Raw genomic sequence first — 57,671 nt, 5'->3', positions numbered from 1 at the left:
ATAAGCACATCAGCAATGAATACATTAATATTGTCCTACCGCATATTCTCACGGCTAACTGACAGCATACAATGAGGTACATTTTTCAATCATTTTCTGTATCAAAACATATCCCCTGTCCTGTGGTTTGTAATATACTGACACAACTGGACGAATACACAGCATTGGGCATCTTTACTGTCCAGTTAATGTAATAAAACCGGAGGCAACATATGGCTGAAACAGGCAAGAATACAGGAGTGTTCAGTGGTAACAAAATCAGAGGCAAGCCCTGACTCAGTGACAAAGCAACAGTTAGACACCCTCACCATCGATAAAATTACGCAAAGTATCATTATCATCTCAGTCGGCACAATTTTTTACCGACTACAAGAGGGTGAATACGGAGGCAGCGGCGTATTCTTTAACCGCGATGGAGGACATACCCGGTACGGATTAACGAACGGCACAATTGGTAATTTATATCTTGCCAACTCGCCAAGAACATCGATGAAGGAGGTGTTTCAACGTCTGCCAGCCATTACAGACCGGGAACTGGATGGGTATCATATGGCGACATTAGTGACAGAGAAAGAGTTACGTATTGTAGACATTACCCGGCTTGCGCCAAAAATGCACATCACTGCCCATCAGCTAACCGGCACAGATTACCGGATCACGCAGCAACTCGCGGCGAAGCTGTCACCGCACGCGGATGGACTTGCCTACATGTCCAACGTTACGCTTGAGCCATGCATCGTGCTCTGGCATGACGATCCTTCGGGTAAAGGCACGATACGCACCGAGGAACTCAAGGTGCTTAGGGAATTTGAGTATGAAGGAGAAATTGCCGAGGATATCTTGGTGAACGACCTGGATATCCCCGTAATATGACAAAAGGGGGAGCCGGTATGTGCCCGTTCCCTCTCTTTTTACTATGCTTCTATATTTCTATGCAGCATCTTGAGTGCCAAACAACTTGGCTAAACGGATTATCTGTTGAAGCTTATCATCCGAAACACCCTCTCTCAGCAAAGCAATAACCGTGAACTCTTGACCTTCTGGTAAACGGTGATCCAGTACATTACGTTTCTGCACGAAAAATCCGTACTGCATCACACCGCTAACGTGATTAAGATGCCACAAAATCTCCGTCACCCCCCTGAGCACGCCTTTTTCGCCTTTACTTTCATCATCGGTGAACTGAAAAGCCGGATAAATAAACTCACCATCGTATTCCAAGGCCAATAATTTACCGGTGTCCTTTTTCTTTTTAACTGTGACTTTACTAACACCGAGCAAACTCGCTACCTCGGCAGAATTTAACACACCACCGTTTTCACGCACGTTGTCAAAAAAGCGCGCGCGGCTACGCACACGATTGAGTAACCTCTTCTTTTCCGGCGTCAGTTCGGCAAGCGCTCGTGCTGGTATCGCCAAAAACAACATATTCATCAGAAACTGATTATCCGGCAACGCTAGCTGATGCTTGATATTAGCCTTACCTTTACTACGAATACCATCAGCCAGTTCCTTAATGATATTCACAAGGCGATCAGCCGCTACATCAGCGTCATCGTACTCATGATGAGGTGCCGTCGCGTTATTATTGACTTTGATTTTCCTATACACAGTTTGCATAATGCACCTCGAGTTAACGATTGATGGTATAAAGAATATACATACAATCGTTAACCAATGCAAATCTTACCCATCTGTATTGGGTGCTATTATCAAGAACAACCGCCATCATCTTACACACCCGGTGACTGCTCCCCGCCCTGTCGAGCGAGGCTTCCCACTTCCTAGGCCGCAACCGTCTGTATGACGGATTTACGCTGGCCTCCATGGGCAGATTGCACGACGAGTCCCGCCGCACATAATTCCAGTATGCCCTTGCGTTCAATGTTGATTGCCGCATTGATATCGCGGTCATGTTCAACTCCGCATTCTGGACATTGCCAGATTCGCCTATTTAACGGCATTTCCGGCATTTTGTGACCACAACAGTGACAGGTTTTTGAACTGGCAAACCATTGATCCAGTTTCACCAGATGCACACCTTTCTCTGCGGCCTTGTATTCCAGTTTTGTGATGAACCCAGACCATCCGGCATCGCCGATAGCACGTGCCAGATGGGGATTTTTCATCATATTTGCTGCTTTCAGTGTCTCCACAATTACCGCTTGGCTTTCGTCAACAATTGTGCGGGAGAGTTTATGCTGGAAATCAGCACGGGTATTGGCTACCCGTTCATGCACACCCGCAAGCTGTATACGGGCTTTACGACGGTTCGCACTCCCCTTTTTCTTACGGGACAACGCTTTCTGTTTACGTCGCAGGTTGCGACTGGCATTGATGAGATGGCGGGGATTCGGGGTTTTGTCACCATTCGATTTAATGGCGTAGTGCGATAGTCCCATATCAAGACCCGTAACATTTGATATCAATGTTGGTTTCGCTGGCACTTCTGTCCCGTCATCGCAGAGTATTGAAGCATAATATTTCCCCGTTGCGCTGCGGCTCAGCGTGATACTTTTCAATGTGCCCGTAATTTCACGATGTAAACGCGCTTCAATCGGTGAAACTTTCGGGATCTTGATCGCGCTATCAAGCACTTTAACCCCAACGCAATGATAGCTTGATTGCTTTCCATGCTTACTTTTAAATGCCGGAAAACGCGCTTTCAGTTTCGGATTAAAAAAATTGGAAAAAGCCACATCAAGATTAATGACCGCCTGCTGTAATGCGATGGAATCATACTCTTTGAGCCATGCATATTTACGGGATTTTTTCGCGACTGCCAACAGCGGTTTCAGATCTTTACGGGGGCTTAAACTGACACCGTGGCGCTGGTAAGCCTGTTTTTTGATGTGCAGAGCTTTGTTGTACGCAAAACGAACTGCGCCGAACTGGGCATTGAGAAACTCAGCCTGTTCCGGTGTCGGATAAATGCGTACTTTCGTGGCTCTTAACATCGTCAGCGCTCATTGATATAATACTTTTATTTTAACAGGTTAGTGGAATATATCAATTGAGTAATCACGATGATTTACTGGAGGGGTTCTTCCGTAAACGGCATAGTGTCAGCAAACTTGTTGTGCATCTGATTTTTACGACAAAATACCGCCGTAGACTGTTTGATGGACGCATGATAGAACAGTTGCGGCATGCTTTTGCTTCTGCTGCCGCAAAACTCGAATGTGAAATTATTGAGATGGACGGAGAACCAGACCATGTGCATCTGCTGGTTGCCTATCCGCCAAAACTGGCTGTCAGTGTGATGGTCAACAATCTGAAATCCGTGTCGTCGCGTCTGCTGCGCCAGCAAAACACGCATTTACGGATGCAGAGTAAAACGGGGCTTTTATGGTCAAGATCATACTTTGTCTGTAGCACCGGAGGAGCAACGATTGAAACGCTCAGAGCCTATGTTCAAAGCCAGACAACGCCTGATTGATCTTTAAAGCCCTACGGGCTTTTCGCCTTATATCCCCGCCCGCATTGGGCGAGGGTTTACGGCGGATTTTGCTAATCTACAACATTCATACTCACCTCTTACACTACATAAATCTTCGTTGATACCCGACAGTAGCAGGAAATCACACTTTTGAGAAATTGCGAGTTAATTCACAAAACACGATTTTCAAAGTTAAAAACCAACTAATATCTGAAACAGATAATATTGTTGTTAAATAAATTTTTTTAATAAAAAAATAACAATGCTCAGATAAATTCTTATAAAAATAAGTCATTCAGGTTATTTTTATCACTCTTTAAACAGGGTAATTAGAAAAATAAAATTATTAATCAAAGACATTTGGAATGAAATAATACATATTTAGCTATAATTACTTTTAGCTCCACGTTCAGTCTAATTATTTACCCTAGGTCCGATTTCAGGCGTTACAATTTGCAACATTAACCCGAAAAAACCCGTTATTACTGGAGAAATCATGATGAAAAAAACAATAAAAAATATATCCTTATTTACAGGAGTTATGCTTGGAAGCTTGACATTAGCTCATGCAGCAATTATTCCACCCGGTACACAACTGGCAACCGACCAGAATATTGTTCGTCATAATGGTTCAGAGCCTGCTTCTCTTGATGTGCATAAAGTTGAAAGTGATGTTGAATTTGATATTATAAACGACTTTTTTAGTGGATTAGTCAGTATAGGAAATGATGGTAAGTTTAATCCTAATTTAGCTATCCGTTGGGAAACTAACGATAATAAAACTTGGGTGTTTCATCTAAGAGAAGGAATAAAATGGTCTGACGGTTCACCGATTACCGCTCACGATGTGGTTTTTAGTTGGAGGCGTTTAATTGATCCCCAAATGGCGTCCCCGTATGGCAGTTATATTGAAAACATGCATATAGTAAATGCCAAAGATATTCTTGCAGGTAAGAAAAAAACCGATGAATTAGGTGTAAAAGCATTGGATAATTTAACGCTAGAAGTAACATTAGAGCAACCGTTATCCTATTTTTTAAATATGCTGGCACATCCAGTTATGGTGCCTATCAGCCAAAAAGCGGTTGAAAAGTATGGTGAGAAATGGACTCAACCAAATGTGTTTGTCAGTAGTGGCCCATTCAAACTCTCTGAATGGATCGTTAACGAAAAAGTGATTGGCGTCAGAAATCCACAATATTGGGATAATGAACACACCGTGATTAATAAAGTCACCTATCTTAACGTCACATCAGAAACAGCGGTGGTAAACCGTTATTTGGCAGGAGAGATAGATATCACAAAAAATATCCCATCGGTTTTATTTAACTCTTTAAAAACCAAGTTAGGTAGTCAGGTCCATATTTCTCCAAAATTAGGTGTTTATTATTACGAATTTAACACCCAAAAAGCCCCTTTTAACGATATTAGAGTCAGACAGGCACTCAATCTGGCTTTAGATAAGAACATCATAACCAATAAAGTCCTGGGGCAAGGCCAAAAGCCGGCCTATAATAATACTCCACCAAGCACAGGAGGAATGAACTTAAAACAGCCGGATTATGCATCATGGACTCTGGCAAAAAGAATTGAAAAAGCCCGGCAGTTATTGAATGAAGCGGGTTATAATAGAAACAACCCATTGAAACTTAATCTTCTTTATAATACATCAGAGGATCATAAAAGGATTGCTATCGCAGCCACCTCAATGTGGAAGAAAAATCTGGGCGTGGATGCTGTTTTACAAAATCAAGAATGGAAAACCATGTTAGACACCATGCATCAAGGTAACTTTGATTTGGTAAGACACGCATGGATAGCTGATTACGATAATCCTGCTTCGTTTTTAAATAATTATGTCACCAATAGTTCTAATAATACATCATTATATCATAACGATATTTATGATGATCTGATCAGTAAAGCCAAAGCGACAAACAACATAGAGTATTTCCAGCAAGCACAAGATATTCTTACAAGAGATGTCCCGTCAATTCCTATTTATTACTACGTTAGCGCCAGATTAATAAAACCTTATATTGGTGGATATTATATTAGCCCACTTGGTCTTATGTCATCGAAAGATCTTTATGTTATTAAACACTAATGTAATATTATTTTTACATTTAAACAAACACTACGGTTTAAAACAATATGATTCGTTTTAAACCGTAATGATTTACTCTATAGCTTTAATTAACAAACCAATTTAATAGCCTGATCACAATACGAAGTTAAAATCCGGCAAAAATTAACATATGAATTGTTAACTTTATATTAGTACTATGGTCGTATAAACCCAAAATCCGTGTTTTTTCTGATGTTCATGACGCAAAGAAATCGCATGATTTGATTCCTATGAACGCTTATTCTGTTGAAAAAAGGAAGTACGGCTGTAGTACTAATCTACCACTGAATTATAATAGTAAAAATCTCATAAAAACTATCAAAAATACCAGATGTGATAATGTTTTTTTTATATATAATACAATATTGCAAATGCACATTATCTACGTATCAAATATAATTAAATTTCATAAATATATAATTTTGGAGATTATTATGAAAGTTAAAAATAATTCGAAAAATCAGATTAAGGTTTCAGTTAGTGCTTGGAATTCTGATGGTAACGACAAATATTGGCCATTAGACCCTGGAAAAGATGATCAGTGGACCCGCAGTGATCAACGCGGTTATGTAATGGTATTAGAAAAAGACTTAATAATAGAATCATATTTTATTTTGTATAACAGCGATATTGTTGTTAATGAAATGTCTATTACAGATCATGGTCGCCTCATCTTACCCCTTCACTCCAACCCCGTTAATTTGACATAGATTATTGGTGATCCTCTAGAGGATCACCAATAGCAATAATAAAACTGCTTATTCCTATAAAACTAACTATTCAAATACTACACCGGAACAACCGTAGGATTAGCAAGTAATTTCCGTAAATTGCGCATTTCCCTTCCCTGATTAATCGCGACGGCACCGACTAAAACTTCATTTTCTGTACCAAATAAAATGGCCTTATCTGATTGCAAATCACCCTGAACATGCCACTCCTCAGCCTGCATGTTGCCAACCATCTGGATGTTAATGCCCCACTGATCGGTCCAGAACCACGGAGCGCCTGGCTGCGGGGGTTCCAATCCCATCATGGCATATGCGGCGATAGTCGCCTGACGGTTAGCATTTTCCCAGGTTTCACGGCGCTGGAGATCACCTGTTAGTGGTTCTCTCTGGAGGCAAACATCCCCGGCAGCAAAAATATCCGGTTCAGAAGTCTGACAACGGCTGTCAATAACGATACCGCCATTAGTTACCAAACCGGCATCAGCGGCAAGCTGATCCCTGAATTCGGCGCCGATGCCATAAATAATAATATCTCCGATCACCTTTTCTCCGGTGTTCAATATAAGTACTAATTCACTCCCTTGTTTTTGTGCGGAAACAATTTTGGTATCAAGGAAGAATTGCACCCCGTTTTCCTGATGACGATTCAAAAGATAATCCTGCAATAACGGCGGGGCACAACGCCCCATGATGTTATCCGTCTGTTCGATAACCGTGACATTCGCTCCCAATTCACAGGAAGTCGCCGCTAGTTCCAAGCCAATTACACCACCACCAACAATCAAAATCCGTTTGTCTTTTTTCACCGCCTGGCGTAAACGTTGCGCATCATCCAACGTCCTCAGGGTATAAACATTTTCACCCAGTTGATCGAGGAGCGGAAATCGTCTGGCTCTTGCCCCCACAGCAAGCAGGAGTTTGTCATACCTAAGCTCGCCGCCATTTTCTAAAACAACACAATGTTTTGATGGCATAATCTGGCTGACCGATTGGCCTATGCGTAGATCTATCCGGTTTTTTAGATAAAAATCTTCGGAGAACAAGTATTTAGGCGCTTCATCTGGGTTGATTAAATACTCTTTCGATAAAATTGGCCGTTCGTAAGGCGCATGATATTCCTTACCAATTAAAATAATATCGCCATCAAACTGCTGCTGCCTTAAGGTTGCGGCGGCCATCGCCCCCGCTTGTCCTGCTCCAACGATAACAAAAGTCTGATTCCGCATATTACGCTCCTATCTGAGTTACAGGTTGAGCACTGACCATTGCCATCCCTGCCAGCCACTCCTTAATAGGTTGGTAATAATGCCGCTGTGCTTTATATTCGCCATAAACAGAAAGCGCTGTAAAAGCCGCAATCCAACAACGAATTTCCTGTCCACCCTTACCGCCCTGAATGGCAATTCCTTCCTCAGTTAATGAAGCAAGGCGCTGAATATCGCCACTACAAAAAATACGCAATAACTCGTCATCCCACTGCGGATTCAACGGGGTAACGATATTTTCGCCACGAGCCAACGATTTTCCAACCTCAATGACTCGGTTTTGCCGTTTCTGGCGCACTTCTTTTGTCGGATTTCTTCCAGCAATCAGTCCTTCCTCAACTTCCGGCGGCACCTGTCCCATTTGGGGTATCGGAGGATCATGTGATAAACCGCCAGAACCTAACAACAATACCCGCTGATCTGTGGTGAATAAGAATTGACCAACCGCACGACCTAACGCAACAGCGCGGCGACATGTCGGCAATGGTTTAGCTGCACAGTTAATAAATATTGGGATAGTTGGATAGCGCTGTAAATCTTGACAAAGCAGCATCAATGGCTGAGTAAAGCCGTGATCAGCCTGCATACGCCAAGACTGGGCAACATCAATATCAGCGTTATATAAGGCGGAAATTAGATCCTGCGCGGTGTTTTCAGGAACATTGAGTGGACCTTTACCAATATCCCAATCCCCCACTGCATTCGCCCTGACTCCAACGCAAAATGCCGGCATGAGATCATAAAAAAAACCATTAAAATGGTCAGGAGCGAAAATGACTATCAATTGTGGGTCGTAGGCTTTTACCTGTTCAGCCAGTTGCTGAAAAACCTGCCGAACATGCTTTTCTGTCGTTTTCGGCGGGGAACCAAAGTCCATCAAAGGCGTGTGTGAAGTACAAATCAATTTAACGGTCATTTGAACTCTCCTTTTTGTTCGGAGACATCACTCCCGCTGTAGCTTGGCGAATGCCACGGATACTTAACCCGGCATCAGCCGTTATCATCACCCCCGTTAAAGTACGGTTATTGGCGCGGGAAGCCAACATGACATACGGACCGGTGAAATCTTCTGGCTGAGGTATGAATTGCAAAGGCAAAATCGCACCGAGACTTTCTAATGACAGGTTATCTGTAATACGTCTATCTTGCTGAGATAGTGAAGCGGCCCCGCGAAGATCGCTTGGCATACCACAAGGCGCAACACCATTAACCCTGATAACTGGCGCTAATTCATAAGCTAACTGGCGGATCATGCCGACCGCGCCGTGCTTGCTGGCGGTATACAACACCCCTCCGCCACCAGAAAACCATGACGAGTTTGACAATGTAAAAATCATGCTGCCTTCTGATGCGGTTAACGCCGGTAACGCGGCTTTAGCTCCTAAAATATACCCTTTCAGGTTCACACCCATCAGCTCATCAAATCCTTTATCAATCTGCTCTGGCGAGGCGTCAAGCAAGCTGATTTTGTGATCCCATATCCCGGCATTACCAACAAAGCAGTCTAATTTGCCAAAGCGCCGAACAGTTTCAGCCACTGCTCGTTCATTGTCCTCAAAAGAGGCGACATCACCGTGAATAACACAGATATCGTTACCAAAACAGTGTGCCAGAGCTGTCGCTTTTTCCGCCGATAGCTCCAAAACCCCCACTTTAGCTCCCTCCGCAATAAAACGCTCTACTAAAGCCAAACCTAAACCGGAGCCACCGCCTGTTAATAAAATGACTTGATCTTTAATCCAACTCATATTGCTCCTCCGATACAGTGATATAAATGTTTCCGTCTTTGACAACAACCGGATACGTTCTCAATGGATCTGTGGCAGGAAGGCAAAGCGCCTTCCCGGTTCTGAGACAAAAACTGGCCGTATGCAGTGGACACTCAACTGTCGCATTGTCTTCCAAATACCCTTCGGATATCGAGGCATTACCATGACTGCACCGGTCATCAACAGCAAAGAATTCGCCATCACAGTGAAACAGCGCAATATCCGGTGTGTATTCAACCTTACGCGCCTCTCCATCAGGCAATTCTCCAACAGTACATACGAATAATTGATTCATCAGAATAAGACACTCAAGTTATGGAAAGTTAAGACTGCCTGATCCAAGGTAATTTCACGTTTGCAAACCAGCCAGCTATCCGTTTTTGGATTACGGCGAACACAATCCAGCCGTTTACCAACATAAAAAGCTTCATCTCGCTCTTTTTGTGAACGGTACAGCAAATAATTGGACTGAACATGAAATTGGTCAGGCGAGTCCGTTTCAGTAATCACTAAATTTGTCAGTAAATGACGTGTACGAGATGGGGGTTCCTCTGCCCATGCCATACCGGTTTCCAACCGGGCTATCCGGCGTTCAAGCTGAAATTTATTATCATTGAACAACCAAGTGGTTGGCGGCTGGATACTCTTACGGCGATCGCGGGTTTGAGCATTAACAATGGTGCGCATGGTATAGCTGAGATCTTCTGATAACAGCTCAAGCCAATCACGAAATTTCCACTCATCCAGTAATGCAATTTCGTAATACAAGAACTGGCTTATTTCATAATGCAGTTCCGGCGATACCCTTTTTTCCTGATTGACAATTAACTCTTTCATTTGACCAACTCCTGCTGATAAACCCGGTTTTTTTCCTCTACTTCATCCCAGGTTTCACTGGTGAGTAAGTCAGCCCAACGCTGATACATGCCACGGGCAACGGTTTCAGAAAAAACATAATTAGTCACACCCGGAATTCCATCATCCCGCACTCTTTCTTGTCCTAATCTCATTTCCATACACAATGCGCTGTTACGGGCTTTGTAACCTCTAAGTACCTTCTGGATTTCTACCCAATTTTCTGAATCATCCTGTTCGAGAAAACCTGCCGGACCAAATGCACGGACAGTACTGTTCTCAAAAGCGGCTTTTACTTCTGGAGAAGCCGCTTTATCTGCGATGCAGAACGCCCAAACTTCCACCTGATCAGGTCCACGTGGATGCCACACCCGCATAGTTGCGGTACCGTTAAGCCAGGAAAGTGTCGGGAAAATATTGTTGTGACCGGCAAGACGCAGTGCTCTGACTTTTCCCAGTCGCTGCTCTGCCTCCTCATAAGTTTCACGGTAGTAACGGGCAACGGCGCCATCAACCCAAACATTGGCATCGGGTTTTTCGGTCAAGAAAAATCCACAACCGTGACCATTCTGAGCAAATTGCACCGCGTCTTTTGCTGTTTCCCAAACTGGCCGTGAAGTCTGATCAGCGCCTAATGCTTTGTTACTATCGCCATCTTTTACACTTAAAACCTGTACAGCGGAGGCATGACTGAATAGAGCATGGTATTGATCACCGGCAAACTGTTCAGCGGGTAATTTCCAGTTACAATTGATCACCCACTTTTGCACACCGCCAATAACCTCAGTTCCTCCTTCACGGCGATCAAGCACACCATCAAGATACCACGCCATATCACCGAGATAATCCATCAGGGAGGGCGCCGTCGTATCCCAGTTGCCAAAAATCAATCCCTTATAATTTTCCACACATGGCACTTCCTGAAGTCCCCATTGCTCTTTGCAAAGCCCATGTGGATAGGCGCACGCTTCCAACGGAACGTCAACTAATCGCCCATCCACACCATATGACCAACCGTGATAAGGGCAAGTAAACGCACGGGTATTACCGCTATCCGCATAACAAACCCGCATAGAACGATGGCGGCATTGATTTAGGAAAGCTTTAACAGAACCATCTTTCTGGCGGACAACAACAACACTGTCTTCTCCCATATAAGTATTAAAAAAATCCCCAGGATTGGGGATTTGACTTTGATGAGCGAGAAACAACCAACAACGGCCGAATATTCTTTCGAGTTCTAACTGATAGAGCTCGGGATCGATATAAATCTGAGGAGTTACACGACCGGCTCGGGCATCAATCAGGCGGTAAATATCTGAATTTTTGCTCAATGTCATATTATTTAATCCTCAAGTAAAAGAATGGTTGACTTTTTGCCAACATGCAAAATGAATGCTATTAATAGATTAATATTTTGTGAAATACATTGTTTGTTTAAATTGAGACTTTTTTTCGATATGTGAGGAAACGGCAATGGAATTAAGACACTTACGCTATTTTATTGCGGTGGCAGAAGAATTAAACTTTACTAAAGCCGCAAAAAAGTTACATACCGCACAACCTTCATTAAGTCAACAAATAAAAGATTTAGAAGATTATATTGGTTCCACACTATTAGAGAGAAATAAACGTAGAGTCTCTCTAACCAAAGCGGGAGAAGTTTTTTTCCAACAAGCCAGGCTTATTCTTGATAATGCTGAAAAAGCGAAGAAAATGGCCCGCAGAGCGGCACAGGAACAAATTGTGCTAACTATTGGATTTGTCCCATCAGCAGAAGTTAAAGTATTACCTGAAGTCATTCCAATATTTCGCCTGGCTCATCCTGGAGCAAAAGTAGAACTTATTAGTTTATTTAATCCAGGACAAGAAGAGAAATTATTACAAGGTGACATTGATGTCGCTTTCATGCGTTCGCCAATAAAGAGCGATTATATTGATTTTAAAGTCATTCTTAATGAACCATTGGTAGTTCTGATGCCTGCCAATCACAGGCTAAGATATTGTGAGAAAATTTCAGTCAACGATCTACACGGAGAAAATTTTATTACTCCCGATCCAACACAATCTGGCGTATTACAACAGATTATAGAAAATTATTTTACTGAACATAATGTCGCTCCTAATATTATTCAAACAGCTAATAACATGCTATTAATCTTAAACATGGTTAGTCTGAATTTGGGATGTGCAATAGTGCCGTTCTATATTACCAGCATCATGACAGACGCGGTTATTTGTCGGCCATTATCAGGATATTCCCCTACAATAGAGTTAATAATGGCATGGCGAAAAGACAACACCTCGGAATTATTATCGCACTTAATAGATGTTGTTGAAAATAAATACCTGTAAGAATAGAAATAAGCATCATTGTTTTTACCTTTCAGACTAGACATATTAAGTATTAGTGAATATTACCCGCGGTCGTTATATTAATAACGTATTATCTTAAAATAAATAAGGGAGATATCATGATGTCAATATCAGCGAATCCTCAACATAAACCTACACAACCTGAATTACGTTCGCTTTGGTCGGCCATTGCCAGTGGTGAAATCCACCTGCATCATCTTGATGTAAAAGGGATAAAAACCCGTGTTCTTGAAGCAGGTAATGGACCTATTCTCATTTTCTTACATGGTATTGCAGGTCATTTAGAAGCTTATATGCGCAACATATTGCCCCATGCCGCCCATTTTCGTGTACTGGCGATCGATATGCTAGGGCATGGCTTCACAGATAAACCTGTCCGTTCCTATGAGATTATCGATTATGTGGAACACCTGCGGGATCTTATTGAGACATTAAATCTGAAAAAAATTCACCTTTCTGGCGAGTCATTAGGTGGATGGGTCGCAGCCCGGTTTGCCGCAAAATATCCGCAATATATTCACCGTCTGGTGTTGAACACCGCCGGCGGCATGATTGCTGATCCAAATGTGATGGAACGCCTACGCACACTGAGCTTGAATGCAGTGAAAAACCCGGACCGGGAAGCTACCCGCAAGCGTCTTGAATTCCTGATGGAAGACCCTGCGATGGTGACAGAAGACCTGGTTGAAGCCCGTTTCGCCATTTATCGTCAACCGGGTATGTTGTCCGCAATGGAAAACATTATGTGTCTGCAAGATATGGATACCCGCTTACGTAACCTCTTGACCGAAGATGAGCTGGCAAAGATCCAGGCTGAAACCCTAGTGCTATGGACCACACACGATCCGACTGCTGCGGTTTCAGTAGGTCAGCGCCTTGCCGGGCTTATTAAAAATAGCCGTTTTGTCGTGATGGAAAAATGCGGTCACTGGCCTCAATATGAAGACCCGGATACATTCAACCGGCTCCATATCGATTTTTTACTCAACGGCAACAAATAATGTCTCTTTCAGACGAGTGATATTCCAGTTGGAATGTCACTTCTTTGGTTTGATTAGGAGCAACAACAGATGAATAACATCATAAACCATCTTGGGGAAAAATTATTTCAATCGTGGCAAAGTCGCCAAGCTATCGATCCTATCTCTGATGAATATCCAGAACTCACATTACACGACGCCTATCTCATCCAGCAAAAAGTTATTGTTCGCCGGTTGGAAGCAACCGGAGCACAAATTGTCGGCAAAAAAATCGGTATTACCAGCCAGGCGGTTATGGATATATTGGGCGTCGATCAACCCGATTTTGGCATTCTCACCTCAGATATGCATTACAAAAACAACGCCACTGTACCCATTGAGCAATTAATCGCACCGAAAGCTGAAGGTGAAATTGGCTTTATCCTGAAACACAATCTGAGTGGACCCGGTATTACGGCCGAAGATGTACTTAGAGCAACAGATTATGTCGTGCCCTGTATCGAAATTGTCGATTCCCGTATCCGTGACTGGAAAATAAAAATCACAGATACCATTGCCGATAATGCTTCATCAGGGTTATTTGTCATTGGCAATGGCGCCCGTCTGCCATCAGAAATTGATCTAGCCGCCGTTACAATAACGCTGGAGAAAAACGGTAAATTGGTTGACACCGGCATTGGCGCCGCTGCACTAGAACATCCCGCTAATGCAGTTGCCTGGCTAGCAAATATGTTAGGAACACTGAATATGGCATTGCTTCATGGAGAAATCATTCTCTCTGGCTCCCTCACCACAATGGTGCCAGTTAATCCTGGTGATCAGTTGAAAATTAACTTACTGGGCGTGGGATCTGCCAAGGTCAGTTTCGCCTGAAAAATTAGCCTTAGTTTCTTAATAGGAGTCATAAAAAGCCCCCATCAAAGTCACTAGCAACTCAGTGGCAGGGGCGTAAATGGCTTATTATCATTTCAAGCCTAATAGAATGTATTCCTTTCGTTAATATTATTTTTATCAAATTAAAAACAATAATTTCATAAGCTTCGTGGTAATACACGCCTCCCGAAGGTATGGTTTTGTATGGCTGATTGCAACGCCACTACCAATTAACATAACAAGGATGAATTCAATACGTTCTGCCAGACTTGTATATCCCGGCTGATGCCTCACCTGTCGAATTTAAATGCTGCGCTGAACTACTCATTTAACCTAAGGAGGGATCTTGTTATGAAACAAACTTTTTCTTTACGAAAGATAGGCGACAGCATTCATCATGTCTTGAGTAGTATTTTGAGTGCTGTGTTGCTAAAACCGATACAGCACTCAATAAATTCCGCAAGAGCAAGGGCGTTTTTTTCTTTTTTTCGGTTACATACGATCTGTAATGAAAATGGTAACCCCTGACTGTTTAATCCTGTTGGGATGGAGACCGCGCATAAGTCAGCAAAGTTTACGAAACGGGTGAAGTCATTAGGAGGTTGATGTTCATCTTTTTCAGCTATAGGCCAAGAAGGTTCTGGGGTTGTAGGAATTACTAACGCATCCACATTTTGAAACCAATTTGAAAATATCTTCCGTACATGACTACAGAATATCAATGCTTCCGAATAGTCTTTCTCCTTTATCTCTTTGCCACGTTCTAATCTTACTTTAATTGCATCGCTGAGGGAGTTCTGTGAATTACACAAATATCCATAATTCTGCCAAGCCTCAAACGCAGTAATGATAGAATTAGCTTTCATGCACTGTGATAAAGGATATGGGAAAGGTTTCTTTTGAATTACCATACCCATTTGAGAAAAAACTTTCAGCAATGACACATAATGCAAACCTGTTTCCTTATCTAAAATATACTCTTCTTCTGACGGTAATATGCCAATATTCAGATTATTAATGCATGAGTGATACACTAAATTTGGGTTCAGCTGATTATAGACAATAAATATATCAGATGCATGTCTGGCAATAATCCCTACAGTATCCATCGTCTGGCTTAATGGAAGCATACCTGATGATGACAAATTGCCCATCGATGGCCGAAACCCACTTACGCCACACCAAGCGGCGGGTATACGCGCAGATCCACCCGTGTCAGTTACAAGAGCAATCGGTGTCAGACCAGCTGCCACTGCTACAGCGGAGCCGTTACTTGAGCCACCTGGGGCAACTTTCTGTGATTGTCCCCAAGGGTTGAGTGGCGTCGGGCTATTCTCCATGATGCCCGCAGCTCCCATACCGAGCTCTACTGCTCTGTGTTTTCCTGTCAGAACCATTCCCTGTTTCAAGAGGGTGGCTACCACTGGTGCCGTAACATATGCTTTTTGACTAAAACAGTTCGTGCCTCCTCCAGTGACCTTACCTTTCAGATCAAAAAAATCCTTAACAGCAAAAGGAATGCCATGGAGAGGACCACGCCAATTTCCTGATCGTATTTCCTGTTCAGCACGTTTTGCGGTAGCCCGCGCATCAGCTTCATAGACTTCTGAAAAGGCGTTCAACTTATGGTCGTAACATAAAATACGCTTCATGTACTCATCTAAAATCTCAACAGGTGATATCACGCCGTTCCGTATTCTTTCTCCTAATTCATTAATTGAAAGACTGATAATTTCATCCATCATTTATTTGCCTTTAGTGTTATGGAATTGTGATATTCATCAATATCATTTTTTACAAAAAGAAAATTGATAATCAAGATGGATAGAGTGGCTATGATAATAGTAATAACCGCATACTTCATGTTTAAAATAAAGAGTTTTTCACTGTTTACCATTTGCCCAAAAACTGCCACGGCAAAAGCGGAACCTATCTGACCAGTTGCACGGGAAACCCCTGAAGCAACGCCAGTGTACTGTTTCGGAGTACTTTGCATAAATAAAGATGTTGACATTGGTGATCCCAGCCCTCCACCAAAACCAATCAACACAAGTGGAACAAAAAGATAAATATAGTCATTGTTGAACTGTGTAACCAGTAACCCACTGAAACCAACCAATCTTATCATGGCCCCAACAATCATCATGTGGCTCGTTTGGTAACGGCGTGTAAACCATCCAGAGACCTTATTTCCCAATATGACACTGATTGAGAGCGGTAACAGGGCCATACCCGTTTGTATTGCACTCAGTTGTTGAATATCCTGAAACCAAAAGGTCAGAATAAACATGGCACCAAAAAAGGAAAAAGCTCCAGAAAAGAAAATCCATGAAATAGCGCTAAAATTTGGCCGCCTGAACAGTTCCAATGGAAGCATAGGAGCTTTACTTCTTTTTTCTACCACTATGAATGCAGTCATGATGATTAAAGACAAGCACAACAAGATAACTGAGTTCAAATTGATTTGAGTAGAGTCATTCAGCCGGATGACACCAGCAATAAATAGAAATATTGTCAGGAAAAGAAGTAGCTGGCCTTTTATATCCATAGTTAAACTTTTATGTTCATGCTCTGGAGACTGCACCCTAAGTGTCAGAAAGATACCTACTAAGCAGAGCGGCACATTTACCAAGAAAATCGCTCTCCACGACAGATATTCGGTCAGCCACCCCCCTATGACAGGCCCCGCCACCAAAGCGATACCTCCCCAACTTGCCCAGCTGGCAATAGCACGGGTTCGCTCTGTTTTATCTGTGTAGGTATGAGTTATCAAAGCAAGCGAACCTGGTACGAGTATGGCGGCGGAAATACCCTGAAGTACGCGACCGGTTAATAAAATAGCGGCTTCACTGCTAATTCCACACAAAGCGGAGGCGAGAGTGAATAATCCAAGCCCTGTAATGTAAACACCTTTTGAACCATAACGATCACAAAGGGCTCCCCCTGATAGTAACAAACTTGCAAATAAAACCAGATAGGCATTTACAACCCATTGTAACGTTGTTACACCAAGTGAAAGGCTCTCTTTAATAGTCGGTAAAGCTACATTCACTATGGACGAATCCAGAATGACGAGTATGTAACTTATATTAGCTGCGAGCAGTACATTACTCTTGTTACGCTTCATGTTGTCCATAAGCATTCCCTGATTAATCACATTCACTAGGAGTATTGATATTCAGCGCAATATCTGTACGATAATGCATCGCATCAAAATGGACTTGTTTGGCCGTTTCATACAATTTTTCTCGAGCCTCACTGAACGTCAGGGCTATTGAACTTAATGCAATAACTCTTCCTCCATTACTTATTAGTTTTCCATCATCAGATACAACAGAGGAATGAAAGATATGAGTATCTTCTGAAAGTAACGGCAAGGTGAGTTCATCGCCTTTTCGCTCGGTAAAAGGATAACCTTCAGACGATATTTGTAAGGCAACAGAAACAAACTTACTCCAGCGTACATTTGCTTTGTCCAGCTGTTTTTGTAGGGTCAATATGAATAATTCATGAAGGGGACTCTCAAGTCGTTCAAGGATTGTGAAGACCTCTGGATTGCCCAGCCGACAGTTGATTTCAAGAAGGCTCGGCATTCCTTTTTTGTCAATCATGACACCAAAATAGAGGAATCCTGTATATTCGATTCCTTCGGAATTAAGAGCTGCCAGACAAGGTTCTACAATTTGGGTAATGATAGCCTCATGCTGTGCAGAGGACAGCACTGGGGAATATGCTCCCATACCACCAGTGTTAGGGCCTTTATCCCCATCAAGCAGCTTTTTATAATCTCGGCTTTCAGCCAGTGGTAGATAGTTTTTTCCGTCAAAGAGGATGGTGTAAGAGACTTCTTCACCTTCAATGAATTCTTCAACCAGCACTGGTCCGACATTTCTTGTGAAAAACTCTTTCAGCGTGCTTTCGACATGCTGGCGATCCTGGGCTATCACTACACCCGTTCCCCCATGTACCATACCGTCTGCTTTGATAACCACAGGTAAAGGTAATGTGTCGGCAAATTTCCGGGCCTGTTCCTGTGATTCACAAATTGCGCTGTAAGGTGTAGGTATTTGATATTTTTTCATGAATTTTTTGGAAAAGCCTTTGGACCATTCAAGTTGGGAGGCTTCACGAGTCGGGGCAATGATAGGTAACCCACGAGATTTAAAGTAGTCGGCTACCCCGGCTGCCAGAGTTTGGGTCGGTGTGATAAGCGTAAAGTCTGCTTTTAGTTCTAGAGCAGCCCTAGCCAGCCCCTCAACATCTCCTGAAGACACTGGAATATTCTCCATTCCGGGTGCGCATGACGTAGCCGGATTACCTGGGGCTAACCATACTTTTTCTACTGCTGGGTCCTGTAATAATTTCCATGCCAGCGCCTGTGCGCCGGCACCTGAACCTGCTATAAGGATTTTCATTATAATCTTCTCTCAAAACACAGGGTTAAAAGGAATTTCATCAGTTTTGCCATCTGACTAAATCATCAATCCAGTCGGCAAAATGTTCAATTCGTTCAGTAAGTTGCACATCACTGTTGCCGGTAATAATGGCGCTAACAACGTCATCGGTATAAGTTGTTGCTTGTTGATAAATTTGCCCGACTCTCCCTGATAAGCAGAGTGTGGATATCCAGTTATAAGGAACTGAATCGGGCAAAGAAATCAGATATGCCGGACGAATAGGAACGCGAATTGATGCTGCGAATTCTCTTGGTTCAGTCCGGACTTTCAGCACGTCATTGATACCTGCACAACTCTGTATCCAAGCTTTATGTATATTTATCCCCCAGGTGTGTTCTATTAACTCTCCCGTAAGTGAACCCACAGTACGGGCCGCAATCTCGCATAAAATTAATCGGTCGTCGGCGGTATGGAATATTTCGGCATGAAACCCAAGAGTAGGCGCAGCAGGCAACGCTGATATAGTTCGATAGGTAATACTGTTCAGTCGCTCTGCCAAGGGGGTAGCAGGATCAATAGTACGGCTGCCAAATATACCTGCATGCTGGTAATCAAGAGCATTATTGATATAAGCGCAGGGGGCAAAAAATGAATCTCCTGCTTCATTAATTACACCGTTAACATGATACATACTTCCAGAAATAAACTTTTCTACCATCCAGCCATCAACGGTTTTGTCGCGGAAAAAATCAGATACTTCTCTGAAACTCCTACATACCTTAACGTATTTAGAGCTGCATCCATCCACCTGTTTTATCACAACCGGGAAATTATGCTCTTCACTGAAAGTTAGAACATCTAGCCAACTGCCAAGTCGTCTAAACGGAGCCACTTCAATGCCTGCACGTTGAAGGTAATCTTTCATTAAAACCTTATCTCGATACGCCAAGGCACTTTCAACGTTCTGGCCTGGGAGGCCATAATATTCCCGAAGTTGTGCAGCTCGGATAAGGTCAAATTCCGAATGAGGCAGAATCTGGCTGAATGAGGTGTAACGTCCTAATTCTGTGGCGATAGATAAAACACCTGCACCGTCATCAAGGCTGTCGATCTGCCGGACGTACCGGTAACGGTGCTGAAGAGGAAATTGTGGTGCAGAACTGATAAGCCACAGATCATCACGGCATTCCTCCAACCATTCTGCAAAGTTAATCTTGATGCTTCTTCCGAGGCATAATATTGCCATGCTTTACCTCACATAACGTCAGAAATGGGTTTGATAATATCCAGTACGGTGAAATCGCCCCATCGAGTACCGTTATCAATAAGATGATTGACAGCCATATCCTGCCGAGCACAACGTCTCATAATGCGTAAAAAAGCATGCCATTCATCGCTTCCATGGGAAACCGGGACAGGGGTATCCGCTTCAATATAAAGTGGGAGCAGATGAGCAGATAAAATTTCGTTCGGTGAACATCTTGTCAGAATGGCTGCGGTATATCGTGCATGATCAGGCAACTGAAAACCGGTTTTCGACCATTCATTTATTGAGCATGAGCGAGGTTGATCGAAAATGAGGTTTCCCAGCCCAAAACATGTCAGCATGTTTTTGCGCCATTCAACACCTCGCAAGGAATGATGATGATGACCTATCACTAGGTTCACACCACATTGTGATAATCGTTTTGATATTTCCTTTTCGTATCTTGTAATAATGTCTTTACGAGTATGATCGCCCCAGTGCATCGCTGCAATAATAAAATCAGCTTGGCTACGGATATTGCTAACTAAGCATGAAAAATGCGACCAATCATCTTCATTGATGACAGTCATAATATCGGGTAACGCTCCGGGAACCACAGCGCCGGAAAAAGGAGGACTGTAATAATCTCTTGAACGTAACGCTGCAACGCCTCCCTGAAAACTACCGGCTTCAGTTCCGGCATAGTAAATGCCCGTTACGCCGAAAACAGCCACTCTGATCCCTCTACATTCAATTAAAGCAGGTTTCCAAGCTTGCTGAAATGTCAGACCGGCCCCGGTGGTTCGCACTCCTACAGAATGTAATGCTTTCAAGGTGTCAGTCAGACCCTGCAATCCAGAATCCATGACATGATTATTCGCAAGGGAAAGCACATCGAACAATGCCACTCCTTTGGCGTTTTTTACTGATGATATCGTCATCCCTCGCCGTCCGGGAATTGGCTCAGGTTTGTCCGTCAGTACACCTTTATAGTTACCGATAACGATATCGGCATTCTCAACTAAAGACGTCATGTGACTGAAAGCAGAAGCGGGATCTTCACGATTAATGAGCACATCCCCAAATGAAGCAATAGTAATACTCGACATAAAATTTCTATCCTTCTGACTAACGCTGGTCGTTGCTCAAAGCCTTTTCTGCATAAAAATACGGGCATTTCCATCCGGTAAAGAGGACACCTCACCAAAAATGCTGTAACCATGCTTCAGATAAAAGTCAGGTGCCTGAATCGCCATGGTAAACAGCACCGCCGTATGACATCCACGTAGAGTTGCTTTTTTTTCGGCCCATTTCAGCAATGTACTTCCCAATCCCTGCCGACGCAGTTCTTTCGGAAGAAAGAAATAACTAACGAAAAACACACCCAGAGAGGTACGACCCACCAAGCCACCAACGACTTCACCTTGCTGGTCATGGACATAGAAATCCAGCGGCTGGTTGTCAGAAATATTGGTTTGTTCCACATTCCATATATCAAGTAACTGACTAATTTTTCCCCGGCTTTCAACATCACCCTGATCGGAACTTTTGATGGAGTGCCCGGAGTCCAGAATATCTCGATTCATACATTGATCCTGATTGGCCGGGCCGATACATCGTCCCGGTTGGTTATATTAAGTTGCTGTACTCGCCAAACGCGTTTCCAGAAATAACTGCTCATAATCACGACCGCGAGCTGTTAGTGCGGGCACCACAGGTCTGCCATCGGATAATTCGATCCAGAGCCTTAATAAATGGCGCTGGTTGAATACATCATCCTGAAACTCCGTGCGGGAATGCAGCGTGGTATAGTTGTTGAGAAAAAGGATTTCGCCAGGCTCAAGCATAAATTCGAGTCTGAACTCTGGGCGGCTACATATTTCATAAAATGCGTGGAGTCCAGCATCAAGTGCGTCAGGGAGAGCTCGTCCCTGAAGTTTTGCTGCTACTCGCATATAAGCACCGAGACACATAGAGCTCACCCTGCCTGACATGTTTGAGAAAATCGGAATTTTGTATGACGTGTAGGGAAGTTTACTCGAAGAGCGTTCAGCTGTAGCGTAATGATATCCTTCAAAAAGGGCGTCAAGTAGTTCTGGTTTTTCCCTTAACATTTGATTGTAGATGGCTAGGCCACTTACGATTTGAGTCAATCCCCCTGAAGCAGCCCCCCTCAAACACATAAGCCCAACAATTTCAAAAGCATCCGAATGGAATCCAAGCTCCCGATTAGACATATAGCCTCGATTATTCGGATTATTTTTCTCATTCCTTACATGACTTATCCTGTGACCCTGTGAGTTTTGTACGACTGGACGTCCAAGACCTGTTCCAATTCCCCAGAATAGATGACTCAGGGTTGAGTCAGTAAACATTTCTCGCGGAATACCTGACACTACCACAACCCCGCGTCCTTCAGTCAAACGCTGATGAATGCTCTCCTGTAAGATAGTTATTTCCTCAAAGCGAAAATCTGACGCATTGAACGCTTCGCTGGGTCTATCTTCCATCGCGGATAGGTGATGCCTGAATGCTTCGATTTGTTCATCTGAAACAGGCAATAGCACGTCTTTCTTGCTTTTCAACTGCGCTGAACACCATACTGCCGGATCGTCATCAATAATCTGATATGATTCGTTCATGTTGGTGTCCTCAATATGCACAAAGTTCACAATCTGGATGTTGCGGTTTATCTGCAACATTCGTTTGTAGAGTTGTGAATGAGATGGTTACCAGTTTCCCTGCTGAAATCATTGGCCATCCAACAAGCTGCCTGATGATATCCGCAGACATCATCCCTCCGACAATCATTGCCGAATAACTGAAAGCCGAAGTCGCAGGGATTAAATCATGTTCTTCTCGCCAAGTGCGCATGGAGTAATGGTCAAGATCCTGAGTCCGTGACCACTTTTCGTCGCAGCGGAAACAACCGCTCTGGTCAGGGAATTTTGTCCAGAACATACCCATTCCAGCAGAAACGCTGTTGAAAACACCCGGAATTCCCATGGCAAAACAGGCGTCACTGATCCAGCGGTCAGCCGCGATAACCGGTCGGTCAATTGCAGCTACGACGATATCGGGTTTGAATTGAGAAATTAATTCCTTAACAACATCTGAACCGGTTATACGTTTGAATACTGTATTTACCGTGACGTCCGGATTGATCTTATTAAGACGAGATTTTAACCCTTCGACTTTCCGCATCCCTATGTCATCAACGGTATAAAGCTGCCTATTGAGATTACTAAGTTCAATATCATCGAAATCAACGACAGTGATGGTACCGCAGCCAGTCATTGCCAGCGCCGTTGCCGTGCAGCTTCCAAGCCCACCACAGCCCAACAGTAGCACATGCCCTTTGAAAAGTTTCTGCTGATACTCAGCGGGTGAAATGCCATTGTCACTTAACGCAGCAAATCCATTGAGATTTCGGGAATAACGCTCTCTTTGATCGGCACCGAGAGCCTGATAATCGAAATATTTCTCATCCTGAACGAGGTTGTGAGACTGAAGTTCCTCGATCAATTTTATTAACTCCGACTCTTCAACGTCATGACCGTTTTGCTTCAGTACTTCAAGGAGACCATTGCTGTTCAATTTTCCTTGCATGTGGTTAAGCGCAACTATTTTCCAACCATCGGGATCTGGAATTATTTTGCTTGCTTCACCCTGACGGGTACCGGAATGTATTGCAATGACATTGTTGCTAATCGGAACAACAACAACCGTTGGTTGAAGCCGTGGATTGTTAAGTGAAATGGAACTCGCCATAGTTATACCTCTTTAATTTTCACTACCGGCAAAAGAATTCCCCGGCGCCCTACATTCATAACCGGATCAAAACTGGCACGTGCCTGAAAACCTGCAAACCGACCACCATATACATAGATATCCACACCTGACCACATTGGATCTGTAACGCCAATATCAGGATGAACTGCGGAAAGCACGCGCCCGCGAATATATCGTTGAATGACCCATGTTTCGTCGCTTTGCGCTGCAAGACGTAAGGTCGCTTCCCATTCCTGAGCAGCAGTAAAAGGACCGACCAACAGACCTTCTCCTCTTGTTGCGTTAGAAGGTTTAAGCACAAGAGTCCCTCGTTCTTGAATTGCCCAGTCAACTAGATCGATTTGCTTTCCCTGAGGGGATGTTGTTTGGCATGCGCGGAGAATGCGTGTCCAAGGAATATGTTTAAGACAAAAAGCCTTTTCCTCTTCGGGCAGGAAAAAGAGCATTTGCGGATCACTTAAGACAGCCATTATAGCTTTATCTGCGAGCGGCCATTGGCAGATGAGAGGATTGATGAAAGTGACTTCTCCATGAGATGTTGCAGTAAGGTATTCTTCAACTTCCGGTTCATCGATCAAGTCGCGCAAATCGAGTTTGTTATAGGCCACATCAATAACACGACCCTGCGGATCTATTACCTTGTTGTTATGTCGACGTAACAGAGACGCATCAATTTCCTCGGTAGGAACCCCCAGACGATTGAAACCATTTACCATCCAGGTTACCTCATTTTTGAACTTACCTTTATAAGTGACAATGGCTGTTCTTCTGGCTGGCTCTCCGGTACGTTCGCGATGAGTTTCCAGTAATGTCTCAAGAAATAAATCCGGATTTTGGACAAAGGGCTGAAAATCGGCACTGGCTTCAATACCGTTCAGTAAAGGGTTTGACACCTCTGACCACAATGCACCTGCAATCCCATTTTGGATCACTCCCCCGGGGCAATCGGTATTAGTTTCCAAGATCTGATAAGTTCCATCTTCACTGAAAAGACCATCCAGGCGGAAAATTCTGGTCAAAGGAGTATGATTTGGCAAATTAAATAAATAATGTTCGCTTTTCTTATAAGTCGGAAAATATTCACGTATCGAGACATTTTCCACCCATGCATGAGCAAATTTTTCAAATATTTCTGTAAAACGTTCACCGATGCTGGCAAGTTGCCGAACTAGGTTATCAGACAAAATAAGAGGACGAATTGAAACCGGATAGTTTTTTCCCTCAAAATTTAGTCCTCCATCAATGAGTTTTTGGCTTAGGCTTTTCTGCGCTTCTAATAAAGAGGATTTTTCATTTTCGTCAAGGCTAAGTAGTTTTTTTTCAATCAAGATTTCGTCTTGATAAAACAGAGTGTCATGAGGTGTTAATGATGAAGTGTTTATTTTATTCTCCATACCTAACTGAACGGAAACTTGTTTTAGAGATTTTTCAAGTAATAATAATCCATGCTCAAGGACATTGATTTCGATAGTCAACGGGGGAAGTAATTTGATGACTTGTCCCAGTGGACCACATATTTCTATAATGAGTCCTAACTCAATGGCTTGGTTTCTGACATTTTCTGCTGCCTGCGAAGAAAAGAGTTCTAAGCCCCACAACATTCCTTTTCCCCGGATTGTTCTGATCAATTGGGGGTATCGTTGATGCAAACCCAGCAGGTATTTATGCACGATTTTCGATTTATCTTTAAGACTTCGCAAGAAATGTAAATCATGCCAGTAATCAAGAGCATATGTGGCGCCAATAAATGCAAGGTTATTACCACGGAAAGTTCCGTTATGTTCTCCAGGTTGCCATATATCCAGTTCTGGTTTCATTAAAACAAGAGACATAGGGAGCCCATATCCTGAAACAGACTTTGCAAGGCAGATGATATCCGGTTTTATCCCAGCGTCTTCGAAGCTGAAGAAAGTTCCTGTACGACCACAACCAGCCTGAATATCATCAACAATAAGCAGTATATTGTTTGCAGCTGCGATTTCTGCTACACCCCGTAACCATTCTACGCTCGCCACATTGACGCCCCCCTCTGCTTGAATAGTTTCAAGAATAATTGCTGCGGGCAAGTCAATACCGGAGCCCGGAGAAACTAGCATTTTCTCCAAAACGTCCAGTGACGTGTCATTCTGACTAAGGAAATTTTCGAAAGGAAGGCGTACTATATTGTTTAGAGAAACACCTGCGGCATTTCGTTTTTTCTCTCTGGCTGTGGCTGCAAGAGCGCCCAGAGACATTCCGTGAAACGCATTGGTAAACGCAACAATATCACTGCGCCCTGTAACTTTGCGTGCGATTTTCATTGCAGCTTCAACTGCATTGGTTCCTGTCGGCCCGGTAAACTGAAAACGATACTGCAAACCCCGTGGTTTCAGTATCTGCTGATTAAAGCTTTCAATGAATGCCCGTTTTGCATTGGTATATAAATCCAGAGAGTGCGTTATGCCATCTTTTTCAATATATTCAATAAGATGAGATTTTAAGCGAGGGTTATTGTGGCCGTAATTTAACGATCCAGCCCCTGATAAAAAATCAATCCATGATTTACCCTGCTTGTCAGTCACCAGGGCATTGCTTGCCGTAGTGAATATGGCCGGATAATTACGGCAGTAGCTACGCACATTTGATTCGTACTTTTCGAAAGTCCTGCATGCGTCTTCAGTGAAAAGTATCTCGTTTTTTATATTTTCATACACAGCATCAAACATTCTACAACGCAGCAATATCGTATTTTTACCAACCGCCCTTACTCGCTTCAATAACTGTTCGTTATTTTCTGTAATATTGTGAAGAATATGCATCATGGTAATGGCATGCTCTTCGTCCTCTTCAATATGTAATTTGAAAAATTCTAATCCCCGTTCAGCAACACCTAAGTGCGTGAGGGCATGCAATACGGGCTTGTAGATCATTGGAACAATTGCTTCGGCCCCCAAGCAAAGTGCAGCTAAACCATCAGCAATTTCTCCTGAGCGGCAATAATTCAGGACACACGAAGCAAGATGAGAGGTTTCTTCAAGTTCAGGAACCGAGCTGATCTGTGCACCTGTTTCCATCAATGAACGCTGAAACAACTCAGCGTGAGTGACTTTTCCCTCTCCATTTACCCCCATCTCTTCACGTAAATTTTCCATCAGATGACGAATATCATTGAAGTTATCAATATGGCTGATCAGAGCACACAAAAAGCGAGTAAAGTTACGTGAATAATGATGATGTTGAATCAAGAAATAACGCATTCCGGACAGAGTGATTCGTTCTTCACTCATTGCGATGAGTAACGGGTGGTTAACCAGTTTTTTCACCGCATCTATATCCAGCCAGTTATCCCAGAGTCCTTCTTCGGTCAGTAATCCTATATTTTTATCGGGTAAAGTTACAGTTTGATTTTGTTCACTCACCTTGCCTCTCCTGTTTCTGAAATAAAACACATCTCTGATCTCTATAACAAACAATTCATTACTAGTAGCAGCAGAATAAGTACTGCGATGCTTATAACCTATTAACAATCAATGCCAGCGAAAATAAACATTTCATTGATGAAACCATAAATTATCTTAACAAGCATTTCAATAAATTATTAATCACGTAAAGTAATTAATATCCAACTATTTGAAAAATAAAATTAATTTTTTATGGGAGTATGATAAGTACCAATAGCACCTAGTTTTTCATTGTAATAATTTCCTATTGAAATAATTACAACTAGTATTACATGATGTATCTAAATAGATATATGGACACCAACTCGATTCAAGTAGATGAATAAATTTTCCAGCAACGAAGTCGCAAACATATATTCGGCTTCAATGAGCCAGAATTAAAATACGTACTCTCTGATCTCATTATTTCAATTGATGCTATGTGGTCCACTCTGGTGAACAAATCAATTATATCCTTAACTAATTATTGCAATTAATCAAAGATGACATAGAGAAATTTGCCACTAGCTAACTAAAGACGGATTACTGTCTATTGTCGATATTAGTCGCCATCGAAGGACTGGCAAATCTACTTAGTCAGCAACATCATTCACACTGCAATTGATATTTCACAAAACATAATAACCAAGTTGCTGTAGATGTGCTGGTTGAGCAGGAAAAGGAGCTTTTAATGTTCTGTCATTTATCAGTAATATTATCGATAATATCATAAATATTAATAAAGAAATCACAACCCCTTAGGCTTGCGATGACAATAAGTGAACATCAACTCCATACTACGCAATAATTTCTTATGGATAGAATAAACAAGTAATACATTTTCCTAAATAAATTGCAGAAAGCCATTATAGCTCTTACCAGAATCATCAAGAAATGCTAAAGTTGAAGGATATGAATATTTCAAATGAGCATGCCATATGATCCAGGAAAAACGTGTTATTCGTCGAATCCAGTCTGGTGGTTGTGCGATCCACTGCCAGGATTGCAGCATTAACCAGCTATGCATTCCTTTTACCCTGAATGAGCACGAGCTTGACCAGCTTGATAATATCATTGAGCGTAAGAAACCTATCCAGAAAGGGCAAACGCTATTTAAAGCAGGCGATGATTTGAAATCTCTTTATGCTATCCGTTCTGGCACAATTAAAAGCTACACGATCACTGAAGAAGGTGATGAGCAAATTACAGGTTTCCACCTCGCAGGGGATTTAGTCGGTTTTGACGCTATCCTTAACACTAAGCACCCAAGTTTTGCTCAGGCTCTGGAAACATCAATGGTCTGTGAAATTCCATTTGAAACATTGGATGACCTGTCCGGAAAAATGCCTAATCTTCGCCAGCAGATGATGCGTCTAATGAGTGGGGAAATTAAGGGCGACCAAGAAATGATATTGCTGCTATCTAAGAAAAACGCCGAAGAACGGTTAGCTGCATTCATTTATAATCTCTCTCGTCGTTTTGCTCAACGTGGTTTCTCACCAAGAGAATTCCGTTTAACCATGACCCGCAGTGATATTGGCAACTATCTGGGTTTAACTGTTGAAACTATTAGTCGTCTGCTTGGGCGTTTCCAGAAAAACAATATTTTGGGTGTAAAAGGTAAATACATCACGATTGAAGACATGGATAAGTTGTCTGAGTTAGTCGGAAAAAAATCTGTTTCAATTACCTGATCTTAAAACCAGATCATCTTATTTTGTTGATCTGGTTCTCCTCTGACCTGTTCGGTTTGCTCATATTGGTTTATCTTTAGTATTGAAACGTGAGTATTGAAGCGTGAATATTGAAGCATGTTTTGTCTAGCCTCTGTGAGGATACTATTATGGCAAACTATCAAAACCTTTTAGTTGTAATTGACCCAAGTCAGGACGATCAACCGGCATTAAGACGCGCTGTTTATATAGTGCAACGTAACGGCGGTCGAATTAAAGCTTTCTTGCCCATTTATGATCTTTCTTATGAAATGACCACCTTACTCTCCCCAGAAGAAGGCAGTGCTATGCGTAAAGGTGTTACCAGCCAACGCACGGCCTGGCTTAAGCAACAAGCGTACTACTATCTGGAAGCCGGTATTGATATTGAAATAAAAGTGGTATGGCATAATCGACCCTATGAAGCGATTATCCAAGAGGTCATTACAGGTAATCACGATTTACTTCTGAAAATGACCCATAAACATGACAAGTTAGGCTCCTTGATTTTTACCCCGCTTGACTGGCAATTACTTCGCAAATGCCCATGTCCAGTATGGATGGTCAAAGATCAGATATGGCCTGACCAAGGCTCCGTTGTCGTCGCGGTCAATTTGTCTAATGAAGAGTCATATCATCATGAGCTGAACCTGAAACTAGTTAAGGAAACTCAGGAACTGGCAAATCAAGTCATGAAAAACCCAGAAATTCATTTAGTCAGCGCTTATCCTGTCGCACCACTGAATATCGCTATTGAGCTGCCAGATTTCGACCCAAGTGTTTATAACCATGCTCTACGCGGCCAGCATCTTATTGCCATGAAAGAACTGCGCCAAAAATTCTGCATTGATGAAAAATATACTCATATCCATGAAGGATTACCGGAGAGTGTTATTCCCAAAATGTGTGATGAGATGAATGCGGGTATTATTGTTTTTGGTATCCTTGGCAGAACTGGGCTGTCCGCTGCTTTTCTGGGAAATACCGCAGAGCATGTGATCGACCAGCTTAAATGTGACCTTTTGGCGATAAAACCTGATGGTTTTGAATGCCCTGTTAAAGCCGCTAAAGAGTGATAGTAATAGCATGATAATTATCCATTTGGCGATAAAACCCGAAACAGATTTTCATCCCAGGTTTTATCGCCAGATAAACTGCTCAGGTAGTGTAACACCAAGGATCTCCTCACGGGCTATACGCCAAAAAAGACGAATACCCGCTTTAACTTGATAAGTTTCTTTTCCCAATACCTTAAAGATTAGACCACACTGATTAGGCAAACGACTGGTACCACTCGCTATACCCGTTTCAGCATCGTACTGAGGAGTCATGCGCGCCAGAATACGATCGTGGTGCACCTGAGGTGTCAGCAAGATCACGTTACCGAACACATGGAACGGCCCCATCACTCCTACACTGTTTAACGGTTGTTTTTTAGGCTCCAATACATAACGCTCTGTAAACAATACCTTGTCATCAAAATCAGTTGCCGTAATACGTGATGAATAAACATCAAATTTAAACCCTTGATCAGCAGGGTGGTATTTACGACCGGACATAATAATTTCAGAATAAATCAATGTGGCAGTCGGATGAATGGTTATCTGAGTGTCGGTAATAAACCGAGAACCACTGTGAGGTATAACCGGATCGGGCATCATTTCCAGATAGCCTCCCTGCTCTACTTGGATAGTTTGCACTTGCGCCGCGTAGTTATTCACCATCGAATGAATCTTAGTCGCCGATTGGGTGGTGACATGACCAAACGCCTCTGGAGCGACATGAATGTCCAATGCCAATCTATCCCCTTGCAAGATACATCCCGACGTGGAGATCATAAACACACACGGCATCTGCGGTAATGCTTCATCCCAATACAGCGCCCGCTGCACTAAATAAGGTACCCGGCGTTTCATTTGCGCCAAAATACTACGATCGCCACGCCGGGCAAATCCCAACCGCAGATAACCACTTTTACCGACATCACCGCTTGCCATCTGGGGCGGTTCATCCTGAAATAGTGCAAGTTCCGGCGCATTGACACCAAGATTATTCGCCCGTTGACATTCTTCTCCGATATTTTGCGGTGAACTGGTGAAAGTCATTGCGTCGCCTGTAATGAATGGGTAAACAGGAAATCACGCATGACCATGTTTACCAACGTTTCAACACCTTCACCGGTTTTGCAATTGGTAAGGATATAAGGACGCTGACCACGTACAACTTGAGTGTCATGCTCCATCACAGCCAAGCTGGCGCCAACATAAGGCGCTAAATCAATTTTGTTGATCACCAAAATATCGGCCTGTACTAAACCCGGTCCGTTCTTGCGCGGAATTTTCTCTCCGTCAGCGACATCAATCACATAAATATAAAAATCTGCCAAAGCCGGACTAAAAGTGAGTGTCAGGTTATCACCGCCACTTTCAATTAACACAACGTCGCTGTCAGGAAAACGCGCTTCCATCTCCTCTACCGCAGCAATATTCATACTGGGATCTTCGCGCACCGCGGTATGAGGACAAGCACCGGTTTCCACGCCAAGTATCTTTTCTTCATCTAAAATACCCTTCAAGGTACGTTTAACCTGTTTAGCATCCTCAGTGGTAACAATATCATTGGTGATAATCAGAGGTTTTATTCCACGCTGAATCAAGATAGGTGTGATCACTTCAATAACGGCCGTCTTGCCTGAACCCACCGGACCGCCAATACCAATTCGGGTAATTTTTTTCACAGGGATTTCCTCACACGATTAAGAGGTGGTTAAAAGCGATATCAGGGATCAAGTTAATTACTGAACAGCCGGGTAAACGCGCTAACGTGCAGCGCTGCCAGAACATCGGTCATAGGTGCATAAGATGCCATCTGTTCAATCCCTCCCTTTTCCGCCTCATCACAAAACAGTTCAATATCTTGATTCAATGAGAACAAGATACGTTGAATTTCAATATGGGTAACACGCATCAGACGTATAGCCGCGCTGAGTATCGTCATTGCAACGCCATATTGATGCATGACGATCACTTCACGTGGAGCCGCACCCAATGCACTCATGACAACCGCCAAAGTAATCGGATAGGTACCGGCGGCAATATCGCTTTTTATTTGTGCTAACCACCACGCAATTAACGATTCACTGGTGACTTCAACTGCCATTTCCGCTAACTTTTTCCCCATCCGTGTGACCATTGTGCGACTTTCTTCATTTAATTTGCGGTTAAGTACCGCCCAATCATGGGTGATAGCGGCATCATGTTGCCCACTATTCAACGCCTGACACGCAGCCACAACTGCGCGGCCATCACTACTCACCGCCTGTAACAACGCTGTACGCGTAAACTCGCTTAACGTTGCCACGTCATACACGATTTTGCTCTGAATGGCCGATTCCAGACCGTTTGAAAAAGAAAACGCGCCAACAGGCAATACTGAATCAGCAAACTGCATGATTCTGATTAAGCGGAGAGCGTTCATTTTAGTTTGATCACATGCTGATTCAGAAATGTGTTCTCGACATGAACATGTGTCGCAGAATCCTCCGCACCACCGAATAATAAGCGAGCTTCTGAGTTGTTAAGGGAAGGCAATATCTCTTCACCTTTAACAAAGGAGTAAGGCAAGGCATGAAAACCGTGGGTTTTCATGACTGAATCCATGACCTTAGTTGATACTGTCAGCGGAATATAAATCTGGTTGTTTTTAATCACTGACTTCCAATGCTGATTACCTAAAGCATGACCAAGTTCGAAGCTGGTTTTCATTACCGTCTCTAAATCTAATGACAGTAATGATTTCAGGTGAATAACCATCACATCACGCAAGCTCATTTGAACAATAACCGCCAATCCTTTGGCTTCGTCCCACAATAAAACGTCACCATCAGACAATACCTGATGACGGTCAAGGGAAATACCCAAATCCAATCCGTTAAGGGTAGATTTACGACAACGGCTTTTTTGCGCTTCCCATTGCGAAAGCACTAAGATATCCGGCGAGATCCCTTGCAAGCGATCTCGCCAGAAAACATCCTTTTTGACATTACCAAGAATCTGTTCAATAACAATCATAAGATAATCCTCTGAACGCATGGATCGGTTAATCCGGCCAGAAAAATGTTCTCTGACCGGCAGCAAAAAAATAGATTAACTAAAGAAATAGCGCTGATTGAGCGCGACTGTCCTGACCGGTTTTACAGTGGCATATTCACCATTCACCTTGACAGCAAAGGTTTCTGCATCCACTTCAATGGTGGGCGTTTCAGCATTACGCACCATGTCTTTCTTAGAGATAGCCCGGCAGTTACGCACTGCCATAACCTGACGTTCCAAACCAAGGCTCTCTTTTACCCCCAGTTCCATCGCCGCCTGAGATACAAAAGTAACACAAGTTTCCTGAAGGGTTTTGCCCAATGCGCCAAACATCGGACGATAAAATGTCGGCTGCGGCGTCGGCAGTGAAGCATTTGGGTCCCCCATCACCGCCCAATTAATCATACCGCCTTTAATGACCAACTTAGGTTTTACGCCAAAAAAACGTGGCTCCCACAGCACCAGATCAGCCATTTTTCCCACTTCAACCGAACCGAGCACATGGCTTATGCCCTGAGCAATAGCTGGGTTAATCGTAATTTTGGCGACGTAACGTAATACACGGAAGTTGTCGTTATGTGCCGCGTCTTCCGGCAACTTGCCTCGCGCCGCTTTCATGGCATGAGCAGTTTGCATCACGCGCAGCCAGTTTTCTCCCACTCGCCCCATTGCCTGAGAATCACTGGAAAACATCGACAATACGCCCATATCGTGCAATACATTCTCCGCAGCAATAGTCTCTGGACGCACACGGCTTTCCGAAAATGCCACATCAGCCGGCACTTTGGGATTAAGGTTATGGCAAACCATAATCATATCAAACAGTTCCGCTTGGCTGTTGATACCGTAAGGCAGTGTGGGATTAGTCGAGCTGGGCAACACATTCATCTGGCTGGCAACTTTAATGATATCCGGTGCATGTCCGCCACCAGCGCCTTCGGTATGGAAAGTGTGAATAGTGCGACCTTCAAAAGCGTCGATGGTATCTTCAACATAACCGCCTTCATTCAAGCTATCAGTATGCACTGCGACTTGGATATCCATTTCATCCGCTACACGTAAGGCATTACGCAACGCGGAGTTAGTCGCGCCCCAGTCTTCGTGCACTTTCAACCCGGCAACGCCCGCTTTGATCTGTTCAACCAGCGGCATAGCCACCGCAGCATGGCCTTTTCCCAAGATACCTACGTTAACAGGTAAACTTTCAAAAGCACGCAACATGCGATAGATATGCCACGGACCGGCGGTGACAGTGGTGCCATTAGTGCCGTCAGTGGGGCCAACACCACCGCCAAAGAAAGTCGTCACGCCATTGGATAAAGCATGTTCAGCTTGTTGAGGAGAAATAAAGTGAATATGGGTATCAATACCAGCCGCCGTGAGGATGAGATGCTCGCCAGATATAGCATCAGTACTAACACCAACTACCATACCGGCGGTAACGCCATTCATCATGTTAGGATTACCACTTTTACCTATCCCGACAATGCGTCCCCCTTTTATGCCGACATCCGCTTTAATGACGCCTTGTCGGGCATCTAAAATAGTAACGCTGGTGATGACCAAATCTAATACGTTTTCGCTGGTCATACGGTTATCCGCACCCATACCATCACGCAGCGATTTACCTCCGCCATAGACCGACTCATCACCATAGCCACGCAGATCTTTCTCAATTTCAATAAATAGATTGGTATCACCCAAGCGGATCTTATCGCCGGTCGTTGGACCAAAAAGACCTACATATTCCTGTCGGGAAATGGTTGGCATAGTTTATTCCTTTGTTCGAAAGATTTTCCGACGTTCGTCAACTCTACCTTGAATTCATTCAATTCTACTATCCGGCATGTAACCAGGCTTTTTCCACAGGCTCATCAGTAGCAACCTGACTTTTACCTGCCCAACCATCGACTAAATTATTAAATCCATAAACGTTTTGTTTCCCGCCAATTGGGATTAATGACACCTCGATTTCATCACCGGGTTCAAAACGGATAGCGGTTGTCGCTGTGATATTAAGTCGTTTACCAAATGCAGCCGCACGATTAAATTGCAAAGCTTTATTGACTTCAAAAAAATGGAAATGAGATCCCACCTGAATAGGACGATCACCTGAATTACGAACTTTTAATTGAATAACCGGACGATCTTCATTAAAGGAGATCGGGTCTTTAGCCAGAATATACCCCCCCAACGGAGTAACATCTTCTTTATTATTTTTTTCCATCGGAAAATCTCCACGTTAAGACGTGAGTCAATATAATCTAATATTTTGCTTAGATAATCTTTCCTGCTATTTATAATTTGCTTTAACAATTATTGGATAGGATCATGCACAGTGACCAAGCGACTTCCATCGGTAAATATCGCTTCGACCTGCACATGTGGAATAAGATCAGCGACGCCATCCATCACATCCTCTTTAGTCAGAACATGTCTGGAATCATCCATCACTTCTTCCAGTGTTTTCCCCTCTCTGGCGCCTTCCAATGCAGCCGCGGTAATAATCGCGACGGCTTCAGGATAATTGAGTTTTAAACCGCGAGACTTACGCTTTAGTGCGACATCAGCCAGTGTATATACCATGAGTTTTTCGATTTCCCTTGGTGTTAATTGCATAAAACCCCCTAATCATTGGTTATTCCATACGGTCACACTGCTATGTCAATATATAACTTAATTCGATTTTTCCAACAAACTTTATTCAAAAGCCGTTGTCCCTATCCGGATATTGATGTAGATAATCTTTTGGTAAAAAATCTTTGACACAAAGATCATAATATGTCAATTAAGATCATTCTTCTCAACACAGGTTAGTCCTCTTACCTCTTATTTAAGTTTATCCAAAGTAATATTACAAGCTGATTAGTATTCCTGCTTAGGAAAAAATTATAGGTCATGGGGTCCAAAAATACTTACTGTTTTTTTGGACTTCTAACAATCACCCGTAAGGTGGGTTTTACATTTACAGATTTACAGGTAATTCATATTATGAATAATTTAACGGATAAAAAACGTGCTGTATCTCTTCTGGTTGTTTTGATTGCCGCCAACATACTGGCTTGGGTTTGGGCATTTATCGCTTTTCGTCATCATGCGGTTATGATGGGGGCGGCTCTGCTGGCTTACGGTTATGGACTGCGCCATGCGGTCGACGCTGATCATATCGCCGCCATTGATAACGTCACCCGTAAATTGATGCAACAGGGTAAATCACCCATTGCTGTCGGCGCTTTCTTTTCTCTTGGGCACTCTACCATTGTTATTCTTGCCTGCTTCGCCATCGTCCTAACTTCTATGGCGTTTAAAGATCAAATGGGCTGGGTTCATGATTATGGCGGCATTGCCGGTACCTTAGTTTCGGCCTGCTTTCTGCTAGCAATAGCACTAATTAATTTGCTGATATTAAAAAGCGTTTATCAGAAGTTTCAGGAGATCAAACGTGGCAGAAATCTGGCTAAAAGTGATTTGACTGTACTAGAAACGACGCCGGGGGGGATCATGACGCGCCTGTTTCACTCAGTCTTCCGACTGGTAAGCAAAAGCTGGCATATGTATTTGGTCGGTTTTCTGTTTGGATTGGGTTTCGACACCGCTACCGAAGTTGGGCTATTAAGCATATCTGCCGCCGGCTCTCTCAGTGGGCTTCCTCTGTGGTCGTTGATGGTATTCCCGGCGCTATTTACCAGCGGTATGGCACTCATCGACTCACTGGATAATTTTGTGATGGTCGGCGCCTATGGTTGGGCGTTTTCCCAACCGACACGCAAACTCTATTACAACATGACCATTACCGCGGCTTCCGTTGCTGTAGCACTGTTCATCGGCGGGCTGGAAGCGCTTGGGCTTATCGCTGAACAGTGGGGTTTGCATGGCGTTTTCTGGAACACTATCGGGGCATTAAATGACAATATGGGCAATGTTGGTTTTTGGGTTGTCGGGATTTTTGTTCTGTTCTGGACCTTATCAGTGATGAATTATCGCTGGCGGGGGTACGATACGCTGGAAATTAAATAACAAACGCAGAACTCTTCACATAACCGTGCGATGTATTACATCCTGAAATGTTGTTATGCTCGCTATCTAATGATAGCATTTGTGTTACTAGTGATATCATTGTGAGAAAGGTTATGCATAAACAAACGAAACAGACAATAACCCTTCGCTTAGATGAAGGGTTAAAAACACGCATTAAAGCGTTGGCTGACACGCAAGGTATTTCTGCCCATTCGCTTATGGTACGTTCAATCGAAAGTGAAATTGATACTTTGGAGGCCAGACAACAATTTTTACGTGATGCCGAAAACGCTTGGTTAGAATATGAAGCCACCGGTTTACATTTAACTGGCAGTGAACTTTGTAATTGGCTGGATGCGATTGTACGTGGCGAGGATAAGGAGCCACCTGAATGCCATCTGTAATAGTCACTCCCGCAGCAACAAGAGATATAAATCGTCTTATTGATTTCTTATATCAACGCGATACAGTTGCTGCGAAGTCGGCACTTAGTATCATTAGCAAACACATCCAAGCACTGGAATCTAACGTCTTATCTGGACGGCCAACAGAAATTTATCCACTCTTTGAGTTAATTATCCCTTTTGGTGGTACAGGCTATATATTGTTATACAGAGAACTTCCCGGAAGTAATACGCGTTACATTTTGGCTATCCGTCACCAGCGAGAAATCAACTATAAGCACTAACTTAAGCATTAATAACTAGTGAATCGCAAATAAAGTAAAACAACGAATGTAATTTCTGTCTCTTAATCAAGAAATCTGACTAAGAGACAGTAAATCCATCATAGCTGTAAGTTAAAACAATAGAAAATCACAGTGCACGCAGGATTGCCTCTACGCTCGCCTTCGCATCACCGAACAACATCTGGCTATTGTCTTTAAAGAACAACGGATTTTGCACACCGGCGTAACCTGTGTTCATAGAACGTTTGAACACAACAACATTTTGTGCTTTCCAAACCTCCAGAACGGGCATACCCGCAATCGGGCTGTTGGGATCTTCCTGTGCCGCAGGGTTAACGGTGTCGTTGGCGCCAATGACCAACACAGTATCGGTATCAGAGAAATCATCATTGATTTCATCCATTTCCAAAACAACGTCGTAAGGCACTTTTGCTTCTGCCAACAGCACGTTCATATGCCCAGGCAGACGTCCCGCAACGGGATGAATACCAAAGCGAACGTTGACTCCCTTCTCCCGCAGTTTGGCTGTGATGTCATGTACCGGATATTGCGCTTGAGCAACCGCCATACCGTATCCCGGCGTGATGATAACAGAAGTTGAGTTTTTCAATAGTTCAGCCACTTCTTCCGCTGTGGTTTCGCGGTACTCGCCCATCTCCTGCTCGTCACCGGTTGAAGAACCATCAGTACCAAACCCGCCGGCAATCACACTGATAAAAGAACGGCTCATCGCTTTACACATGATGTATGAGAGAATCGCCCCCGAAGAACCAACCAACGCACCCGTGACAATCAACAAATCATTGCTCAACATGAAACCCGCTGCTGCTGCGGCCCAACCCGAATAGGAGTTCAGCATTGAAACCACCACTGGCATATCCGCGCCACCGATGGAAGCGACCAAATGCCAACCAAACGCCAATGCGATTGCTGTCATGAGCAATAACGTGAACACTTGCAGGCCCGTACTTTCCGTTTTCACAAAGGTAATCAACAGCACAAAGGAGATCACAAGCGCCGCAAGGTTTAATTTATGACGATTTGGCAACATCAACGGCTTAGAGGAAATTTTTCCACATAATTTACCAAATGCCACAACGGAACCGGTGAAGGTAACCGCACCAATGAAAACCCCTAAGAAGACCTCTGTTAGATGGATATTTTCCATCACAGGTTCTGCAAAACTATCGTGAGCAATAAAGCTATTAAAACCGACCAGCACGGCGGCCAACCCAACAAAACTGTGCAAAATAGCAACCAATTCCGGCATTTCAGTCATTTCAACTTTATTTGCCAGACGAATACCAATAACCGCACCAATCACCATCGCCAGAATAATCCAGACAACACTTCCGGTATCAGGCCCGAAAATAGTCGCAATCAATGCGATTGCCATTCCGGTGATACCAAAAATATTTCCGCGTTTAGAGCTCTCATGACGAGATAAACCTGCCAGGCTGAAAATAAATAAAACGGCGGCAACAATATATGCTGCTGTAACGACTCCACTCGACATTAGTTACCCCTTAGTCCTTACGAAACATTTTCAGCATACGTTGAGTGACAGTGAAGCCACCGAAGATATTAATGCTGGCAATAAGAACGGCAATAAATGAGAAGAAACTTACCCATCCACCATCACCAATTTGTAATAACGCCCCAACGACAATAATTCCCGAAATGGCATTAGTTACCGACATTAACGGTGTGTGCAAAGCATGGCTGACATTCCAAACCACGTAATAACCCACCACACAAGCTAGCGCGAAAACAGTAAAGTGGGATAAGAACTCTTTTGGTGCAACATTGGCTAACCAACCGAACAAGATAACAGCCAATGCCAATAAACCATATTTCAACCAAGGCGACACGGGTTTCGCCGTTGGCTTTTCTGCTTTAACTGCTGCTGGTTTTGCCTGCGCCTGAGCCGAAACTTGAATCGGTGGCGCCGGCCAGGTAATTTCCCCCTCTTTGACGACTGTCACGCCACGAATAACAACATCGTCAAAATCAATATTGATTTCGCCATTTTTCTCTTTACACAATAACTTGAGCAGATTAACCAAGTTAGTACCGTAGAGCTGAGAAGATTGTGTTGGCAAACGGCTGGGCAAATCTGTGTAACCAATAATTTTCACACCATTTGCAGTAACAACCAATTTATCTGCTTGCGTTAATTCGCAGTTTCCGCCTGTCTGAGCCGCCAGATCAACAATCACACTACCCGGCTTCATGGATTCAACCATCTCTTTGGTGATAAGACGTGGAGCTGGTTTCCCTGGAATTAACGCGGTTGTTACAATGATATCAACTTCTTTTGCCTGTTCAGCAAAAAGCGCCATCTCCGCTTTAATGAAGGCTTCGGACATCACTTTTGCATATCCGTCGCCACTACCGGCCTCTTCTTCAAAATTCAGCTCAAGAAACTCCGCCCCCATGCTCTGAATTTGTTCTTTAACTTCAGGACGAGTATCAAATGCACGAACAATCGCGCCCAAACTGCCCGCGGCACCCACAGCGGCCAAACCAGCAACACCAGCGCCAATAATCATCACCTTGGCTGGCGGGACTTTTCCTGCCGCAGTAATCTGACCAGTAAAGAAACGGCCAAATTCGTGAGCGGCTTCGACTATTGCACGATAACCAGCAATATTTGCCATAGAACTCAACGCATCCAGCGATTGTGCTCTGGAAATACGCGGTACTGAATCCATCGCCAACACCGTGACTTTACGGTCTGATAGTTTCTGCATTAACTCAGGGTTTTGCGCTGGCCAGACAAAACTAACCAACGTACTCCCTTCCTTCATCAATGCAATTTCGTCATCCTCAGGAGCATTAACCTTTAAAATAATATCTGAACGCCAAATATTATGACGATCAGTAATTTCAGCACCTACTTGTTGGTAAGCACTATCTTCAAAACTGGCTAAACGCCCAGCTCCACTCTCAACAACGACATTAAATCCCAATTTCAGCAGGTGTTCCACAGTGTTCGGTGTGGCTGCAACACGTGCTTCATTGACAAGTCGCTCCTTCGGTACACCAATACGCATAATGTTCCCTTCCTAAAGCCTAAGATTAATGATGATTATTGCTTGCTACAGTCAACTTAGCGACTAAATTAACTTGATTACTGCCATCAGTAAAATCTATCAACAAATATTTTAATAACCGACTGAAAATATTATCGATGATCGATCGCTAATGGGTAAAAAATAACTAAGTAGTATTATAATAAGTAGTACTATAAATAGTATTACCGGCGCGAATCGCACTTTTAACTGGCTCACTCCCTATGTTGCTAAAAACTTATGGCGCCCTATTCTATAAACTTGCATTCATTCATACTGATAGCATAAATTCGTGGGACATTAGCTATTATTACATGTAATAATTATCGGCTATGTGATACACAACCATGTTCAGCAAGTTACAACTATTATTTAATGCGCAAGGTGGAAGGATTTTTTATGAAGCTGAAAACAACGATGATTGCAGCAGCGGTATTCTCATTAACGGGTATTACCACTGCTCAAGCAGCTCAGGAGTTATCCCCAGAGAAAGCAGCGGAGTTGAAACCGTTTAAACGTATTATGGTTACAGGCCCTTTTAATGCTATTTATGAAGCTGCCGATGCGGTTTCCCGTCGTGCAGACAAAATGGGTGCTGATGGGTTTTATATCCAAAGCCTTGATGATCTGAATAATAGCGGCAACCTACGCGTTGTAGCAGATCTGTATCACAAAGATGCAGAGAAAATTGATAATTCACCTAAATATCGTGAGTTTCGCGGCATTAAAGAATTACCCAAAACAGAAGCTGTAACGCTGGAACCATTTGATACAGTCACTATCAGCGGCTTTTACGACAATGAACCCGATTTGAAAGAAGCCATTGCAAAAGAAGCCAAGAAAAAAGGCGCAGCGGCTTTCTTTATTGTTCGTCAGATTTCAATCAATGATGGCGGTAATCAGACGGTTACCGCTTATGTTTATAAAGATGATGCGCCAAAACGCCAAATTCAGGCTGATGAAGCGGTTATCCCGGCAGATTCCGATTCTGGACGCACTGCATTGGCGGCTGGTGGCGAATCGGCTAAGAAAGTAGAAATTCCTGGTTTAGCCTCTTCAACTTCAACCAGTAATTCTGTTGGTCGCTTCTTTGAAACCCAATATTCTAAAGGCGAACGTTACACTGTCACTCTTTCTGATGGTACGAAAATCCAAGAATTAAATAAAATCAGCGCTGCTCAGATGGTACCTTTTGATTCCATCACCTTTTCAGGCTATTACAACAGCATGCCTGATGTTTCCTATGAAGTCGCTAAACGCGCCGCGGCTAAAGGCGCTAAGTACTATCATATTACCCGTGAATGGCAATCCAGTGGTGGAACCTCCACGATCAGCGCGGACCTGTTCAAATAATTTAACCAAAAATAAAAAAAGGCACACATGATAATCATATGTGCTTTTTTTATTTGTAGAGATAATAAAATCCTTCAAACTAATCAGCGGATTCCAATTTCGAATCGATACAATCAATAGCGTTCTGTATCGTCACTATTTTTTCCGCTTCTTCATCATCAATAGTTATCCCGAAGTGCTCTTCCAGAGCCATAATCAATTCAACATTATCTAACGAGTCGGCACCTAATTCCTCGAATGTTTGTGTATTAAGAATTTGGGTTTCAGGTATTCCAAGTTGTTCTGCAACAACACTTTTGACACGATTCTCTAAATTTTCCACGCTGTATTTTCCTAGATGTACCAATTACGAGGGGAAACAGGTTGTTTCCCCATTCTTCATTAACACTAAGATTAAATATTTACACGACAGTCAGGTGCATGAATGCCCCTGTGAATCTGGCACTTTCAGGGATAAAACATAACAGACGCTGATCTTTCTTCAATTTACCCGACTTCATAAGCTCATCCAACATGATATAAATAGAAGCCGATCCGGTATTTCCTTTCATTGTTAAGTTAGTAAACCAACGCTCTTGTTCAATACCAAAATTAATATCTTCAAGACCCTTGGCAAATTTCATGCGGAAATATTCAGATGAGTAATGAGGCAAGAACCAATCAATAGATTCTGCCGATAAGTTACGATCAGCAACTATCCGTCTCAATGGTTCGGTAAGTGTGTATTTAACGACCCTCTCATTTAAATATCTGACATCTTGTTTGATGCAGAAAACAGAATAGGCAAGCCAATCAGCCTGACTCATTTGAGCCCAACCTTTCAAACTGCCATCTGCTAACTTTTCTCCGCCTGAGTACATACATGTCTCTTGCTCATTAGCAAAAGAGTAAATATCTATCCAATCAATTCGTAATGAAACACCATCAGGTCGAGGTTTGTTTTCAAGTAAAGCAGCGCCGGCGCCATCAGAAAGCATCCAACGTAGAAAATCTTTTTCAAAAGCGATTTCAGGGCGTCGTTCCAGTTCTGCAACCCGAGCTTCGTTTTCACTCTGGAAATTGCGGGCATGCAATACAGTGGAAGGTACTTCCGACGTTGTTGAAACCGCATTACTTGTCGCTCCCGAGAGAACGGACAAATAAGCATATTTCATCGCTGTGATACCCGCAGCACAAGCACTGGAAGTTGAGATAACTTCACATGGTTTATTTTTTAGCTCGCCATGAACCATGAGACCATGACCCGGTATAATTTGATCAGGAGTACCACTGCTTGCTGCCAGAATTTGCATATCGTCTAAAGAGAAGTGTTCATCAACCAAACCTTTTACTGCCTCAGCCGCTAATTGAGCAGATGTATAAGTTGCCTCACCTGTCTCCGGATCCAGTGCATAATGGCGATATTTGATACCATTATTGCGAAGGACTATATGACGAGATCTTGACGGACGACCACCAACAAAACCAAGCACAGATTCCATTGTATTATTATCTATTGGGTTTCCCGGCATAAACGCGGAAACTTTAGTGATATAAACGTTATTACTCATTTACTTATTTATCTCCTTATCATCATAGCGGGCAGAACCAGAAGGTTGTTCATAGTATTTCTGTAATTCATTAAGACGTTCTTTAAGTAATGGGGCAAGCAAACGGCGAACAACCACTGAAATAGGAAAAACAACTAGTACCATCAATATCAAATAGGTTACAAACAACGCTAATAAAGCGCGTCTTACCCATATCCCTCGTTTGCCCACACGACAAATCATCCCGGACCAAAATCTAAATCCTCGATGCGCCGCACGTTCACCAAAAATAAAAGCTTGGTCGACAACCGCCGCTCCCATGCCTTTCAACATTGGAGCATCAATTTTCTCTTTATCCGTTTTGAGCGCTGCCAACAATGCATCACCAAAACGTGGAGCATCTTTAACATCTTCCTCCGATACGCCCGCCCGCGGTAAGCTAGGAAATGGCTGTCTTTTTCCTGTCATTAGCCATATCGGGGTTGTGAATACTGTTGCAAAAAAGTTTGCTTTATCAACAAAGACCACGTTGTCGCGCAAATACGCTCCACTTTCATGCAACAACCTTTTGACAGTTTCCTGAGCTATCAACCACATGTTTCGGCAAGCAATAACTGTCACCACCGGTCGTCCATTAAGTAAACGCTTTCCTTCCTTACTCTTAAGAAATGCTGTTATCGGAGGAGCCGGCGATAAATACCAAACCTGGTAGCCTAATATGACTAAATCAAAAGGTTCTTCGTCTTCCAGATTCAAAGGCGCTAGCTCAGGCGGATGTAACTGTACTGTTTCTGGGAAAACATCAACAAATTTGGAAAACTTCCAGGGAAACGCAAATTCCGGAATCGGTTTCAGAACAACTTCACGGATGTATATCTCGTCAGACTCTTGCAGGGGAGAGATTAAGCTTTTTACCACCTCGATCAATTGACCACTTTGGGAATATGACACTACAAGAACACGTTTCATATGTTCTAACCTTTATGAATATTTAATACTGAGCCATTCATCGGCACCTAAAAGATAAGAATTTGAATGACAGCTGTCCTCTAACCATCTGAGAATATTTTTTGACGTATGTACATATAATCATTCCTGAAAATTAAAAACATATACAAGAAAATAAGTTAATAAATGGCAGAGTAATATTTTCACAAACAATATAAATCAAAGCAGTCGTTGTCAACATGATTTTTTTATTTTTATATAAGATTAGTTTTATATCACATTGTGGGAAGTTAATTAGTTACTGATAAAAAAGTTAATGAAAAATATATTAACCTGAATATAAAATTAACAAAATCAATTAAATTTCAATAAATACTTAAATTAAATCAACAAATTAAAAAATACTCTAAGTGTTTTAATTTAATGAAATATTTATAACATTATGAAATTACATACTCAATATATTAATTTAACAAATTGGCATGAAAACAAAAGATGATTATTACTTAGCAATAATATTACATGACAAAATAAAAATTAGAGATGAAATTTTACACAATCATTTTATTAAATTTTGAGATCGATCGAAAAAATTAAAATAAAAATTACTTAATTAGTAATAACACCATCGTACTTCATATTTATCACCTATTTACCTCAACACATCAAACAACATTATAAAAATAAATTGCGTCTCACTACACTTAATCATCACCAAACGTACTATCAAACAATGCATAAATTTTATAGTTATTTGCATAGAAAACCATTGCATCCAGCTCATACCCTTCGTAGAATCCCCCTCTATTTCTAGGTTCAATCTGTCTATCTTTCCGTTCTGTACAGCTTGGAAGCGACGAAAACCAGATACCCAGTTCATCTTTATGATCGGGTAATGAACTGGCTAATAATGCAGTTTATGTCACATTAGGAACATATCTTTGGAAAAGAAACTAGGTCTCACAGCTCTTACTGCTCTGGTACTCAGCTCTATGGTTGGTGCTGGTGTTTTCAGCTTACCGCAGAATATGGCTGAAATCGCCAGCCCGGCAGCGTTAATGATTGGTTGGGGAATAACAGGTGTCGGCATCCTGTTCCTGGCTACTTCACTGTTACTGCTCTCTCGTCTTCGTCCAGATCTTGATGGCGGGATTTTCACTTACGCCAAAGAAGGCTTTGGTGAACTAATAGGCTTCTGCTCTGCCTGGGGATATTGGTTATGCGCAGTCGTCGCCAATGTTTCTTATCTGGTTATCGTTTTTGCCGCCCTGAGTTTCTTTACTGATAAAGAGGGTGCTGTCATCTTTGGTGATGGCAATACTTGGCAGTCCCTATTGGGAGAATCTATTCTCCTTTGGTTCGTACACTGGTTGGTACTTCGTGGCGTTCAAACCGCAGCCGGCATTAACAAATTGGCGACAATGGCAAAATTACTGCCTTTAGGTGCTTTTATCATACTTGCTGCCATAGCCTTCAAAATGGACATCTTTAACCTCGACTTTAAAGGCATTGATCTAGGCGTTCCTGTCTGGCAACAAGTAAAAGACACCATGTTGATTACCCTTTGGGTTTTTATTGGTATTGAAGGCGCTGTTGTGGTTTCAGCCAGGGCGAAAAAACGGGCAGATGTGGGTATTGCAACCATGCTGGCTGTCGTTGCAGCATTAGCAATATATATCTTGGTCACCCTACTCTCCCTTGGATTAGTACCACGATCTGAGTTAGCAGAAATACGCAACCCATCAATGGCAAACCTGATGGTGGGACTCGTTGGTTCCGCAGGCGAAATCATTATTGCCGCCGGATTGATTATCTCCGTCTGTGGCGCTTATCTGAGTTGGACGATCATGGCGGCGGAAGTGCCATTTATCGCTTCCCAACACGGCTCTTTTCCAAAAGTATTTAGCCAGCAAAACCGCAATAATGCACCGTCATCTTCATTGTGGTTCACTAATGGCGCGGTACAACTCTCTCTCGTTTTGATCTGGTTAAGTGGAAGCAATTACAATTCATTACTGGCAATTGCATCAGAGATGATTTTAGTGCCCTATTTCCTTGTAGGCGCATTTCTTTTAAAAGTCGCTTTTGATCGTAGTAATAAAGGATTACTACTCATTGCCGTCGGAGCCTGTATTTATGGCATATGGCTACTTTATGCATCCGGTTTAATGAATTTGTTATTGTCTGTTGTTCTCTATGCACCAGGTCTTATAGTTTTTCTGTATGTACGTCATCAAAACCCGCAGAAAAATAGCTTACATCTGGCTGAAAAGCTCACTATTGCCGTATTGCTGATAACAGCAATCCCTGCCACTGGGTTACTGCTCAAGTAATCTCGTCAGATTCAGGCCATTACTCTCCTGTGATGGCTTTCTGGATTTTCATATAGCAGTTTGTTTGGTTTTTCGTTGTCCTTTCATATTTTTGTTGGTGTTGTATTTAAAAGCATGTTGTAACTAATATTGTTAATACAACTTGATTAGTATGGTTTTTTAATCAATTTTGTCGACACAAGGTGTTGAAGAACAAAGCCACGATGATTTTCAAAGCACCGATGTTGGTGGATGTATTCCAGCTCATCACCGGCATAAGGTGTAAAACTTGAGGCAGGATGTCTATTTTGCCTCTTGGCATCATCCCTGATTGGGGCATTCACACCGCAACAAATTCGGTACGAATGCCCTGATAAGGACCAGATATTGTCCTTAAATTATTTCAGTTTGTCGGCCCAATCTGCAATTGCATCAGCTGCTTCAAGCGGCTTCTCCGCAGGTAGTGCATGGCTGGCCCCTTCAATCACTGCGACAGTAACGCGGTTACCGAACTCGCCCTTCGCCTCCATTCGAGACGATTCAGGTCGGAACGGATCGGAACCAGCCTGTAGATCAAGGATTGGCGCCGTTCCGCCCGCCCACCAATCTTTGCGATTAGTCAGCTTGCGCGCAGAAGACTGACTTTTTATGACATCAGCATGCCAGCCCTCAAGCCAGGGCGTCGGGTCATTGCCTTCCGCGAAGAAGGCAAGTCTAAGTTTCGCCAGCCGCTCCTCCCGGGTGGATGTCGGATCACTAATCACCGTGATCGCATCCGAGAGCTCCGAGGGCCAAGATTTCGCCGCCCCTGCCAGAAGCACAATGCCACGCGTCATTTCGGGATAATCCGTGGCAATCGTCTTGGCGATCCAGTGGCCATAAGCGTGCCCCACCACAATTGCTTTGCCTCCTTCCGCTGCAACCACGGCAGCAAAATCATCGGCAAAGTCGTGAAAGGTCACGTTTTCCATCGGGCCAATTGACCCCGAGATTCCACGTGGTTCCGGCAAGGCAACGCGATAGCCTCGCATCGCCAGTCGATCCGCGAGTGGCGCGAATTCCGCCGTTCCTCGCCCAGTTGAAGCAAGAATCATGAGCAATGGCCCTTCCCCACGTACCGAATATTCGATTGATGCCACACCATTTGTGGCGATTTTTTGCTCTACTTGCATAGCCGAAGCAGGACGCACGACTGCAAGCACGATGGACAAAAGGCCCAATACAAAGAGGAACTGTTTCATTTTCCTTCCTTACAGTGTTAATTGCGTTGAGGGTTCATAACCTCAACTGAAATAGGTATTACCACAAACAATAAAATAGAAAGATCACATGAGAAAACTATAGAATAATTTTTTCCAGATTACTTATCTCTATCAGAATAAACATGCCCAAAGAGAAAATGACAGCGAGAGGTAATAACATGAAAATAATAGAACAAAAAAATAAATTCTTAAGCGTGATAAATTAATTGTGATTTATATCACAATTAATTTTATAACCAATTATTAACTAAAAGATATTCTCATTAATTAGCATAATGATTTATTACTTACAATAAATCACATTAATATTAAAAAATAATCCTGTTTAAGAAACAAAAACAGATAAAAATCTTAAATACAACACATTACCCAGTCATTCTTTGGATTTTTCCTAATTAATCGCTATGATCACCCAGGTTTATCCCAAAAAAGATACAGTTTGAGTTATCGTTGTTGTTATTGGGTAAAAGCCATAAATATTTACACGCTGTATTGATGTTTATACAGTTCCCATTAAATCAGTATTTCTATTTCCCTGACGCCATGCTCGGCAGGGTTAGGATCTATTTAAAATGAAAGCTAAACTGATTATTTCATCCTTACTTGCATCTTCTGTATTTATTTCTGTAGCAAATGCAGCCGACGGAAAAATCAACTTTACAGGTAATATCATCGCCAATGCCTGTAAAATCGATACTGACTCTGCAAATCAAAATGTAAACATGGGAACAATTAGCTCAAATGCATTTAGTGGTGTAGATAGTACCGCAGCAGCAACACCCTTTAGCATTAAGATGAGTGATTGCCCACCAGAATATACTCATGCACAAGTTAAATTTGACGGACAGATAGACAGTAGAAATAACAATCTTCTGGCTTTATCCAATGATAAAGGCCAGGAAGTCGCCGATGGTGTTGCTATTGGTATCTATGAAGAAGACAACTCAACGCTGATTCCTTTGGCAAAAGCTTCCAAAGCTCAAGCTTTTACTGACCAAAAAACAGCAGAGTTGAAGTTCATGGCAAAATATGTTGCTACAGCTCAAACCATTAGCCCAGGCTCAGGTGATGCAGTCGCCAATTTTACGATTGTTTATAACTAAGACAGGCTAAATTTAGAACAGAACTTCATTCACGTTTTGTTTCTAATAAATAAAGAAGTACAGGGCATGGATGCCCACAAAATAACGCATAAAAACACGAGAAAACGGAGATATTACCGTGCAGTATCAACGCCTATTCACAATAATTTTTCTATATATTATCAGTGTAAATTTCGCTATCGCAGGTGTCGTCATTGGTGGAACTCGTGTTATTTACATGAGTGACAAAAAAGAAGCGTCTATTTCGATAAATAACCCGGAAAAAGATGCTCCTTACCTGATTCAGTCTTGGATCCAAGATGAAAATGACAATATGAAGACCCCTTTTATCGTTACTCCTCCCATCTTTAAACTCGCAGCAGGCCATGAAAATATCCTGCGTATTGTAAAAACAGCAAGTAACTTGCCTCAAGATCGGGAATCACTTTTTTGGCTAAATGTAAAGTCTATTCCCACCTCTGTAAAATCAAATCAGAATCAATTACAAATAACAGTTAAGTCAAAGTTTAAGTTGTTTTACCGCCCTGTAAATTTGGCGGAAAAATCAAGTACCGCATACAAAGAGCTCAAATTCCGAACGGAAAACAATGCATTGATCGCAGAAAATCCTACCCCTTACTTCATTTCATTCTCTTACCTTAAAGCAGATCAACATGAAATAAAACCTGCTGGCATGATTAAACCCTTTAGTCAACTAAGCTGGCCTCTGCCGGCAAAGAACATAAAGCAGGTAAATTGGAAAGCAATTAATGATTTTGGCGGCGTTACTGCCGAGGAAAAAACAACCATTTAATATGCCCGTTATCTTTCAAGTTACCTCTTTGGGTATAAAACCGTTACATTACTCTATACCAGAAAGTTAATTATGGGAAAATGCTCGCAGAATAAGATTAATAAGCAACCATATGATATTGAACATTCATGGCTCTTATTATTGCCATTTATAGCTGCTAGCGTATTTTTTTATCCTGCAAAAACTTATTCTGAAGATTATTTCAACATTCATGCACTAGAGATAGGTGCTGACTCTGGCTCACTTGAAGATATTGATCTCTCTATCTTCACACAAGGTGACTATCCACCCGGTATTTACTGGGTAGATATTTACCTTAATAGAGATAAAATAGATACCAGGAACGTAACCTTTGTCACGATAAATAACAAATTACTGCCCAAGCTGACAATTCAGCAATTACAAGATATGGGAGTAAAAATTGATACATTTCCAGAGCTGATCAGTTTACCTCCAGAAACAGAGTTGTCTGATTTAAGTCAATATATTCCATCAGCAAGTACTGTCTTCAATTTTAGTCAACAAAGACTGGAGATCAATATTCCACAAGCAATGTTAAACAATCAGGCAAGAGGTTATGTTTCACCTGAATTATGGCAGCAAGGATTAACTTCATTATTAATTAACTATAATTATAGTGGCTCAAATACCTGGCAAGATGACCCATCTGGCTCTACACAGACCCATTATCTAAATCTTCGAACAGGCGCTAATTGGCAAGCATGGCGTCTACGCAATTATTCTACCTACACCAGTCGTGACAAGAGTTGGAAAAGTATTAACACCTATTTACAACGGGATATTCACGCACTAAAAGGACAATTAACGCTAGGTGACAACTTTACCCCCTCCTATCTTTTTGAAGGTGTTCAATTCCGCGGCTTACAATTAGCTTCCGATGACAATATGTTACCAGACAGCTTACAAGGTTTCGCCCCCAGTGTTCGAGGAATTGCCCAAAGTAACGCTCAGGTAACGATCAAACAAAACGGCTATATCATCTATCAAACTTATGTTTCACCGGGCCCATTTGTCATTAATGACCTTTTTCCAACCTCAACAAGTGGAGATTTAGAAGTTATTATCAAAGAAGCCGATGGTCAGGAGTACCAATCTACGCAGTCTTTTTCAACTATACCGATTATGTTACGAGAAGGAGGACTTCAATATTCGATAACACTGGGCCAATATCAATCATCAAATAATCGTGGGCAAGAACCTAATTTTTCCCAAGGTACATTAATTTATGGTTTTTCTAATAATATCACTACCTATGGCGGTACGATTTTTTCAAAAAATTATCAATCTATCGCTTTAGGATCAGGTTATAACCTTGGTATATTAGGTTCTTTCTCTTTTGATATCACTCATGCTAATACCAATTTACCATCCAATATAAGTACCAAAGGGCAATCCTACCGTTTTCAATATGCAAAAGATCTTTCATTAACAGGAACTAATTTTACTCTGGCAGGTTATCGCTACTCGGCACGTGGTTTTTACGATTTTAAAGAAGCCAATGACATAGATGATTCTAATAAAAGTAACTGGCGTTACCGCACCAATAAAAGAAGTAAATTGCAACTGCATATTAATCAATCTTTAGGAAATTTTGGCAGTTTATATCTGTCCGCTCTTCAACAAAATTACTGGCAGCAACCTGGCTATGAACGTAATATCAATGCAGGTTATAGCACCAATTATAATAATGTTAATTACAGCCTGAATTATACCTATAGCCAACTTCCAGATACGAATAAAAATGAACAACTTTTTTCATTTAGCATCCAGATTCCATTAGATCGCTGGCTAAAGAATAGCTGGACCAGCTACAATTTCAATACCAATAAAAACAAAGATATTTCCCACCAAGTCGGTTTAAGTGGCACCACGCTGGAAGACAATAATTTAATCTATAGTTTGCAGCAGAGTTACACAAATCACGGTACTGGCGCTGGCGGTCATATCCATGCGGAATATAAAGGAGCTTATGGTCAACTTAGTACCGGTTATAGTTATGATCGTCATTCTCACCAACTGAATTATGGCCTTCAAGGGGGAATTGTCGCTCACCCATACGGTATTACTCTTTCACAACATTTGGGAGATACATTAGCATTAATCCGGGCTGATGGCGCTCAAGGAATAAAGATCCAAAATAATGTTGGTATTGCCACCGATTGGAATGGTTATGCGATTATTCCTTATGTCAGCAGTTACCGGAAAAATCGAATTGCATTGGATACTCATTCATTAGCAGATAATGTCGATATTGACGTTAATGCTCAAACTGTTATTCCTACTCGGGGAGCGTTAGTCCTAGCGGATTTTAAAACCCGGATAGGTCACAGAGTTCTAATCAATCTCTATCATCAAGAAAATCCTATTCCTTTTGGTGCGGTTGTCACATTAGAAAAACACCATGATATTGATGAAATAAATAGCGCGATTGTCAGTCACGAAGGGCAAGTTTACCTCACCGGTTTACCCGATAGTGGACGATTATTAGTTAAATGGGGTTATAAAGATATTCAGGAATGTGTCGTTAATTACAAATTACCAGAAAAAAGCCCTTTATCCGGTATTTATATAATAGAAGAGCACTGTAAATAACAACCTACAGGAAAATGCTATGCTTAATATTTACAATAAACTTAAACATTTGTTCATTATTACCAATTTATTAATTGGTTTAATCGTTAGCTCCTATAGTTTTGCCGCTAACTGCTGGTTTGATAAAGGATTTAAACCAGAAATTACTCATCTCTCCTTTGGAACTTTATACGTTCCAAGAGATAAACCTATTGGTACAACGATTTATGAATACCGCGCAGATGAATTAGCCAATAAAAATAATATTTTCCATTGCGATACAAACATTAATACATCATGGGGATATACATCCTATAAAAGCGCGGATTATAACAAAGATGCTATTTATGAATCTGGCGTTCCGGGTGTTGGTATCAGAATAAATACCTGGGGTCCCGGCTATGGTATCGACTGGTTACCCCGTATCACTAATAATCCTGTAAGCTGTGACAGTTCTGGTCGTTGGTATTGCGGTCAGACATGGGGTTATTTGACAATTCAGCTAATAAAAATAGCGCCAACAACAGGTTCTGGTTTTGTCAGAAACGAACAATTAATTCAAGCACGAGTAAATAACCACATCGTGCATACTTATCGTCTGGGAAATACCCGAATTATTACTAAAAGTTGCTCACTGAAAGATAGTAATATTACTGTTCCTATGGGTGATATTAAAAAAATTGATTTTTCTGGTATTAACAGTACCGCAGGGGGGAAAGATTTTGAGGTTATTTTAGATTGTGATGATGATGTCCAAATTCAATTAATGCTTGATGGAAAGAGAGCAAAAAATAACTTATATCATGTATGGGCGCTTGACCAAAATGATAATCGCACAACTGCTTCCGGTGTGGGTATGCAAATTCTTTACAACAACCAACCTGTCATGATCCATTCACAAATAAATATTGGCAATAGCTATTCAGGTGGGAAGTTATCTATCCCTTTACACGCCCGCTATTTTCAGACCGATCGCAATATTACCCCCGGCCAGGCAAATGTAACCGCAACAATGACATTAACTTATCAGTAATAATTTATCTGCATCAGTTATAGAAAAGTTATTTCTTGGCTGATGCGCTGTTATTTTATTATTTTTATCTGCAATGAGTGGACTTAGCATGTCTTTTCATTATACAGGAAAATTCAGCCAGTCACTCACACTCTATGAGATCGGGGTACATGATAAAGTCAACTCATTTAATGCGCGACTATATGAAACATATTTGTCAACTAGAAAATATTTTGATAAAAAATTGTTGGGGCAAAGAGGCTGAATATGAAAATAATAGTCATTAATAACGATACCCATATAGTTTTTTTTACATTTCGTTCTAATATGAAAAAATAGTTAACCAATATAGTTAAGAAGAAAAACATTACAATTGACATAAAAAGCATGGCGATGAATGGCATTTTGCACACCCTGTTTAAAAAAATCCATTAATGTCATCATAAATGAGAATGAGATGAATCATCAGTGGTAAAAATGGCGTTTTGTGACACAATTAACAATCATTTTCGATAAATTTTATTGATATGTCGTTTAGGTTCGGGTGGTCAAATACGTCACAGATAACTTTGTTGCCGGGAGTGGAAACCCGATTAGCTGGATAACGCAACAGTAGATGATCACATTGGCAAATAACTGACTACACTGGTTGGGCTTCGCTATGAAAAAATCACCTGGAAGCACAATGATGGAAATATAATCCATTCTGATAGCTGGAATGAAAAAATCTGAATAAGACCATAGAATAATTATTCTATTAATGACGACAATTTAATGATTATGTACTATCCTATCACCATTGATATAATAATACCTATTTCTTCTATTGCCCTCTAATTATGGAATATTTAAGCAAACATAATAGACGATGAAGTGAACCTCTAATTGTTAAGCATTCAATTTTCAAGGTTCACTTCAATCTTAAACGGCCAGATATAAAAAAACCGCGAGAGGCAAGTTTATAAATGAGGATCTTTACTAATGATGTTAACTATATGGTGGCAAGATTCGGGCGATAAAGGTCTTGGGTCCCACTTAGATAACTCACTAACAGGTAAGTCTAAAGCACTCCAAGGAATAATACCATTAACCCCTATACCATATGGAGTTAATACATCTATGAACTGTTTTTTAATAACGTCGTAAATACGGACATCACCCAACTTAATCATACCAGAAGCCCACAAAGCACCACCTGCCAAGCTCTGAATATTGTCGCAAATAATATGTCCATGTTTTAATAACAAAGTGTTATAAATCGAACGAGCCAAACCAGATCTCCGAAAATCTTCTGATACTTCAATGGCTCTTATTTGCTTGCCAGTTTTGGTTATCCCTTTATCGACAAAGTTAAAGTCATTATATGCAATTCTGCCAATTAAAGTGTCCTCTGATTCCTCATGCATATCAAGAGAAAGTAATTCATTAATAATCCGCTCAGAGCTATACCCACATTCTCTTAAGTGTTCGGCATATTCAGAGTAGAAATTAGCGGTCGAACAACCCATATAAACTATTTCTGAATAGTAATGATATTCACTCCCGATAAGGGCGTATTCTATAATTTTCAACAAATCATCTTCCAATGATAGATGATGAAATTCGTCTATAATATTCTCTGAAACACAACTTGGCTTTCTGCTCAAGTCCTTTGAATATGAACTAATAAGGTTAGGAGCCATCGCTATCCCTGTAAGATTTAATGGACAGTCGTTAGTTTGAAATTATCAATAAAGTTTTTAACAACGGATTCAATATGTTTCATGATGGCATCAATATTGCCATTGTATTCTGGATATTGCTTCTCAGGAGAAACAAGATATTTCACTCTTTCCCTTCTGACAACTAATTCGGCGAATGGGACCACATAGAAATTATCACTCTTATTATCATCTTTAAGAGTTACTATGAATAACTGCCTATTAACATCTTGTCGTTCACTGAGACGGAGAACAAAAAAGAGTTTGTTTGTATTATTATCTTTAAAAGAATCAATAACTTCTGTTGAGTGGCTAATAGTCTGTATAGATCTGGTGTGTTCAGTCCTCATATAGCCTCCTAACATTATGAAATTCAAGTGAATAGATGATTATCAGTTATCAAATTTATGTCACTTAACATGATATAAATTTATATCACATAACGTGATAATAGTTCGATTGCCCCCCTAGTTCAACAAATTTCACAACCAGAAGCCATCCTTAACTTGAGGTTAGAGCGGGTAGTTAGGAGTTTTGATTTCTAAAATGTCTGTGCGGTAGTACCAGTCACCGAATCTAACGGAAGTGCTTGGAACGAACTTAAAATAGGTTAAATTTAGGATGACAGGCCAGCTAATCACTGATCCTCCAGCTTTTATGAATACTATAATTATCCAAAATTAACATGAAGGTTTAGGTTCGGGTAAGTCAAATACGTCACAGATAAATTTGTGACCAGGCGTGGAAACCCGATTAGCTGGATGACGCAATTACATAAAATTTGGAACCCACTCGCATATTAGACAATTAGAAAGAAACTGTTCATTACAATATAAATGAAAATAACTACTTTTTTAATGTCTTAATATCATACATTCTGGATTATATTGAAGAATCTAAAGTTCATTACTTGTACTTTAGTAGTTACAGTGATTCTCATAAAAGAACCTATGAAAGACTTTTACAAAAGTACAGTCAAGATTAATATTAGAATATGAAGATTTAGGAGGAGGCGATTATGTTGTTAAAACGTGCTACAGCAACCAAGAAGAAGGCAACTCAGGCTGACTACGCTCGTAACCGCAAAAATAAAACCGCTATGGTTAATGCTTTCGTTGAGGCTAACAAAGCCAAACATACGGAAAGTACCTGTTAACCAGCTCATTCGTTTCAATCTAAGTAAAAAGCCACCTTTAGAATAGGTGGCTTTCAGTTTGACGATTTAACTGACCTATAAAAAACTGCATCACAAATGCAAAATTTGAGACGCAGTTTAGAATATGACCTTCCTTTTTAATCAAGAAGCAATTTGCTCCATTGTTTGCAAGATTCGTTTATCAGAGACCGGATATGGCGTACCCAGTTGTTGAGCAAACAAGCTGATCCGCAGTTCTTCAATCATCCAACGAATTTCTCGCACCTCAGGTAATTGTTTCTGTTGCAGTGATAATTTCGCCAGCCATTGCTGCCACTGTTGCTGAACATTTTCGATACGCCACATTTGCGCTTTATCTCTGTGCGGATCAATCGCCAATTTTTCAAGACGGCGCTCAATGCCTTGTAGATAACGCAGGACATCCGGCAAACGTTTCCAACCATTAACGGTGACAAATCCTTTGAAAACCAGACCAGAAAGCTGTTCTTTAATATCCGATAATGCCAGAGCCAATGAAATATCAATTCTCCCCTTAAGGCGTTTGTTAATAGCAAAAATAGTGGTGAGTATCTGTTCTACCTGTTTAGCTATTTCCACGACAGTATCGTTCAACTCAGCCCGAACTTTGTCCTGTAGCTGAATAAAATCCTGCTCATTCCAAGCTGGCCCACCATTCACTGCCATTAATTTATCCACACCACAGGAGATACAATCATCAATCAAATCCAGTACCTTGCCATAGGGATTAAAATAGAGCCCCAATTTGGATTTATTCGGCAATTTCTCATGTAAGTATTTAATTGGCGAAGGAATATTGAGCAACAACAGACGACGAGTACCTTCCCACATGGCAATCTGTTGTTCCAATTCAGTTTCAAACAATTTGATACCGATACTCTCTTTTTCATCCACCAGCGCGGGAAATGCTTTAACAGAGTAACCACCGCGTTTTTGCTCATATCGTCCCGGTAATTCACCAAAACTCCAGATATGCAACCCACTCTGTTCAATCCCATCATCAGCAACAGAGGAAAGTGTCTCCTGAACTTTCTCTTTCAA

The 57,671-nt window shown here is 42.0% G+C and carries 51 protein-coding genes and 2 pseudogenes (1 of these 53 only partly in view); 20 read left to right on the top strand and 33 right to left on the bottom strand.

Features of this window, described 5'->3' with window-relative positions; all coding sequences use genetic code 11:
- Window positions 1-246 precede the first annotated feature (246 nt).
- A complete protein-coding gene (locus tag Phpb_RS19615; RefSeq protein ID WP_065391828.1) occupies window positions 247-873 on the top strand; it encodes an RES family NAD+ phosphorylase in 627 nt (208 codons plus the stop codon).
- Window positions 874-930: 57 nt separating this feature from the next.
- On the opposite strand, the gene Phpb_RS19610 is transcribed toward Phpb_RS19615, so the two are convergent.
- Together Phpb_RS19610 and Phpb_RS19605 are read right to left on the bottom strand one after the other, a co-directional pair.
- Entirely contained in the window at window positions 931-1,620 is a 690-nt protein-coding gene (locus tag Phpb_RS19610) for a hypothetical protein (RefSeq protein WP_065391827.1), read from the bottom strand.
- A gap of 164 nt (window positions 1,621-1,784) precedes the next feature.
- Window positions 1,785-2,957, bottom strand: a complete 1,173-nt coding sequence (locus Phpb_RS19605) for an RNA-guided endonuclease InsQ/TnpB family protein (RefSeq protein WP_065391826.1) — start codon at window positions 2,955-2,957, stop codon at window positions 1,785-1,787.
- Window positions 2,958-3,013: 56 nt separating this feature from the next.
- On the opposite strand from Phpb_RS19605, the gene tnpA reads away from it, so the two are divergent.
- The 3 genes from tnpA (at window position 3,014) to Phpb_RS19590 (ending at window position 6,277) form a co-directional block, all read left to right on the top strand.
- Window positions 3,014-3,439 (top strand): IS200/IS605 family transposase, encoded by a 426-nt coding sequence (gene tnpA / locus Phpb_RS19600; protein WP_065391825.1) that lies wholly within the window; start codon window positions 3,014-3,016, stop codon window positions 3,437-3,439.
- Between the two features lie 496 nt (window positions 3,440-3,935).
- Window positions 3,936-5,546, top strand: a complete 1,611-nt coding sequence (locus Phpb_RS19595; RefSeq protein WP_065391824.1) for an ABC transporter substrate-binding protein — start codon at window positions 3,936-3,938, stop codon at window positions 5,544-5,546.
- Between the two features lie 455 nt (window positions 5,547-6,001).
- Window positions 6,002-6,277, top strand: coding sequence for a hypothetical protein (locus tag Phpb_RS19590; RefSeq protein WP_082302646.1), 276 nt, complete (start codon window positions 6,002-6,004; stop codon window positions 6,275-6,277).
- A gap of 77 nt (window positions 6,278-6,354) precedes the next feature.
- Here the strand turns inward: Phpb_RS19590 and hcaD are convergent, their stop codons facing one another.
- From hcaD to hcaE, 6 genes are read right to left on the bottom strand one after another with little or no spacing between them, the layout of a single operon-like run.
- Complete coding sequence (hcaD, locus tag Phpb_RS19585) at window positions 6,355-7,524, bottom strand: phenylpropionate dioxygenase ferredoxin reductase subunit (RefSeq protein WP_065391823.1); 1,170 nt, start codon at window positions 7,522-7,524, stop codon at window positions 6,355-6,357.
- A gap of 1 nt (window position 7,525) precedes the next feature.
- A complete protein-coding gene (locus Phpb_RS19580; RefSeq protein WP_065391822.1) occupies window positions 7,526-8,479 on the bottom strand; it encodes a 3-carboxyethylcatechol 2,3-dioxygenase in 954 nt (317 codons plus the stop codon).
- Entirely contained in the window at window positions 8,469-9,311 is an 843-nt protein-coding gene (gene hcaB / locus Phpb_RS19575) for a 3-phenylpropionate-dihydrodiol/cinnamic acid-dihydrodiol dehydrogenase (protein WP_065391821.1), read from the bottom strand. The genes Phpb_RS19580 and hcaB overlap by 11 nt, the downstream gene beginning before the upstream one ends.
- On the bottom strand, window positions 9,298-9,627 hold the full coding sequence (gene hcaC / locus Phpb_RS19570; RefSeq protein ID WP_065391820.1) for a 3-phenylpropionate/cinnamic acid dioxygenase ferredoxin subunit: 330 nt from the start codon (window positions 9,625-9,627) through the stop codon (window positions 9,298-9,300). Before hcaC ends, hcaB begins: the two co-directional genes overlap by 14 nt.
- Window positions 9,627-10,169 (bottom strand): 3-phenylpropionate/cinnamic acid dioxygenase subunit beta, encoded by a 543-nt coding sequence (hcaF, locus tag Phpb_RS19565; RefSeq protein ID WP_065391819.1) that lies wholly within the window; start codon window positions 10,167-10,169, stop codon window positions 9,627-9,629. Before hcaF ends, hcaC begins: the two co-directional genes overlap by 1 nt.
- A complete protein-coding gene (gene hcaE, locus Phpb_RS19560) occupies window positions 10,166-11,527 on the bottom strand; it encodes a 3-phenylpropionate/cinnamic acid dioxygenase subunit alpha (RefSeq protein ID WP_065391818.1) in 1,362 nt (453 codons plus the stop codon). The genes hcaF and hcaE overlap by 4 nt, the downstream gene beginning before the upstream one ends.
- Before the next feature lie 136 nt (window positions 11,528-11,663).
- On the opposite strand from hcaE, the gene hcaR reads away from it, so the two are divergent.
- The 3 genes from hcaR (at window position 11,664) to Phpb_RS19545 (ending at window position 14,416) form a co-directional block, all read left to right on the top strand.
- Window positions 11,664-12,542: a DNA-binding transcriptional regulator HcaR gene (gene hcaR / locus Phpb_RS19555; RefSeq protein ID WP_065391817.1), complete on the top strand. Its 879-nt coding sequence runs from the start codon at window positions 11,664-11,666 to the stop codon at window positions 12,540-12,542.
- 119 nt (window positions 12,543-12,661) lie between these two features.
- Window positions 12,662-13,564: an alpha/beta fold hydrolase gene (locus Phpb_RS19550; RefSeq protein ID WP_240492622.1), complete on the top strand. Its 903-nt coding sequence runs from the start codon at window positions 12,662-12,664 to the stop codon at window positions 13,562-13,564.
- A 69-nt stretch (window positions 13,565-13,633) separates the two neighbouring features.
- Window positions 13,634-14,416 (top strand): fumarylacetoacetate hydrolase family protein, encoded by a 783-nt coding sequence (locus Phpb_RS19545; RefSeq protein WP_065391816.1) that lies wholly within the window; start codon window positions 13,634-13,636, stop codon window positions 14,414-14,416.
- 395 nt (window positions 14,417-14,811) lie between these two features.
- On the opposite strand, the gene Phpb_RS19540 is transcribed toward Phpb_RS19545, so the two are convergent.
- Genes Phpb_RS19540 through ectB form a run of 9 tightly spaced genes read right to left on the bottom strand, consistent with a single transcriptional unit; the run spans window position 14,812 to window position 27,249 of the window.
- On the bottom strand, window positions 14,812-16,161 hold the full coding sequence (locus tag Phpb_RS19540) for an amidase (protein ID WP_065391815.1): 1,350 nt from the start codon (window positions 16,159-16,161) through the stop codon (window positions 14,812-14,814).
- The gene (locus Phpb_RS19535; RefSeq protein WP_065391814.1) at window positions 16,158-17,552 is read right to left on the bottom strand and encodes an MFS transporter; all 1,395 of its coding nucleotides are present in this window, start codon (window positions 17,550-17,552) and stop codon (window positions 16,158-16,160) included. Before Phpb_RS19535 ends, Phpb_RS19540 begins: the two co-directional genes overlap by 4 nt.
- Window positions 17,553-17,565: 13 nt before the next feature.
- A complete protein-coding gene (gene purD, locus Phpb_RS19530) occupies window positions 17,566-18,831 on the bottom strand; it encodes a phosphoribosylamine--glycine ligase (protein ID WP_065391813.1) in 1,266 nt (421 codons plus the stop codon).
- Window positions 18,832-18,871: 40 nt separating this feature from the next.
- A complete protein-coding gene (locus tag Phpb_RS19525; protein WP_065391812.1) occupies window positions 18,872-20,059 on the bottom strand; it encodes an ATP-grasp domain-containing protein in 1,188 nt (395 codons plus the stop codon).
- A gap of 8 nt (window positions 20,060-20,067) precedes the next feature.
- The gene (locus Phpb_RS19520; RefSeq protein ID WP_065391811.1) at window positions 20,068-21,168 is read right to left on the bottom strand and encodes a CapA family protein; all 1,101 of its coding nucleotides are present in this window, start codon (window positions 21,166-21,168) and stop codon (window positions 20,068-20,070) included.
- 36 nt (window positions 21,169-21,204) lie between these two features.
- Window positions 21,205-21,645, bottom strand: coding sequence for a GNAT family N-acetyltransferase (locus tag Phpb_RS19515; RefSeq protein ID WP_065391810.1), 441 nt, complete (start codon window positions 21,643-21,645; stop codon window positions 21,205-21,207).
- Window positions 21,646-21,693: 48 nt separating this feature from the next.
- Window positions 21,694-22,701, bottom strand: a complete 1,008-nt coding sequence (locus tag Phpb_RS19510) for a TauD/TfdA family dioxygenase (protein ID WP_065391809.1) — start codon at window positions 22,699-22,701, stop codon at window positions 21,694-21,696.
- 10 nt (window positions 22,702-22,711) lie between these two features.
- Window positions 22,712-23,830, bottom strand: a complete 1,119-nt coding sequence (locus tag Phpb_RS19505) for a ThiF family adenylyltransferase (protein ID WP_065391808.1) — start codon at window positions 23,828-23,830, stop codon at window positions 22,712-22,714.
- A 2-nt stretch (window positions 23,831-23,832) separates the two neighbouring features.
- Window positions 23,833-27,249, bottom strand: a complete 3,417-nt coding sequence (ectB, locus tag Phpb_RS19500) for a diaminobutyrate--2-oxoglutarate transaminase (protein WP_065391807.1) — start codon at window positions 27,247-27,249, stop codon at window positions 23,833-23,835.
- A 959-nt stretch (window positions 27,250-28,208) separates the two neighbouring features.
- On the opposite strand from ectB, the gene fnr reads away from it, so the two are divergent.
- Together fnr and uspE are read left to right on the top strand one after the other, a co-directional pair.
- Complete coding sequence (gene fnr / locus Phpb_RS19495) at window positions 28,209-28,964, top strand: fumarate/nitrate reduction transcriptional regulator Fnr (RefSeq protein ID WP_065391806.1); 756 nt, start codon at window positions 28,209-28,211, stop codon at window positions 28,962-28,964.
- A 149-nt stretch (window positions 28,965-29,113) separates the two neighbouring features.
- Window positions 29,114-30,058 carry a universal stress protein UspE gene (uspE, locus tag Phpb_RS19490; protein ID WP_065391805.1) on the top strand — a complete coding sequence of 315 codons (945 nt, stop codon included), beginning with the start codon at window positions 29,114-29,116 and terminating at the stop codon, window positions 30,056-30,058.
- A gap of 63 nt (window positions 30,059-30,121) precedes the next feature.
- Here the strand turns inward: uspE and Phpb_RS19485 are convergent, their stop codons facing one another.
- From Phpb_RS19485 to Phpb_RS19455, 7 genes are all read right to left on the bottom strand, one after another.
- Window positions 30,122-31,087: an urease accessory protein UreD gene (locus Phpb_RS19485; RefSeq protein ID WP_065391804.1), complete on the bottom strand. Its 966-nt coding sequence runs from the start codon at window positions 31,085-31,087 to the stop codon at window positions 30,122-30,124.
- Window positions 31,084-31,719 (bottom strand): urease accessory protein UreG, encoded by a 636-nt coding sequence (ureG, locus tag Phpb_RS19480; RefSeq protein WP_065391803.1) that lies wholly within the window; start codon window positions 31,717-31,719, stop codon window positions 31,084-31,086. Before ureG ends, Phpb_RS19485 begins: the two co-directional genes overlap by 4 nt.
- Before the next feature lie 53 nt (window positions 31,720-31,772).
- A complete protein-coding gene (locus Phpb_RS19475; protein WP_065391802.1) occupies window positions 31,773-32,459 on the bottom strand; it encodes an urease accessory protein UreF in 687 nt (228 codons plus the stop codon).
- A complete protein-coding gene (locus Phpb_RS19470) occupies window positions 32,456-33,052 on the bottom strand; it encodes an urease accessory protein UreE (protein WP_065391801.1) in 597 nt (198 codons plus the stop codon). The genes Phpb_RS19475 and Phpb_RS19470 overlap by 4 nt, the downstream gene beginning before the upstream one ends.
- A gap of 75 nt (window positions 33,053-33,127) precedes the next feature.
- Window positions 33,128-34,843 (bottom strand): urease subunit alpha, encoded by a 1,716-nt coding sequence (locus Phpb_RS19465; RefSeq protein ID WP_065391800.1) that lies wholly within the window; start codon window positions 34,841-34,843, stop codon window positions 33,128-33,130.
- 67 nt (window positions 34,844-34,910) lie between these two features.
- Window positions 34,911-35,300 carry an urease subunit beta gene (locus Phpb_RS19460; RefSeq protein WP_065391799.1) on the bottom strand — a complete coding sequence of 130 codons (390 nt, stop codon included), beginning with the start codon at window positions 35,298-35,300 and terminating at the stop codon, window positions 34,911-34,913.
- An 89-nt stretch (window positions 35,301-35,389) separates the two neighbouring features.
- Window positions 35,390-35,692 carry an urease subunit gamma gene (locus Phpb_RS19455; protein WP_011146425.1) on the bottom strand — a complete coding sequence of 101 codons (303 nt, stop codon included), beginning with the start codon at window positions 35,690-35,692 and terminating at the stop codon, window positions 35,390-35,392.
- A 372-nt stretch (window positions 35,693-36,064) separates the two neighbouring features.
- Between Phpb_RS19455 and Phpb_RS19450 the strand changes: the two genes are divergently transcribed.
- The 3 genes from Phpb_RS19450 to Phpb_RS19440 all read left to right on the top strand — a co-directional run bounded on the left by Phpb_RS19450 (window position 36,065) and on the right by Phpb_RS19440 (window position 37,778).
- On the top strand, window positions 36,065-37,090 hold the full coding sequence (locus Phpb_RS19450; RefSeq protein ID WP_065392001.1) for a HoxN/HupN/NixA family nickel/cobalt transporter: 1,026 nt from the start codon (window positions 36,065-36,067) through the stop codon (window positions 37,088-37,090).
- A gap of 113 nt (window positions 37,091-37,203) precedes the next feature.
- A complete protein-coding gene (locus Phpb_RS19445; protein ID WP_036806311.1) occupies window positions 37,204-37,494 on the top strand; it encodes a CopG family ribbon-helix-helix protein in 291 nt (96 codons plus the stop codon).
- Window positions 37,482-37,778, top strand: a complete 297-nt coding sequence (locus Phpb_RS19440) for a type II toxin-antitoxin system RelE/ParE family toxin (RefSeq protein WP_011146423.1) — start codon at window positions 37,482-37,484, stop codon at window positions 37,776-37,778. The genes Phpb_RS19445 and Phpb_RS19440 overlap by 13 nt, the downstream gene beginning before the upstream one ends.
- 127 nt (window positions 37,779-37,905) lie before the next feature.
- On the opposite strand, the gene pntB is transcribed toward Phpb_RS19440, so the two are convergent.
- Complete coding sequence (gene pntB, locus Phpb_RS19435) at window positions 37,906-39,294, bottom strand: Re/Si-specific NAD(P)(+) transhydrogenase subunit beta (RefSeq protein WP_065391798.1); 1,389 nt, start codon at window positions 39,292-39,294, stop codon at window positions 37,906-37,908.
- A 10-nt stretch (window positions 39,295-39,304) separates the two neighbouring features.
- On the bottom strand, window positions 39,305-40,834 hold the full coding sequence (gene pntA / locus Phpb_RS19430; protein ID WP_065391797.1) for a Re/Si-specific NAD(P)(+) transhydrogenase subunit alpha: 1,530 nt from the start codon (window positions 40,832-40,834) through the stop codon (window positions 39,305-39,307).
- Between the two features lie 417 nt (window positions 40,835-41,251).
- Here pntA and ydgH point away from each other — a divergent pair, with 417 nt between their 5' ends.
- Window positions 41,252-42,205, top strand: coding sequence for a DUF1471 family protein YdgH (gene ydgH, locus Phpb_RS19425; protein ID WP_065391796.1), 954 nt, complete (start codon window positions 41,252-41,254; stop codon window positions 42,203-42,205).
- Between the two features lie 79 nt (window positions 42,206-42,284).
- Here the strand turns inward: ydgH and stlE are convergent, their stop codons facing one another.
- The 3 genes from stlE to stlC form a co-directional block, all read right to left on the bottom strand.
- Window positions 42,285-42,527, bottom strand: coding sequence for a stilbene biosynthesis acyl carrier protein StlE (gene stlE, locus Phpb_RS19420; RefSeq protein WP_065391795.1), 243 nt, complete (start codon window positions 42,525-42,527; stop codon window positions 42,285-42,287).
- Window positions 42,528-42,606: 79 nt separating this feature from the next.
- The gene (gene stlD, locus Phpb_RS19415; RefSeq protein WP_065391794.1) at window positions 42,607-43,755 is read right to left on the bottom strand and encodes a beta-ketosynthase StlD; all 1,149 of its coding nucleotides are present in this window, start codon (window positions 43,753-43,755) and stop codon (window positions 42,607-42,609) included.
- Window positions 43,756-44,703, bottom strand: a complete 948-nt coding sequence (gene stlC, locus Phpb_RS19410) for a stilbene biosynthesis aromatase StlC (RefSeq protein ID WP_065391793.1) — start codon at window positions 44,701-44,703, stop codon at window positions 43,756-43,758.
- A gap of 920 nt (window positions 44,704-45,623) precedes the next feature.
- Between stlC and Phpb_RS19405 the strand changes: the two genes are divergently transcribed.
- On the top strand, window positions 45,624-47,015 hold the full coding sequence (locus tag Phpb_RS19405) for an amino acid permease (protein ID WP_065391792.1): 1,392 nt from the start codon (window positions 45,624-45,626) through the stop codon (window positions 47,013-47,015).
- Window positions 47,016-47,392: 377 nt separating this feature from the next.
- Here the strand turns inward: Phpb_RS19405 and Phpb_RS19400 are convergent, their stop codons facing one another.
- The gene (locus Phpb_RS19400) at window positions 47,393-48,235 is read right to left on the bottom strand and encodes an alpha/beta fold hydrolase (protein WP_065391791.1); all 843 of its coding nucleotides are present in this window, start codon (window positions 48,233-48,235) and stop codon (window positions 47,393-47,395) included.
- 593 nt (window positions 48,236-48,828) lie between these two features.
- Here Phpb_RS19400 and Phpb_RS19395 point away from each other — a divergent pair.
- The 5 genes and pseudogenes from Phpb_RS19395 to Phpb_RS26200 all read left to right on the top strand — a co-directional run.
- Window positions 48,829-49,359, top strand: a complete 531-nt coding sequence (locus tag Phpb_RS19395) for a fimbrial protein (protein ID WP_065391790.1) — start codon at window positions 48,829-48,831, stop codon at window positions 49,357-49,359.
- A gap of 118 nt (window positions 49,360-49,477) precedes the next feature.
- Window positions 49,478-50,152, top strand: coding sequence for a fimbrial biogenesis chaperone (locus Phpb_RS19390; protein WP_065391789.1), 675 nt, complete (start codon window positions 49,478-49,480; stop codon window positions 50,150-50,152).
- 72 nt (window positions 50,153-50,224) lie between these two features.
- On the top strand, window positions 50,225-52,765 hold the full coding sequence (locus Phpb_RS19385; protein ID WP_065391788.1) for a fimbria/pilus outer membrane usher protein: 2,541 nt from the start codon (window positions 50,225-50,227) through the stop codon (window positions 52,763-52,765).
- Window positions 52,766-52,784: 19 nt separating this feature from the next.
- Window positions 52,785-53,777 carry a fimbrial protein gene (locus Phpb_RS19380; RefSeq protein ID WP_065391787.1) on the top strand — a complete coding sequence of 331 codons (993 nt, stop codon included), beginning with the start codon at window positions 52,785-52,787 and terminating at the stop codon, window positions 53,775-53,777.
- 627 nt (window positions 53,778-54,404) lie between these two features.
- Window positions 54,405-54,488: pseudogene (locus Phpb_RS26200) on the top strand (type VI secretion system tube protein Hcp); the annotation flags it as partial.
- Window positions 54,489-54,715: 227 nt separating this feature from the next.
- Here the strand turns inward: Phpb_RS26200 and Phpb_RS19370 are convergent.
- Together Phpb_RS19370 and Phpb_RS19365 are read right to left on the bottom strand one after the other, a co-directional pair.
- Complete coding sequence (locus tag Phpb_RS19370) at window positions 54,716-55,438, bottom strand: hypothetical protein (protein ID WP_065391785.1); 723 nt, start codon at window positions 55,436-55,438, stop codon at window positions 54,716-54,718.
- A gap of 17 nt (window positions 55,439-55,455) precedes the next feature.
- A complete protein-coding gene (locus tag Phpb_RS19365; RefSeq protein ID WP_036775615.1) occupies window positions 55,456-55,806 on the bottom strand; it encodes a hypothetical protein in 351 nt (116 codons plus the stop codon).
- 668 nt (window positions 55,807-56,474) lie between these two features.
- Between Phpb_RS19365 and Phpb_RS26145 the strand changes: the two genes are divergently transcribed.
- A complete protein-coding gene (locus tag Phpb_RS26145) occupies window positions 56,475-56,612 on the top strand; it encodes a hypothetical protein (protein ID WP_165603321.1) in 138 nt (45 codons plus the stop codon).
- A 141-nt stretch (window positions 56,613-56,753) separates the two neighbouring features.
- Here the strand turns inward: Phpb_RS26145 and hrpA are convergent.
- Window positions 56,754-57,671: pseudogene (gene hrpA / locus Phpb_RS19360) on the bottom strand (ATP-dependent RNA helicase HrpA) (its annotated part continues 2,829 nt past the right edge of the window); the annotation flags it as partial.

The organism is Photorhabdus namnaonensis (assembly GCF_001684335.1).
GTDB classification, from domain to species: Bacteria; Pseudomonadota; Gammaproteobacteria; order Enterobacterales; family Enterobacteriaceae; genus Photorhabdus; species Photorhabdus namnaonensis.
This window is presented reverse-complemented; position numbering and strand designations above follow the sequence as displayed.

Coding starts and splice junctions, on each gene's coding strand:
- Phpb_RS19610 (WP_065391827.1), bottom strand. CDS start 1,620: ATGCAAACTGTGTATAGGAAAATCAAAGTCAATAATAACGCGACGGCA.
- Phpb_RS19605 (WP_065391826.1), bottom strand. CDS start 2,957: ATGTTAAGAGCCACGAAAGTACGCATTTATCCGACACCGGAACAGGCT.
- Phpb_RS19595 (WP_065391824.1), top strand. CDS start 3,936: ATGATGAAAAAAACAATAAAAAATATATCCTTATTTACAGGAGTTATG.
- Phpb_RS19590 (WP_082302646.1), top strand. CDS start 6,002: ATGAAAGTTAAAAATAATTCGAAAAATCAGATTAAGGTTTCAGTTAGT.
- hcaD (WP_065391823.1), bottom strand. CDS start 7,524: ATGCGGAATCAGACTTTTGTTATCGTTGGAGCAGGACAAGCGGGGGCG.
- Phpb_RS19580 (WP_065391822.1), bottom strand. CDS start 8,479: ATGACCGTTAAATTGATTTGTACTTCACACACGCCTTTGATGGACTTT.
- hcaB (WP_065391821.1), bottom strand. CDS start 9,311: ATGAGTTGGATTAAAGATCAAGTCATTTTATTAACAGGCGGTGGCTCC.
- hcaC (WP_065391820.1), bottom strand. CDS start 9,627: ATGAATCAATTATTCGTATGTACTGTTGGAGAATTGCCTGATGGAGAG.
- hcaF (WP_065391819.1), bottom strand. CDS start 10,169: ATGAAAGAGTTAATTGTCAATCAGGAAAAAAGGGTATCGCCGGAACTG.
- hcaE (WP_065391818.1), bottom strand. CDS start 11,527: ATGACATTGAGCAAAAATTCAGATATTTACCGCCTGATTGATGCCCGA.
- hcaR (WP_065391817.1), top strand. CDS start 11,664: ATGGAATTAAGACACTTACGCTATTTTATTGCGGTGGCAGAAGAATTA.
- Phpb_RS19550 (WP_240492622.1), top strand. CDS start 12,662: ATGATGTCAATATCAGCGAATCCTCAACATAAACCTACACAACCTGAA.
- Phpb_RS19545 (WP_065391816.1), top strand. CDS start 13,634: ATGAATAACATCATAAACCATCTTGGGGAAAAATTATTTCAATCGTGG.
- Phpb_RS19540 (WP_065391815.1), bottom strand. CDS start 16,161: ATGATGGATGAAATTATCAGTCTTTCAATTAATGAATTAGGAGAAAGA.
- Phpb_RS19535 (WP_065391814.1), bottom strand. CDS start 17,552: ATGGACAACATGAAGCGTAACAAGAGTAATGTACTGCTCGCAGCTAAT.
- purD (WP_065391813.1), bottom strand. CDS start 18,831: ATGAAAATCCTTATAGCAGGTTCAGGTGCCGGCGCACAGGCGCTGGCA.
- Phpb_RS19525 (WP_065391812.1), bottom strand. CDS start 20,059: ATGGCAATATTATGCCTCGGAAGAAGCATCAAGATTAACTTTGCAGAA.
- Phpb_RS19520 (WP_065391811.1), bottom strand. CDS start 21,168: ATGTCGAGTATTACTATTGCTTCATTTGGGGATGTGCTCATTAATCGT.
- Phpb_RS19515 (WP_065391810.1), bottom strand. CDS start 21,645: ATGAATCGAGATATTCTGGACTCCGGGCACTCCATCAAAAGTTCCGAT.
- Phpb_RS19510 (WP_065391809.1), bottom strand. CDS start 22,701: ATGAACGAATCATATCAGATTATTGATGACGATCCGGCAGTATGGTGT.
- Phpb_RS19505 (WP_065391808.1), bottom strand. CDS start 23,830: ATGGCGAGTTCCATTTCACTTAACAATCCACGGCTTCAACCAACGGTT.
- fnr (WP_065391806.1), top strand. CDS start 28,209: ATGATCCAGGAAAAACGTGTTATTCGTCGAATCCAGTCTGGTGGTTGT.
- uspE (WP_065391805.1), top strand. CDS start 29,114: ATGGCAAACTATCAAAACCTTTTAGTTGTAATTGACCCAAGTCAGGAC.
- Phpb_RS19485 (WP_065391804.1), bottom strand. CDS start 31,087: ATGACTTTCACCAGTTCACCGCAAAATATCGGAGAAGAATGTCAACGG.
- Phpb_RS19475 (WP_065391802.1), bottom strand. CDS start 32,459: ATGAACGCTCTCCGCTTAATCAGAATCATGCAGTTTGCTGATTCAGTA.
- Phpb_RS19470 (WP_065391801.1), bottom strand. CDS start 33,052: ATGATTGTTATTGAACAGATTCTTGGTAATGTCAAAAAGGATGTTTTC.
- Phpb_RS19465 (WP_065391800.1), bottom strand. CDS start 34,843: ATGCCAACCATTTCCCGACAGGAATATGTAGGTCTTTTTGGTCCAACG.
- Phpb_RS19460 (WP_065391799.1), bottom strand. CDS start 35,300: ATGGAAAAAAATAATAAAGAAGATGTTACTCCGTTGGGGGGGTATATT.
- Phpb_RS19455 (WP_011146425.1), bottom strand. CDS start 35,692: ATGCAATTAACACCAAGGGAAATCGAAAAACTCATGGTATATACACTG.
- Phpb_RS19450 (WP_065392001.1), top strand. CDS start 36,065: ATGAATAATTTAACGGATAAAAAACGTGCTGTATCTCTTCTGGTTGTT.
- Phpb_RS19445 (WP_036806311.1), top strand. CDS start 37,204: ATGCATAAACAAACGAAACAGACAATAACCCTTCGCTTAGATGAAGGG.
- Phpb_RS19440 (WP_011146423.1), top strand. CDS start 37,482: ATGCCATCTGTAATAGTCACTCCCGCAGCAACAAGAGATATAAATCGT.
- pntB (WP_065391798.1), bottom strand. CDS start 39,294: ATGTCGAGTGGAGTCGTTACAGCAGCATATATTGTTGCCGCCGTTTTA.
- pntA (WP_065391797.1), bottom strand. CDS start 40,834: ATGCGTATTGGTGTACCGAAGGAGCGACTTGTCAATGAAGCACGTGTT.
- ydgH (WP_065391796.1), top strand. CDS start 41,252: ATGAAGCTGAAAACAACGATGATTGCAGCAGCGGTATTCTCATTAACG.
- stlD (WP_065391794.1), bottom strand. CDS start 43,755: ATGAGTAATAACGTTTATATCACTAAAGTTTCCGCGTTTATGCCGGGA.
- stlC (WP_065391793.1), bottom strand. CDS start 44,703: ATGAAACGTGTTCTTGTAGTGTCATATTCCCAAAGTGGTCAATTGATC.
- Phpb_RS19400 (WP_065391791.1), bottom strand. CDS start 48,235: ATGAAACAGTTCCTCTTTGTATTGGGCCTTTTGTCCATCGTGCTTGCA.
- Phpb_RS19395 (WP_065391790.1), top strand. CDS start 48,829: ATGAAAGCTAAACTGATTATTTCATCCTTACTTGCATCTTCTGTATTT.
- Phpb_RS19385 (WP_065391788.1), top strand. CDS start 50,225: ATGGGAAAATGCTCGCAGAATAAGATTAATAAGCAACCATATGATATT.
- Phpb_RS19380 (WP_065391787.1), top strand. CDS start 52,785: ATGCTTAATATTTACAATAAACTTAAACATTTGTTCATTATTACCAAT.
- Phpb_RS19370 (WP_065391785.1), bottom strand. CDS start 55,438: ATGGCTCCTAACCTTATTAGTTCATATTCAAAGGACTTGAGCAGAAAG.
- Phpb_RS19365 (WP_036775615.1), bottom strand. CDS start 55,806: ATGAGGACTGAACACACCAGATCTATACAGACTATTAGCCACTCAACA.
- Phpb_RS26145 (WP_165603321.1), top strand. CDS start 56,475: ATGTTGTTAAAACGTGCTACAGCAACCAAGAAGAAGGCAACTCAGGCT.